Origin of the sequence: Desulfonatronovibrio magnus (assembly GCF_000934755.1) — a bacterium.
GTDB lineage: Bacteria > Desulfobacterota > Desulfovibrionia > Desulfovibrionales > Desulfonatronovibrionaceae > Desulfonatronovibrio > Desulfonatronovibrio magnus.
The window spans coordinates 52,113-94,770 of the sequence record NZ_KN882182.1 but is presented as its reverse complement, the minus strand read 5'-3'; the positions used below and the strand labels follow the sequence as shown (position 1 = coordinate 94,770).

General features: G+C 44.0%; 44 protein-coding genes and 2 tRNA genes. 9 read left to right on the top strand and 37 right to left on the bottom strand.

What is annotated here, in order from left to right:
- From LZ23_RS19655 to LZ23_RS19570, 16 genes are all read right to left on the bottom strand, one after another.
- On the bottom strand, positions 1-265 hold a 265-nt coding region (locus LZ23_RS19655; protein WP_045216966.1), incomplete at its 3' end, for a DegT/DnrJ/EryC1/StrS family aminotransferase.
- Positions 255-638 carry a type II toxin-antitoxin system PemK/MazF family toxin gene (locus LZ23_RS19650; protein ID WP_052507546.1) on the bottom strand — a complete coding sequence of 128 codons (384 nt, stop codon included), beginning with the start codon at positions 636-638 and terminating at the stop codon, positions 255-257. The genes LZ23_RS19650 and LZ23_RS19655, both read right to left, overlap by 11 nt.
- Positions 616-849: a hypothetical protein gene (locus LZ23_RS19645; RefSeq protein ID WP_045216965.1), complete on the bottom strand. Its 234-nt coding sequence runs from the start codon at positions 847-849 to the stop codon at positions 616-618. Before LZ23_RS19645 ends, LZ23_RS19650 begins: the two co-directional genes overlap by 23 nt.
- A 234-nt stretch (positions 850-1,083) precedes the next feature.
- On the bottom strand, positions 1,084-1,650 hold the full coding sequence (locus LZ23_RS19640; RefSeq protein ID WP_232300549.1) for a polysaccharide biosynthesis protein: 567 nt from the start codon (positions 1,648-1,650) through the stop codon (positions 1,084-1,086).
- 507 nt (positions 1,651-2,157) lie between these two features.
- Positions 2,158-2,508 carry a HepT-like ribonuclease domain-containing protein gene (locus tag LZ23_RS19635; protein WP_045216964.1) on the bottom strand — a complete coding sequence of 117 codons (351 nt, stop codon included), beginning with the start codon at positions 2,506-2,508 and terminating at the stop codon, positions 2,158-2,160.
- A complete protein-coding gene (locus LZ23_RS19630) occupies positions 2,501-2,803 on the bottom strand; it encodes a nucleotidyltransferase family protein (protein ID WP_045216963.1) in 303 nt (100 codons plus the stop codon). The genes LZ23_RS19635 and LZ23_RS19630 overlap by 8 nt, the downstream gene beginning before the upstream one ends.
- Positions 2,804-3,871: 1,068 nt before the next feature.
- Positions 3,872-4,246, bottom strand: coding sequence for a DUF5615 family PIN-like protein (locus tag LZ23_RS19625; RefSeq protein ID WP_198146053.1), 375 nt, complete (start codon positions 4,244-4,246; stop codon positions 3,872-3,874).
- Positions 4,239-4,466 carry a DUF433 domain-containing protein gene (locus tag LZ23_RS19620; RefSeq protein WP_045216962.1) on the bottom strand — a complete coding sequence of 76 codons (228 nt, stop codon included), beginning with the start codon at positions 4,464-4,466 and terminating at the stop codon, positions 4,239-4,241. The genes LZ23_RS19625 and LZ23_RS19620 overlap by 8 nt, the downstream gene beginning before the upstream one ends.
- A 536-nt stretch (positions 4,467-5,002) precedes the next feature.
- Positions 5,003-5,323 carry a type II toxin-antitoxin system VapC family toxin gene (locus tag LZ23_RS19610; RefSeq protein ID WP_052507545.1) on the bottom strand — a complete coding sequence of 107 codons (321 nt, stop codon included), beginning with the start codon at positions 5,321-5,323 and terminating at the stop codon, positions 5,003-5,005.
- Positions 5,324-5,385: 62 nt separating this feature from the next.
- Positions 5,386-5,610 (bottom strand): hypothetical protein, encoded by a 225-nt coding sequence (locus LZ23_RS19605; RefSeq protein ID WP_045216960.1) that lies wholly within the window; start codon positions 5,608-5,610, stop codon positions 5,386-5,388.
- Positions 5,611-5,763: 153 nt separating this feature from the next.
- A complete protein-coding gene (locus LZ23_RS19600; RefSeq protein ID WP_045216959.1) occupies positions 5,764-6,072 on the bottom strand; it encodes a nucleotidyltransferase domain-containing protein in 309 nt (102 codons plus the stop codon).
- Positions 6,039-6,440 (bottom strand): HEPN domain-containing protein, encoded by a 402-nt coding sequence (locus LZ23_RS19595; protein WP_157493348.1) that lies wholly within the window; start codon positions 6,438-6,440, stop codon positions 6,039-6,041. The genes LZ23_RS19600 and LZ23_RS19595 overlap by 34 nt, the downstream gene beginning before the upstream one ends.
- A 186-nt stretch (positions 6,441-6,626) precedes the next feature.
- The gene (locus tag LZ23_RS19585; RefSeq protein WP_045216956.1) at positions 6,627-6,857 is read right to left on the bottom strand and encodes a DUF2283 domain-containing protein; all 231 of its coding nucleotides are present in this window, start codon (positions 6,855-6,857) and stop codon (positions 6,627-6,629) included.
- Entirely contained in the window at positions 6,845-7,147 is a 303-nt protein-coding gene (locus LZ23_RS19580; RefSeq protein WP_045216955.1) for a hypothetical protein, read from the bottom strand. Before LZ23_RS19580 ends, LZ23_RS19585 begins: the two co-directional genes overlap by 13 nt.
- Before the next feature lie 364 nt (positions 7,148-7,511).
- A complete protein-coding gene (locus LZ23_RS19575) occupies positions 7,512-7,739 on the bottom strand; it encodes an addiction module protein (RefSeq protein WP_045216954.1) in 228 nt (75 codons plus the stop codon).
- A gap of 922 nt (positions 7,740-8,661) precedes the next feature.
- Positions 8,662-9,666, bottom strand: coding sequence for an Rpn family recombination-promoting nuclease/putative transposase (locus LZ23_RS19570; RefSeq protein ID WP_084591152.1), 1,005 nt, complete (start codon positions 9,664-9,666; stop codon positions 8,662-8,664).
- Between the two features lie 208 nt (positions 9,667-9,874).
- Here LZ23_RS19570 and LZ23_RS19565 point away from each other — a divergent pair, with 208 nt between their 5' ends.
- A complete protein-coding gene (locus LZ23_RS19565) occupies positions 9,875-10,459 on the top strand; it encodes a site-specific integrase (protein ID WP_045216952.1) in 585 nt (194 codons plus the stop codon).
- A 229-nt stretch (positions 10,460-10,688) separates the two neighbouring features.
- Here LZ23_RS19565 and LZ23_RS24315 read toward each other — a convergent pair whose 3' ends face one another.
- The 14 genes from LZ23_RS24315 to LZ23_RS19515 all read right to left on the bottom strand — a co-directional run bounded on the left by LZ23_RS24315 (position 10,689) and on the right by LZ23_RS19515 (position 25,068).
- Complete coding sequence (locus tag LZ23_RS24315; protein ID WP_157493346.1) at positions 10,689-10,844, bottom strand: hypothetical protein; 156 nt, start codon at positions 10,842-10,844, stop codon at positions 10,689-10,691.
- Positions 10,845-10,969: 125 nt separating this feature from the next.
- A complete protein-coding gene (locus LZ23_RS19560; protein ID WP_045216951.1) occupies positions 10,970-11,572 on the bottom strand; it encodes a hypothetical protein in 603 nt (200 codons plus the stop codon).
- Between the two features lie 11 nt (positions 11,573-11,583).
- Positions 11,584-13,290 (bottom strand): VWA domain-containing protein, encoded by a 1,707-nt coding sequence (locus tag LZ23_RS19555; protein WP_045216950.1) that lies wholly within the window; start codon positions 13,288-13,290, stop codon positions 11,584-11,586.
- A 14-nt stretch (positions 13,291-13,304) separates the two neighbouring features.
- Complete coding sequence (locus LZ23_RS19550; protein ID WP_045216949.1) at positions 13,305-14,195, bottom strand: DUF3150 domain-containing protein; 891 nt, start codon at positions 14,193-14,195, stop codon at positions 13,305-13,307.
- A gap of 2 nt (positions 14,196-14,197) precedes the next feature.
- The gene (locus tag LZ23_RS19545) at positions 14,198-15,124 is read right to left on the bottom strand and encodes an AAA family ATPase (protein WP_052507543.1); all 927 of its coding nucleotides are present in this window, start codon (positions 15,122-15,124) and stop codon (positions 14,198-14,200) included.
- Positions 15,125-15,383: 259 nt separating this feature from the next.
- Positions 15,384-16,379, bottom strand: coding sequence for a Dna2/Cas4 domain-containing protein (locus LZ23_RS19535; RefSeq protein WP_045216947.1), 996 nt, complete (start codon positions 16,377-16,379; stop codon positions 15,384-15,386).
- A gap of 1 nt (position 16,380) precedes the next feature.
- Positions 16,381-16,524 (bottom strand): hypothetical protein, encoded by a 144-nt coding sequence (locus tag LZ23_RS24310; RefSeq protein WP_157493344.1) that lies wholly within the window; start codon positions 16,522-16,524, stop codon positions 16,381-16,383.
- Positions 16,525-16,795: 271 nt separating this feature from the next.
- Positions 16,796-16,960 (bottom strand): hypothetical protein, encoded by a 165-nt coding sequence (locus LZ23_RS24305; protein WP_157493342.1) that lies wholly within the window; start codon positions 16,958-16,960, stop codon positions 16,796-16,798.
- A 5-nt stretch (positions 16,961-16,965) separates the two neighbouring features.
- Positions 16,966-17,121, bottom strand: coding sequence for a hypothetical protein (locus LZ23_RS24300; RefSeq protein ID WP_157493340.1), 156 nt, complete (start codon positions 17,119-17,121; stop codon positions 16,966-16,968).
- Complete coding sequence (locus LZ23_RS22985; RefSeq protein ID WP_052507542.1) at positions 17,114-17,545, bottom strand: hypothetical protein; 432 nt, start codon at positions 17,543-17,545, stop codon at positions 17,114-17,116. Before LZ23_RS22985 ends, LZ23_RS24300 begins: the two co-directional genes overlap by 8 nt.
- Positions 17,533-18,171, bottom strand: a complete 639-nt coding sequence (locus tag LZ23_RS19525; RefSeq protein ID WP_045216946.1) for a hypothetical protein — start codon at positions 18,169-18,171, stop codon at positions 17,533-17,535. The genes LZ23_RS22985 and LZ23_RS19525 overlap by 13 nt, the downstream gene beginning before the upstream one ends.
- A gap of 314 nt (positions 18,172-18,485) precedes the next feature.
- Entirely contained in the window at positions 18,486-21,161 is a 2,676-nt protein-coding gene (locus LZ23_RS19520; RefSeq protein ID WP_045216945.1) for a DUF5906 domain-containing protein, read from the bottom strand.
- Between the two features lie 7 nt (positions 21,162-21,168).
- The gene (locus LZ23_RS24295) at positions 21,169-21,342 is read right to left on the bottom strand and encodes a hypothetical protein (RefSeq protein ID WP_157493339.1); all 174 of its coding nucleotides are present in this window, start codon (positions 21,340-21,342) and stop codon (positions 21,169-21,171) included.
- 3,237 nt (positions 21,343-24,579) lie between these two features.
- Positions 24,580-25,068: a hypothetical protein gene (locus LZ23_RS19515; protein ID WP_045216944.1), complete on the bottom strand. Its 489-nt coding sequence runs from the start codon at positions 25,066-25,068 to the stop codon at positions 24,580-24,582.
- 209 nt (positions 25,069-25,277) lie between these two features.
- Here LZ23_RS19515 and LZ23_RS19510 point away from each other — a divergent pair, with 209 nt between their 5' ends.
- Genes LZ23_RS19510 through LZ23_RS19500 form a run of 3 tightly spaced genes read left to right on the top strand, consistent with a single transcriptional unit; the run spans position 25,278 to position 31,275 of the window.
- Positions 25,278-26,744 (top strand): type I restriction-modification system subunit M, encoded by a 1,467-nt coding sequence (locus LZ23_RS19510; protein ID WP_045216943.1) that lies wholly within the window; start codon positions 25,278-25,280, stop codon positions 26,742-26,744.
- Positions 26,741-27,880, top strand: a complete 1,140-nt coding sequence (locus LZ23_RS22980) for a restriction endonuclease subunit S (RefSeq protein ID WP_052507541.1) — start codon at positions 26,741-26,743, stop codon at positions 27,878-27,880. The genes LZ23_RS19510 and LZ23_RS22980 overlap by 4 nt, the downstream gene beginning before the upstream one ends.
- A gap of 2 nt (positions 27,881-27,882) precedes the next feature.
- On the top strand, positions 27,883-31,275 hold the full coding sequence (locus LZ23_RS19500) for a DEAD/DEAH box helicase family protein (protein WP_045216942.1): 3,393 nt from the start codon (positions 27,883-27,885) through the stop codon (positions 31,273-31,275).
- 8 nt (positions 31,276-31,283) lie between these two features.
- Here the strand turns inward: LZ23_RS19500 and LZ23_RS19495 are convergent, their stop codons facing one another.
- Positions 31,284-31,550, bottom strand: coding sequence for a c-type cytochrome (locus LZ23_RS19495; RefSeq protein WP_157493337.1), 267 nt, complete (start codon positions 31,548-31,550; stop codon positions 31,284-31,286).
- Positions 31,551-32,061: 511 nt separating this feature from the next.
- Between LZ23_RS19495 and LZ23_RS19490 the strand changes: the two genes are divergently transcribed.
- Positions 32,062-33,168, top strand: coding sequence for a tyrosine-type recombinase/integrase (locus tag LZ23_RS19490; protein WP_045216939.1), 1,107 nt, complete (start codon positions 32,062-32,064; stop codon positions 33,166-33,168).
- A gap of 89 nt (positions 33,169-33,257) precedes the next feature.
- Here the strand turns inward: LZ23_RS19490 and LZ23_RS19485 are convergent.
- The 6 genes from LZ23_RS19485 to hflK form a co-directional block, all read right to left on the bottom strand.
- Positions 33,258-33,335, bottom strand: a tRNA-Glu gene (locus LZ23_RS19485).
- A gap of 17 nt (positions 33,336-33,352) precedes the next feature.
- Positions 33,353-33,426 (bottom strand) — tRNA-Gln (locus LZ23_RS19480).
- 57 nt (positions 33,427-33,483) lie between these two features.
- Entirely contained in the window at positions 33,484-34,089 is a 606-nt protein-coding gene (locus LZ23_RS19475) for a DUF445 domain-containing protein (RefSeq protein ID WP_045216937.1), read from the bottom strand.
- Positions 34,065-35,897: an excinuclease ABC subunit UvrC gene (gene uvrC / locus LZ23_RS19470; RefSeq protein WP_052507540.1), complete on the bottom strand. Its 1,833-nt coding sequence runs from the start codon at positions 35,895-35,897 to the stop codon at positions 34,065-34,067. The genes LZ23_RS19475 and uvrC overlap by 25 nt, the downstream gene beginning before the upstream one ends.
- 825 nt (positions 35,898-36,722) lie before the next feature.
- Positions 36,723-37,859: a protease modulator HflC gene (hflC, locus tag LZ23_RS22975; RefSeq protein WP_052507539.1), complete on the bottom strand. Its 1,137-nt coding sequence runs from the start codon at positions 37,857-37,859 to the stop codon at positions 36,723-36,725.
- 403 nt (positions 37,860-38,262) lie between these two features.
- Entirely contained in the window at positions 38,263-39,297 is a 1,035-nt protein-coding gene (gene hflK, locus LZ23_RS19460; RefSeq protein WP_045216935.1) for an FtsH protease activity modulator HflK, read from the bottom strand.
- 366 nt (positions 39,298-39,663) lie between these two features.
- Here hflK and LZ23_RS19455 point away from each other — a divergent pair, with 366 nt between their 5' ends.
- From LZ23_RS19455 to rnhA, 4 genes are all read left to right on the top strand, one after another.
- The gene (locus LZ23_RS19455; RefSeq protein WP_045216975.1) at positions 39,664-41,031 is read left to right on the top strand and encodes a phosphomannomutase/phosphoglucomutase; all 1,368 of its coding nucleotides are present in this window, start codon (positions 39,664-39,666) and stop codon (positions 41,029-41,031) included.
- A 2-nt stretch (positions 41,032-41,033) separates the two neighbouring features.
- Positions 41,034-41,369, top strand: a complete 336-nt coding sequence (locus LZ23_RS19450) for a hypothetical protein (protein ID WP_045216934.1) — start codon at positions 41,034-41,036, stop codon at positions 41,367-41,369.
- A 113-nt stretch (positions 41,370-41,482) separates the two neighbouring features.
- A complete protein-coding gene (locus LZ23_RS19445) occupies positions 41,483-41,863 on the top strand; it encodes a hypothetical protein (protein ID WP_198146052.1) in 381 nt (126 codons plus the stop codon).
- Positions 41,847-42,305, top strand: coding sequence for a ribonuclease HI (rnhA, locus tag LZ23_RS19440; RefSeq protein ID WP_045216931.1), 459 nt, complete (start codon positions 41,847-41,849; stop codon positions 42,303-42,305). The genes LZ23_RS19445 and rnhA overlap by 17 nt, the downstream gene beginning before the upstream one ends.
- Positions 42,306-42,658 lie beyond the last annotated feature (353 nt).

The following is a 42,658-nucleotide window of genomic DNA, read 5'->3' as shown; positions in this document are numbered from 1 at the left end:
GGCTTGAGTCTATCTCTTCCAGCTTGAGGCGGATTACGTAAAGATGCCAGGCTGAATCACTGTCCGGGTGCTGCCAGGGGGTAGACATTGGCAAGCCCTGGAGTAGCTGATCATATCTTTTGGCCAGATAATGCCTTCTGGATACAAATTCATCCAATCTGGACAGCTGGCATAAGCCCAGTGCCGCCTGGATATCGGTCATGCGGTAGTTGAATCCGAGATCAATTTGCTCATAAAACCAGGGTCCGTCTGGTTTATGCTTCATATGATCGGGATTGCGGGTTATTGCATCCAATTAGATGATTCTCCAGGAAATGTGTTTCAATTTTTTGAATATGGTTAGCAGGCAGTCTTCTTAGCTGATGAAAAAGCCGATCCTTTTGGATAGTGGCTATTCTGTTAACTAAAATGCAGGAATCTTTTTTCAGGCCTGTGATTTTGAAGTCAATATCTTCAGAGAGTATATAAACTACTGAAGAGGGATCCCATCTATCAAGGACTGAAGATATAGCCATTACAACCACATCCTTGTAGGTCTTGTCTTCTGCAAGCACCACCACAGGGCGAATTTTGAATTGCTTATGGCTGGTAAAAGGAAATTTGCTAAGGTAGATATCACCCTTTTGGAGTTTGGCCACGATATTCCTCGTAAACATCTTCCCTTACATCCAGCCAGTCCGACCAGTCCTGATCCACTGCTTCCTGCAGTTCTTCTGCACTGGATTCCCACTCATTATCAGTAAGAAGTAACAGCCTTACTTCTTTGCCCCTTAATTTGTCAGACACCTGAATCTGAAAATCAAGGAGGCCTTCATCAGAAATATCTACTTCATAAATCTGTCCTGGCATAACATTCACCATTCATATTATAAAAAATTGCCAACAGCAGTTAATCTCAGCAATTGGTCTGTTGATAGTATGTCTTGAAAAACAAATGATCAATTTCCACAAGGGAAGTATTACGCGTTTCTGAAAACTTATGAATGTGAGCTGGTTGTCATAGCAATTATTGGGTTAAAACCCGATTGTGACGGCTTGGCACGGGGACTGTCCCTGGCTTCGGGACTGTCCCCATTCGACTTTTCAGAAACGCGTAATGCTCCCTCCACAAGCCAGGTGGTTAAATTCAGATATTTCTTCAATACTCAAAAAATGTCGATTGTCTCCTGAATTGTACTCAAAGCCCTGTGAAACAGGTTTGCCTTTTTCGCCCAGTCTGTTTTCCAGAAACTCATTGCTTCGGCTGAAGAACCGTATGCTTGGCTTTATTACGTAATGGTCCGGAAATTCAATGGTCAAATGAGAATCATCCCTGGGGCACATTACCTCGTGGAGCTTTTCACCCGGCCTGATGCCGATTATTTTACGGGGCAGGGTAGGGGCCATGGCTGTGGCCAGGTCAGTTATGCGCACAGATGGTATCTTGGGCACAAATGTTTCCCCTCCGTGCATGCGCTTGAAGCTCTGCATGACAAAATCGACTCCCTGGTCCAGGGTAATCCAGAACCTGGTCATGTCTTCATGAGTAATGGGCAGGTGATCTGTTCCGAAAGCTATGAGTTTTTTAAAGTACGGGACAACATAACCCCATGACCCCAGGACATTGCCGTAGCGGACAACGCTGAAAGTTGTGCTGTGCGCTCCGGCCAGGTTGTTGGCAGCTGCAAAAAGTCTATCAGAGCAGAGTTTGTGGCACCCTACAGATTAATGGGATTGGCTGTCTTGGTCTGTGGCCAGGTCTCTGAGACCAGCAAGTGTCTGATTTTATTGAATTTGACCCTCTAAAATAGCTCATTTTTACCCCTTACAGGCAACTTTTCCCCTTGATAACAGCCTGTATTGTACTTAACGGACTGAAATAACAGATTATTAACTTGTAAACTCTCTCGGATCAAAGATGGTTTAACAGGCCATGGACTTCACGGGGTAAACCGATGGTGCTTAAAAAAAGTAAAGAGCAAAGAGAAAGAAATTTTTGCCGCTGATTGCGCTGATCTCCGCAGATCAAGAGGTTATTGTTCCTGCGGGTCCAGGTCTCTGAAACCAGCCCAATTCATCACGAAGCCGAACCTGTATACCACTCATAAAACTTCTTCAACCCACTGTTCAGGGAGGTTGTAAGGGCCGAGGACCCAGGTGCAAAGGCCAAGGCCCATATTATAGCTGATCAAGTCTCTTTCTCATTTCATTTATTGCGTCCAATAGTGCGGGCAGTTCTTCCCCGATTACTTTCCAGACGATTTCAAGATCAACTCCAAAATATTCATGGACAAGTATATTTCTGAAGTCTTTTATATCCTGCCATAGGACTTCTGAATAACGCTCCTTGATCTCGTCAGGCAGCTTTCCCACGGCTTCACCAATGATCTCAAACTCCCTGATAACCGCCGAAAAGGTCTTGCGGTCACTGCAGAATTCATCGAACGACATCCCCTGCACGTATTCAAAAATAGCGTGGCCCGATTCACTGATATCTTCGAGGTAAAGTCGAATATTCCTTTCAGGCATACACTATCTGCTTTTTTACCGACTCTCTTGCAGCCGGTTTCAGGGTATGTTCGAATCCGATATCTACGGAGAGTTCCAATGTCCTTTCCACATGCCGCTTGAACTGTAAAAAATTGTGAAGGTTCTTACGGTGTGGATCCATCTCTACAACCATGTCGATATCGCTAAATGGGTTTTGTTCTTTTCGGACAAAACTACCAAATATACCGATGCTGGTGATTCCATACCTCTCCTGAAACTCCCCTTTGTTCGTTCTGAGATAGTGGATTACTTCATCAATGGTTGAGAATGTCATGACAAAGTCTCCTTGAACTGTTGTTGTAAGTATGTTGTAAGTTGTAGGTTATTTACACCTTGGGCATGGGGGTCTGACCCCAAACTGATAATTAGGGCATGGGGTCTGACCCGCATAAGCTACCCAGTGAAATCCAGCAAGGCTTCAACGCAAAGCGTTATTTCACCCCAGTGAAATGTGAAGAGATTGCACGGGGCAGGCCGGGCAGGCCAATTTGATTATATTCATTGCTCAAAACAAGCCCCTATAGAAATACGCTGCGCTGATACTTCGTATATTTCATAGGGTAAACGTTTTATGGCCTTAGAATAAAGAAATTCTCTGGAATTCATCAAAAATAGACTTAAGCTTCTGTAATATAAACATATTTACTAAAAATCAGCTTCTTCAAATATTTGCCATGCCAGGGAGTTCGGCTGAGATCGTGTTTGACCATACAGTCCGGGAGCTTCTTGCACGGTCATCCTGGAAACAAATCTGCCCACACCCTTTTTATCTTATCTATGAATCCATTGTCGCCTACAGCAAGTTCAGTACTCCATACTGAATCCCTTGACAAATTTCCCTTTTTAATGGCTTCTCGAATCCATTCTATTGTGGCCAGGTCTCTGAGACCAGCAACCTAAAGAGCTATCTTCTGCCTTGATCAGCGTGAATCAGCGAGATCAGCGGCCAGGTTCTTCTGCCTTGATTCTTCATGCATCAAGGCAAAGACAAAGAGTTTTTTGCCGCTGATTGCGCCTCAGTGAAATAAAGGAGATTTCACGGGGTAAACTGATCTACGCTGATATTTGAAGGCCATGGGGGTCTGACCCCTATAACCAGGGAAAATAATTCACTTTAAGTTTCAAAAAAAACCCGTTTTTTGGCTTTAGAATCAATTGAGTTAGACCGGAAATCAAATAACTCTCAAATATTATTTATGATTTAACCTATATCGCTATCCTTAAACACGCGCCGGACCAGCATGTTGGCCTCTGCTGGCTCTTGTTCACCAAATTTGCCGTGTTCTTCTCCAACTGTGCGCGGCCCTCATCCGCTTGAGGGATTGCAACCATTCCTTCCCCTTTACTGTGCAGACGAAATCCACTTCTCTCTTGTTTTTGATAATATAACAAGGTAGTTGAGCAAGTCCGCCGGATCAACCTTCTCCAGAAAGGGGGTGACGAGGTCAAGAATATTTTGAGCGGAAGTTGGATACACTTTCAACCGGATCACGCCATAATGCAAATTCAGGGGAAGAACAGCCCAATCACCGAAGTGATCGTCTAGTGTAATCAGTATTCGCTGTTCCTGTATAGCCTTGGCAAGTATTTCGTGGTCATCCGACCGAGATTGACCAAATTCTGATGCCCGGACAACATTAAATCCCATTCGTGCCAATACATCACGAACATGCACTTGGATCATCTGGTCCAAATAGAGGCGCATCATTTCAGGCATGAACCTCCCGGATGTCGGCATGTTCAATATTCGCTCGTGCAAAGAAGAGCGTCGCCTGGATGTCGTCCCTGGTCAGCTCTGGATAGTCGCGTAATAGCTGCTCCCAGGAAACTCCGTGCGCTATCTGTTCCAGAATGATGCCCAAAGGAATTCTCGTTCCCCTAATGACAGGCTTTCCGTTGCATACTCTGGGGTTCCATTCGATTCTTTCAAAAAACATACAGTTCCTCCTATGATTGGTACCTTTCACTGCCAACCTCTTGCCGGCCTTGGGGTCTGACCCCGAACTATTTATGGCTCGTAGGTCATAGTTCATGGCTGATGGCTCGTGGCTGATAGTTCATAGCTCGTGGCTCATAGCAAACGTGGTAAGGGGGAAGAGGCAAGGGGGGAAGCGCTCTTTCCCTGTATTACGTCGCTGATGCTTCGTGTATGATCATAGCTCATAAATAAACTAGGACTTAGCAAATACGACCAGGTCATTTTCTGAATCAGGATCTTTTTAAAACGCAAAAACAATCCGGCAGTCATACTCTACATGGCAAGCCCCAGTTAAATCCGCTTCGCTGTCCTTCGGAATTAAACCGGGCAAGCCAAAGATCCATCAATTTTCCATGCAGTTTATGCGTCTTCAATTTTGCATCAAAAGGCTTTTTGCATAGATTGTCCAATACGGAAAAAATCTTTTCCTGTAAGGGCTTGTTGTTTCTGGTTGCCTTCTTGAAGCCTCTTTTGAAACCTTGAGTCCAGGCAAGTTTATAATTCATTGGACAAAAGATCCTTTTTCAGATCCTCCAGGTTTCCAAAGCTAGCTCGCTTTTCATTGATGGAGGTTGCAATGATGATACGATCCTGGGGATCCTTGTGATGTTCAGGCAACGCAGCGGCAAGGCCGGCGATTGCACAGGAAACCGGCAGGCTTACAATTTGGGCATCCTCAGTCGCTTGAGTCATCCACTCTTGAACAGGGATTTCCAGATGAATTCTTCCATGATCGTAAAGCCATGTCACCTCAAAGCATGAAATTGCTGAAATAGCGACAAGGTCCGTCTGTTCAATCAGCTTTACGATTTCCAACGGAAGCCGCTCGGATGTCTGGTTGATTCACCATATCCAGATATGCGTATCCAAGACGAGCATCAGGAAATACCCCAATCACTATGGGGTGCCGAAGAAAAAATATCACCTTTTTCTAACAGCACACCTTTGAGTTTTTCTGGTGGACGTCTCTTTTTGACAGCAGGCGAATTTTCCTGGAGAGGAAACAGAACAATTAATTCAACTTGTTGCATTGGCTTAAAAGTCGGTAAATTTATGAGCCTTCCAGTTTTATCAGTAAAGGTCGTAATTTTCTGTGCTTTCATCAACTCTCTCCTGCAAAAAATTAACTGAGTTGGCTGGGATCGCGGTAGGGATGCCGGTTGCCCGGTGCCCCCGCACGATCCGTACGTGAGGAATTACCTCATACGGTTCCTACCTTAAGTACTTGGCCTTAGTCCATTCCATCAATTCCATCCTCAATGAATTTCAATCCCTGTTGATATTATCTCCGCTGCCAGGGGATGATTTTCATTGAAATCCGCAAGCCTGAAAACATGAGGTTCAATGCGTGAGTCATAGTTTCTACGAATTTTCATCAGTTGAACCTGACGGTCAAAAGTATCCTCCACATCATCAAAAACCAATGCCATATCAATATCACTATCCTTTCTGGATGAACCTTTGACAAAGGATCCAAAAATGTAAACTTTCTTGAGATCAGAATACGACATTTTTAATTGATTAATATAACCTAATATTTGTTCAGGTGCTTCTCTCTTATCCATTTTCTCAGCTCCGTTATGGAATCGATCCATTCTTTTGTAAATTGCTTAGTGCATTTTTTATGAAACTCCATTTTGTAGTCATCATATCGAGCTTGTATGTTGAATGTGGTAATGGTATCAAGAGAATCTTTTTGATCTTCATCTAGATCGATGGAGCATTTCTCTGCAAGCCTATATAAATCATGAATGAAAGGAGGGTTGGTTTCATTCTTTTGCGAATAAAGAGCTTTCAGCAATTTTTCAACAACCAGATGGCCGACAAATAAAGCCCATGTGTAGTGCCCTTTGTCAAATAAGTGATTCATTGCCTTAAAATCATTGTCCGAACTCTTTATCCAATATTTTATCATTTCTCTTGTATCAGGCATACATGTATCCCTCGACATTTTCAATGCGCAAAGAAAAGCTAATGATCAGCAGCTTTCGGCTGTCTATGAAACACAATAAATTTTGCCCACAGAATACACGGAAAAGCACGGAAAAAAAATCTTTAAGTTCAGTGACTTTCCGTGTGTTCCGTGGGCAGGATTTTCTTAAAGTTTCCACAAAAAGCATCATTTTCGCTTGCTTGCATTTAGAAACGTCAATCCAATGATTTCTCCTCGCTCGTATCTAATGATGACATCGTCGTCAGTCAGTTCACTGTCATCAGCATAACTTGGCTTTTTGAAATTAATATAAAGAACATCCGCTTCTTCATCATAGGTCGTCCAAAATGTTTTCTCGGGTGCTATCTTGACAGCGGGCATGACGGCCATGAAATTATTGATTGCTAATTGGGCCATAGCTTTACTCTCCTCTGCAATGTATGCAGTCTTTTGGTCACAAAGGCTGTTATAATGAAACCATCCTTGTCCTGTTCTCTGTATGGTACCACAAGGTATTTTCCTGCTTTGACCTCACGAACGGCTAAAAGCTCACCGTTGTTCCCCGCGAATATGAATTCAGGCTTGTTTACTGTTTGTAGAACAGCATCCATCATCTCAGAAATCTCGCCATGCTCTTCAACAATGTGTGCCCATCTCTCATCAGTTAATCGAATGCGGGCACCATGAACGGAAAATGTAGTTTTCATATAGTTCACCCTCGCCCTTCAGTATGTTCCATAGGGAAAGAGTTAAAAAAGATTATCGCCCACAGAATACACGGAAAAGCACGGAAAAGAAATCTTCAAATTCTGTGTCCTTCCGTGTGTTCCGCCTGCCCAGTTAAGCCCTCTGTCGTTTAACCGGGGTGGGCAGGATTCTTTTGAAAGTTAGCATCACCTGGATAAGACATAAGAGTTTAGCCCACGGCAATGGCAGGAACATCACTGCGCCAGACTTCAGAAAGGACCGACAAACCGCACTGGCCCGAGAACTACTCAAGCGGGAATTGGTTCTCGTACCAGTCAAAAGCTATTTCCAGGTCAAGCAGAGCCCTGTCTGTATAGAAAGGTTTCACTTAACCTTGTCTCTAAGTTTCTGATGGACATTGCACCAGTCGATAAGGCTCATTTTACCGTTCTTATACTGCTCATATCTGAATTTCAACTCATCTTTCTGCCAGTCAGGAAAAGGAATCTGGGCCTTATCTATGGCAATTGAGGCCCATATTTCCTGAACCAGGCTGAGTCTATGGGCAGGTTCCAGTTTTTTAATTTCCTGGGCTATCTGTGTCTGCTGCATTTTATTTCCTTTAGATTTTAAAAAAATATATATGCGGCTGTCCTGGTTGGCAAGCCTTTTCGAGGCTCATAGTCTTTCTGGTTTGAGACGCTTAGAGATAGAGATCCCAGTGTTGTCCAAAGCGCAAAGCAAAACTCTACCAACACAAGTGAGCCTTGTGCTGCAAGTACCAGTCTGGGAGCCTAAGGATTAATCAGACAAGCTAAAACTGCTGTCCGCTCTGTATCGCTAATTTGTCTTGAAGGTTGGAAATAGGGTTGGAAAATAAAAAAGGGTTACAGCTCTATAAGCCATAACCCATTGATTTTATTTGGCGTCCCCAAGGGGATTTGAACCCCTGTTACCGGCGTGAAAGAGCGTGATTTGACCGGAATTAGGCCGAATTCCACCGATTAAACCCATGTTTTCCTGCCTTTTTAGAAGTAAACCGTTTCCAAAACCGTTTCCAATTTTTTAGCGGTATCAAGCCATAATGAGTTTTTTTTTTCAGCGATGTTCCCTGTTATTGACAAAAACTTCAGGAATAAACGAGAAATGATCACTCAACGTACTGTATTAACTTAAAAAAAGTAGGTTGTCGCTGTAGAACCTATCAGCTCCCTCTTACATGAGCAATCCAAAAATATATTTCCCTGACTGATGAGACGAAAAATGTTTCACCAAGCCCGGGAGAGTGGTAGTCTTCAAAATTCTGGGGGATGGACTACTTCAGAAATATAGCCGTTAACTGGAATAAGACGGGGAACAAAAGGCTTGTTTCTGCTCCCCGATTATATCACAAGATACAGTTCAACTTGGCTACTCGTCATCCAGCAGCAGCATCAACACACCGCTGGGTAAGGCGGCGTGATTTAGATGTGATGTGCATGGAGGCCACCCCTGGTTAGTGCGGGGTGGCCTCTTGTACGGGAAGGGGAGGAGACTAATTGAGTGCTGCTGTGTTTACCATTTCTGTGAATTCATCCAACGACTCTGTCCTGATTATTTTTCTGTTTAGAGCCCTGAGATTCTCTATGGATTGAATGGACTTGATTTTAACCTGGAGCATGCCGGGTATTGGGCCGTATACCTCTGTTGCGAGGTCTATCAAGGTTTCCTGGGCGTTTTCAAGTTTAGCAACACCCTCCCAATAAGGTCTCCTTGCTTGCTCAACCCTTTTTTCAATTTCTTGCATTGCTACTCCTACCATATCCTTACCTCCTGGAAATCGTCTGGTATGCTCAGTTACCCGCTCCTCACTCAAGGAGCCAGATGCCAGTACGTATTTCAAAATATTAAACAGATATTCTTTTCTCTTGTCCTCATCAGGCAGCTGCTCAAGCAAGTCAAATATTTCCTGCAACTTTATGTCCAGCTCAGGGAAGTGTATGTACTTAAAAAGCAGGTGAAATATTTCCATAAGGATAGAGGTTTTGAAAGCCTCGTCTCTCATATGGGTTATGTCATGCAGCAAATGCCTGAATTTAGGAACAAAAACCCTGAATGATTCATGGGGTATTTCAAAATAGTCTTCAAATTCGTGGCTGAATGTCCATTCGCTTACACCATGATAAATAATCACAGGGATAACTATAGGCAAGTAGCCGCCGAGCTTATTTCGTCTGTACAGATTCATCCATTTCTGGACCGAATAGTGAAGAGCTTGAAGGCGGGCGTACCTGTCTGGGTAACTTTTATGCTCAAACAGGAAATAGAGATCTGCCATCTGATCGCTATTTTTTAGTTGCACTCTCACAACCACGTCAGTGCGGAACTCTTTAAACTCTTCAGCTACAAACCCGCTGATATCAATTTCTATTACTGACAGATCCAGATATGACTTGATTTCATCTGGTATGTAGTGGTTGATGAAATCCCGGACCAGCTCTTTATCCTGGAAAAAGGTCTTGAAGCCTACATCGTGTGGGGATGGAATTTCAAATGACATAATGGATAGATATCTCAGGGCTTGAAACATTGCAAGAAGATTAAATACCAACTTTTGTCCAAAAGTTGATATTAAGCTTTTTAGATAAAAAATATCCAATAAAATCAGCGTTGTACTTGTAGCCCCCCAACCCCACTACCTTCACTTTGGTAGGTAAACGCAAATTATTATTGACTTAATTTCATTTTAGTTGATATAGCTTGAACCTATGACAAACCATCCACAAAAGGGCAGCTCCATAAAAGTTGAGCCCATAAGAAACCTGGAAGACATCAAAGCCATCAAGCAGTTGCTCCAAAATAAGCCGAGAGACTTGCTGCTGTTTACCATAGGAATCAACAATGGCTTGCGGATCGGAGATATCCTGAAGCTGAAGGTGAAGCAAGTTCAAGGTTTGAGGCCTGGAGAGACACTACGTATCCGTGAGCAGAAGACGGACAAGGACAATATTTTGCTGATCAATAGGTCTGTGCATAGAGCTTTGGAGGACTACCTGGCCGGTGCCGGGCTCGAGCCTGATGACTATCTGTTCAAAAGCAAGAAGGGCAGCAGGGCAATAACTGTAAGTGCAGCCAATAGACTCGTTAAGTCCTGGTGCAAGGCTATTAATCTGAGAGGCAACTACGGGACACATAGCCTGCGTAAGACATTTGGATATATTCAGCGGATCAAGTACGGGGTAGGCTTCGAGGTTCTCTGTAAGCGGTTTAATCATAGCAGCCCTGCGGTCACCATGCGTTACCTGGGTATTGAGGACAAGGAAGTCAATGGGATTTTGATGAATGAGATTTGACTAAAAAGAAGGGCACTCGTGCGTCCCTTCTTTTTTACTCCGGTCATTACCAGAGGATTACCAAGCCACTCAAGACTACAACAGCACACCACAAGGCATAAGCCTGGCGCTTCCAGAAGTAGTGCTTTCGCTCGTGGTAGCTCATTGTGTTCCTCCGAATCTCCTGCCTGAGCTTGGAGCCTATCTTTGAGACTCCGTGTATATCCTGCATATCCCTACCTCCCCAGGGTTAATCGTTATAGTACTCGATCATAACTCCGTACACACCGGATAGTTTGATTATCAGGGCTGCGTACTCTCGGGCCTGCTGTTCGGTCTTGAAGCTTCTTTCTGACTCAGACACATCTGCGCCCAGGAATTTGCCCAGTTTGATAACGCTCCACATGGTTATTTCCTCCTGCAGCTGTCAGGTCCGAAGGCGTCCCAGAGGCAGGATATAACTGTAGCGATAAACTGAATGACCATCTCGTTTCCTCCATTATTGTGACTGCGCATGTCTTTGCTCCTTATTTATGTCTGTTGAAGTTTTATGATCAGCTCAGAGGCGTCTTGGGCGCTGAGCCTGGACACTTCCTTGCTGAAGTACTCTTTTGATACCTGGTCCAGTTCTTGGTGGCTGTAGCCTTTTATCCTGCCCAGGTTGGATATGGCTCTTCTTTGGGCTTCTGTAATTGCTGGTAGGGTATTGCCGTTGCCATTACCATTACCACTATGATGGTTGGGATATTCTTCACCTGACAGTTCCTCCAGGGCTGTGATTCCGATATTCGTAATATCTCGAAGTACTCTGGCTTTTGCTCTTGTGCTGGCCATTCTGATTAAGTGGGCGGCTACCATCTTATTGGTATTTCGGGGAGAGGCGTCGCCTAAGTCTGAGAATACCTTGCCTCCTGTAGTGACTGCTGTAGCGAGGCAGATAGCCTGTAAACCATTGTCCTCTGTAGGCATCTGTAAGGGCTGGACCTCAAGCTTTACCAGGCCTTGCTGATGCGCAAGGTCCAATAGTCCAGCGTACGTTACAAAATCCTTCCCCTTCAGGTTGATCATAAAGCGCTCGTCCAGCTTGGGAAGCTGGGGCTTTCTGATTTCTGGCAAATTAGTCTGTTGAAGCATATGTTTCTCCTTTATGGTTGTGTGGTTAAGAGTTGTTCAAACAGGTTAAAGGCCTTATGGGGCAAGCCTTTAACGTCCTTCACGATCTCATAGATTGGGAATATTTCCGGATAGGCAACATCTTCAATCCCCAGGCACACCACTTCTATAGCCAGGTCTATAGCCTCTTTGATGGCTATCTCTGCCTCTACTCTGCTGTCTGGCTCACCATCAGTTATGATCAGCAGTATTTTTCTGGACTCAGTAAGTTCCCATAACCTGCTTGCAGCAAGTCTTACAGCCGGGGCCAGAGGTGTGCTGCCTTTGGGTTTGGCAGGGTAGAGTATTTTATTTCCCTGCCTTCTTATCTCAGCTACAGGGACTGTTTCTGAGCCTCCACTGAGGTGGTAAGGGTACACTGCCGGGAATATACTTAGGGCCAGATTGATGCCTCTGACATAAGATAGAGATCTGAGTAGAGCCAGGGTTGTATTCTTGGCTATCTCGAATCTGTAATAGTTACGCATTGAGGATGAGTTATCCAAAAGGATATGCACTGCAGTATTTACCTGTTTAACTGGAGACCTGCGCAAGAATAGCCGGGGCTCACCAGTCCTTATCTTGTGCACCTGGTTACGGGCTATCCTGTTACCGGATAAGCCGGGTCTGGAATGGTCCAGCACCTGGGCCTGAAGGAGACCCCGCAGATTTGCCGATAATTTGGAAACAAGCTTTGAGGGGGCTTTGATCTCTTGCGGCGTATAGCCAAAATCCCGAATGACCTTTTCTTTTGCCGGTATAGCAACAGCACGGCTAATCCTTTCCTGTGATTCTTTTTCCAGCGCCAGGTTTTTCAGTTGGGTTCCAATGTCCTGTTGCTCTTCTGTGGAGTTCAGAGCCTCTTTTATGGCTTGTATGGTGTCTGTGGCACGAGATGCAGGCCCTTCGCTGTATAGCTCTGAGTTGCCAGGTTGATCATCGAGGTTCTCTGTATTTTCTGAATTACTGGAATCTATGTATCTTTTTTCAGAATTAGTGGAATCCTGAGTGCCGGATCTATCAGACTCAGACTCAGGCTTGGAATCTTTCTGTTCAGAACTGTCGGGCTTGGGTTGTCTCTCCTTCTGCTTCTGTAAGTGCTTAGAAAGGAGTTGCAGCAGGTCTTCAACCATCTCAGATACATCTTCAGGGCTTTGTACCCTGGAGTAAGGCAGAACAATATCCAGCATATCCTTTTGTAGTTCTGAGCCGAAGGCACTCTGGAATACCTGGTCTGCCTTTTGTTCAAGGTCATTCAGTACCGTCTGTTTCAGGTGCTGGGTTCTTAATAGCAGAACCAGATATCCGCAGATTATACCTGCAGGGTGATCACCGGGCTTGACCTCAAATATTCCAGGTTCAGCTGTAAGCAGCTCAGTTATTAATTTCAGGTGATTAGTGGCCATGCCCGGATAGAGCTCAGACATCCTTTGTTCTATGCGGATATCTTCCAGGATATTCCATAAGGACTTGTGCAGAGCTGTCTTTTTGGGGATGGTCCCAAAGTCCGTTAATCTGACATGCCCAATTTCGTGATCCAGATAGCCACGGACTATCCACGAATTCTCCTTACTTGTAAGGGGCAGGATAATGGTTTTACCATCTGTGGCTGCTGTGCTGGAATTATCGAATTTTACATCCACTTTATTCTTTCTTGCCAGCGTTGTAGCCAGCGATATCATCTGGGGAGGTGAGAGCATTATGTTGTACTCCTTTAAAACCAGGCCTCTGGGAGTCTGGGTTGATTGTGTGGGATTGGTGGTAGGGTAGTAGTCTTTTGTGGAGCGTCGTACTTGAACTGATAATCCTTGCCACTTCTTGCTGCCTCAAGGATATCCTTCAATATACCCGGATTCTTAAGCTGGATGAGTAGGCGTATAAGCCGGAATAACCCATGGCCCTCCAAGGCTCCGCCAGTATCTCGCTCGTCCATAATTTTAGACAGTTCCAATTCTATCGTAGTCACACCCGGCTGCACAAAAGCCAGCCCCTGCAGCTTACCCTGCAGCCGCTCTATACGGTTCAGATTTTTCGGGGTAGCTCGCTCCCTGCCTCTAATACTTTCATATACATCACTGGAGATCTGACTTATTTCGTGTAGCACACTGCCAGTCAGGTCCTGGGCTACCTGTTCCGATGCAGACATCTTAAAGCTCCTCCAGGTAAAGCTGAATTTCTTTTCCACACTTTCCGGGGTTTCAAGGTAGGGGGCGATTATCCGGGACCATTTTTTATTTTGCTCCAGCCACTCTGTCTGATCCTTATCGAAGCGGGACAGAAACTGAGCTTTCTCTTGTATGAATTCTGTTGCGAACTCTTTTAAGGCACTTTCTACTTCTGTCTTTCTGGCTTCTGGAATGATCCAGATCTTTCCCGAGTACAGAGAAACAGCTACGGACTCAAGATAGGTTAAGGTTTTGGTACGGACCTGCTGGATGGGCTTGAACTTCTCCTTGGCATGGATCCTTTTAGATCCCAGAGAAATAAGATCCTCCGGGGGGAGCTCCACGTCTTTGAAGTCCTCTGCCTTGAGGTTCTTGGAGCCACTCCACAGTTTAATATCGAGTATCAAGCCTACTGAATTTTCAAATATTTGATCTTTCATTGCTATAACTCCTGATTGAATATTCTTTGATAGATTTCAGAGATAACAGGCCTTCCGTCTTCGCTGCACTTGTTTAACAGCACGTATTTTAGAGCCTCGGAAAGAGGGTTGTTTATTCTGGGGACTTTCTGGAAAAACAGTGCAGCCTTAGCCCATTCCCTGATCTCTCTTGTAGACATTGTGTCTGGAATGTGGGCCTCTTCAGACTTATGCGCTTGACGCACTTCAGCAGCAAAACTCACCATCTGCTTCGCTATCTCTTTGTTGCCGGTAATACCCTCTACTATCTGGGTCTCAACTTCCGGTTCAGGGTAATCCACTTTGAAGGTCCACTGCAGTCTATTCATGAAGGCCCGGGACATCTTCAGAGTACCGGAATAGCCATTGGCCTCGCCATCGCCGTGTCCGGTAGTGTTTGCAGTCGCTACAAGCCTGAAGTCCTTGTGTGGTTTTATCACTTCAGCATTATTGGCAGACAGGACCAGGGGGCGGCCATCCAATACAGAGTTCAGGGCCACCAAAGTAGAAGGGTCCACCAGGTCAATCTCATCGAATAAGAAGATACCTCCTGCTTTCATAGCCATGGGTAGTGGACCATACTCGTAAGTGAAGCCGCCTTTATCATTGGGTACATACTGACCAGCAAGGTCCAGCCATTCCAAGCGGTTGTGGCCGACAATGGGGAATACAGGAATGTTGCTGCGGGCTGCTACTTCGTTCACTAAGCTTGATTTACCGCTGCCTGTGGGGCCTGAGATCAAGGAGCTCAGGCCACCGAATTGCAGCCAGCCAAGGAAATCTGCAGTTGTTTCGGGTCTGAACTGGTAGTCTGTTTTGTTGGGGACATAGTTTTGAAAGTCATGTTTATCCCTTACGGACCATTGAATATCCGGGAACGAAGGATGAAATAATTCTTTCACTGTAGGCATTTTGATTCTCCTTTGAATGTTTTAAGAGTAAGCGCACAAGGTACAAACCACCTTTTTTGTGCCCTGATAGATTACAAAGTCGTTAGTCAGGAAGCAGCCGGGCCTGATTGAGAGATGATGCCCACAGTCAAGCTTGAACTTCTTCCCAATGCTTGAGTTGAATATTGAGATTAGGTCCTCTGAATTTTGGACGTACTTATGCCTCTGCGCCTTTGTCATGGGAGCCTCCTTATTGGTTATTGCGTTGTATGGTAGGGGATTACTTTGCAGAGATGTGCTTGATGTCCAGCACTGGGTATGTAGACTTGGACTGATACTTTGAGATGTCCTGGCCTAATTCCTTGAGAAGAAAAGCTATGGCCTTGTTATCTGTTGAGGTTCTTGACCTCTGGCTTAGGGAGATACGGAAATCCCCAGCCTGGTACTTACCGGGGGAGAGCGCTCCCAGAATAGCTGTTCTTAACCGGGATTTATCCTTAGCTGCTTCTTTTTCCACCATACCTGCACTATGATACTCAGCTATCAGCGGGGTTACCTCTTCAGGCAAGGTGTTTCCTTCAAAAGCAGGGCAGTCACTTAAATACTCACATACGCAACACAAGGCAGAGGGTTCTGTTTCGGGCTGAGATGCTTCAGATCTCAGAGATTCCCAGAGGTTTATAGCCCTGCCAATTATCTCATCCGCAGCTGCTTCGTTCAACGTGTAGGGTTCAGTGAGGTTCAGGGTTCCTTCAGCGATGTCCATGGTCAGGATATAGCCCCTCGGGGATGTTCCTTGTATTTCTTTGTACAGATACATCTGGGTCTGGAGTTGCATTTCCCATGACTTCTGGATGGCTGGCAGGCTGGTGGTTTTAACTTCCAGAATCGTGTTATCCGGGAATACAAAATCCAGGTGAGCTGTGAGGGGCAGAGAACTCAGCTGGGTACTGCACTTGGGACAGTGCCGAGTGTTTTGCCCATACCAGTGGCATAGAGGACAATAAGATGCCACATATTCAAGCGCCATCTGCCTCTCATGCTGAAAGGCATGCAGAGCTTCTGAAATTATGTCCTCCGCAATATGTCCTCTCTTGAATCTTATCAGAGACTGCAAGGTATGTGGTTGCGGGTTAGTTTTGCCTTTAACTACTTTACGTGGGCACTGGGCGATATCACTGGCTCCAATGTAGAGCCTTCGATCTCCCAAAGTTGCTTCTGTTTCAAGGATCTGGGCTGTTTGTAAGCCCGTATGGAAGGTTTGTAGGTTCAGCATGTTATACCTCCAATATTCTTGGGTCATGCAGCTCTTGGGCTGCTTGTTCTGCGCCCTCTCTGGTTTCAAAGATGATCGGGATTCCATCTTCATCAATTACGATGCAGGGGAAGGATAAGTCGAATAATTCGAGTACAATGAACATAATAAAATACCTCCTGTTAAACGTTATATATTTCTATCCATTTAACTCTTTTAACATATTCGAGGTTCATTTTCGAAAATAAAGGACTTTTAGTGCATAAACAGGGGAAAATGGTGTAAAATGGGGATTTTTAGCGGATGGAGGGTTTCTGTGGGGACGAAAAAGAGGAAGTGACTGGTTTTTTTTTGTAGGGAAGAGGGGAGATAAAGGCAGTAGAAAAAAAAAGGGAGGCCGAAGCCCCCCTATACTAACTTTTTTTGTACTCCGTGTATTATTCCTTCAGTTCTAATCTTTGGATATACTCCAGGGCTCGGCCTGTTAGGTGTTCTTTATAGTACTGATAAAATTTTGGTTCATATGGGGGTCCATTGTCTCCAATACCCTTTAGCATGTGGAACTCCTCCAATACTTTTTCGGGGTCAACAAAAAATCCCATGTTAATTAATCTCCGATTTTTTTAGTTAAAGTTTTTAGATCGCGGATCAGTCCGTGCAAGGCCTTCCTTTTCTTGATTTCTTTTTGGGTAAAAAAGCCATGCTTGACAGCATTTTTATTACCTTTAGGAGGGCCTTTCGGTGTGTCACTTGTTTTATTCATTTTTTACCCCCCCCTGGGATACACAGCCCACTATTGCCTGACCGCCGGCGTTTACGTGGACGTGCTCGACCTTAACACTTTGATGAACTTTCCTCCTAGAGCGCTCCAACACATCCAAAGAATTTGCAAAAGTGCGCATAAGTTTTTCTGCCATCTTCAGCCTGGCAATTTCGACTTCGTGAATCGTGCTGTTTTTTGCCCCCGCGAACATCTCCATTGCGTGCGCATGTGCAGCCGCCATCTGGGATATAATCATGGCTTCCAAAGGGTTACGCGGTGCGGTTTCTGTAAAAAAAGCAGCTGTTATTTCGGGTGATTCTTGGTTTTTTGGCGTGGACGCTTTATAGGCCTGTTGGAGAAGGGCGGCACCCAGGTTATTGTCCTGAGTGCCCATGATATTTTTTTCTGAAACTAAGTCAGACACGGTGAAACCTCCTGCTGTTTGTGTACTGTAGTATCTGCTATGAGGGCCTCTGGCATGATTTCGGATATTATAGTTGCCAGGAGATTCGCGGATTCTTCAGAAAATAACACGGCCAGACCCTCCTGGAAATACCTGAACTCGGCTTCTAATCCTTCAGCACGGCGGTCATGGCTTAAGTTTTTCCAAAAGAGATCAAAGCGTTTCAAATTTTCGTTGTCTATGTAGAGTATGTACCCCGATGCAATCAGAGCTCCGGATTCATGCTGAGTAGTTTTTCTGGATACTTCCGCGATTTCCCTGAGAGTAAGTTCCTGAAATAAAACATCATATGTATTTTTTGGGGGTGTTTTCAGTTTTTTTATGTCCTCTTCGAATATATCACACAACCAACTGTACTCGGGGTATTTCTTTCGTAGTGCTTTGGCTTGTATGTGATGGCCTTCTAGAACATAAGGCCTCAGGGTATGATCAGATCGGATCTGTTTTGCCGCTGATTTGTCAATATAGGTAAGTGGAGCAAAAACTTCTTCAGGATTGGAAGCCCAATATTCGATGGGCTGGTTTTGGTTATAGTGACCTGGAAGGGCACTATTAAAATCACATTGCAATGTTGTTAAAAATGGCATTTGTATTCTCCTTAATATTATTTTTTGTTAGTATAGTCTAGCCTGCCTGGATTGTGTCCACCCTTGAAAAAATGGGTGGACCTGGTTTAACGTAGAACTGGCGTGGCCTGGTCCACCCGGTCCACCCTGTCCAGGGTGTTTGAGAGAAAATAAAAAAAGCGTGGTAAATCTTTTTTTCAACATAGTTCCTCTTCCTCTAATTTACTTTTACTTATATAGGGTAGACAGGGTGGACCGGGTGGACCAGGCCACGCCACTCATGGGCTAAGCCCGGTCCACCCTTCTGAGCCAAGGGTGGACCACCTGGACCAAACCTAGAAAAATAGTACAATAGGTTCATTGTTCTGTTTTTGATCCATCTCGTTTATCTCTGGTTTTTCTTCAACGGGCTCATCCCAATCAACCGGCATTTTGACCATATCCTCAAACATTTTACGGCATACATCCAGCTTAGGAACAATAAACGCGGATTCTCTTTTAATTCCAGACCGCATTTTGGTCGTGCTGAGTCCAGGACATATTGTCAGTAGTTCCTTACAAAGTTGATCCTTAGATTTTTTATATCGTACGTTTGTCTTGTTGCAGAATGCATGATAGTCCTTTTCAAGCTGACTTTTCAAAACCCGGTCTATCCAACGGTTGCAGGTAGGTTCATCATTTAAAAAATTACCGCTTTTTTCGGGTAAGACTCCGTCATTTAGCTTCTCATGCCAGTACAGTTCTACAGGGTCCATGCTACTGAGGATCTGACCGAACAAGGCTGATGTTCTTGGTACCTGGCGCAGGTCAATGTCAGAAATATCCAGGTTAAGGAGATCATACATCATAGCTTCCAAACCTCCGTTTTCCATCTGCTCATAAATTGCTTTAAAGTATTCTTTATTTCCAGCGCGTTTATTTGAAACATCCAGAACTAAAAAGCGCCTGGCGTCTTTTCCCGCAGGTACAACCCACTTATTATTTGATGCGATCATAATATTCATGTGATTTGCTACGGTGATGGCATCCTTTCCTTTGGCCTCGATAACCTGGTGCTCTTCTGTGATCATGGCCTTTAATGCCCCTTCAGCAGCCTTATCTCCGCCCCATATACCTTCATCTACAAAAAGTAAGATCACATCCTTCTGGTGGTTATTGAAGTTCCCGGTAACCTGGTTGGGTTTTGTAACCTGGAGAAAATGTGCCCCAAAGGCCTTCCCGAAGAACTTCACGAACATACTTTTACCAATCCCCTCACCCCCTTTTAAGACAATACAGGTCCCGGGTTTCTTCCCGCCGGGGTCCTGGTAAATCCTGGCGCACCAGGCCATAAGGTAATCAAAGATTTTCTCATTCCCACAGCAGATTACGTCCAGCACATGCTGCCGGAGTAAGCTCCAGTCACCTTTTTGTGGCTTTACGGTCATCCCCTGATAAAGGTTAAAAAACTCAGACCCTGATTTTTCAGAGGGGTCAAATACTACACCATCGTACTGTCTCCGGTGCTCCCATTTGAGCCACTCATTCGCCAGGGGTTTTTTCTCCCACTCGCCCATTTTATTTTTGTGCATTACATGCTTGTTGGCCAAATAGGTTTTGAAGTCACCAGATTTGAGAAACGCCTGCCTTTTGTATCCCTCATGGTCCTTGTACTCTTTCATAATCCAGACCTTAGAGCCCATTAGAACTACGGCAAACTGGTCATTAACTTCAGCTAATAGGTCTTTGTTTTTCTGTTTCTTTATTTTACCTGCTACAAGATAGAATTTTCTGCCCCCATGAGCGTGACTATATATAATTGGCGCGCCCTCTTTAAGGCTAACCCAGGCAACCTGGCTGTTGCCATTATAGTCGGGTTCAAGGGGGTCACAGCAGTATCTCCCGTCGTAAGTATCTGGTTTATTTAGCAGTTCCTCTACAGTTACCTTTTTTCCATCGGAAAGAGTAATGACATGACCTGCTTCCAACTCAGAATCATCCAGGGCTCTGACCACTCTTTTCCTTATGTTTTCAACCACTTCAGGGTTCTTGAGTCCGTCTTCTCCGGCTTCTTCGAGGATCTTCGCTCCAATGTAAGTTTCTCGCACATCTTCAGCTTCAGGCCTGGCGTTCCCTTTGGCCTCTGCAACCAATTTTTCGTACTTAGCTTCTTCTTCCGGGCTTAGATCAAGTAAAGCGGCTGCTGTATCAAGAAAATCACAATCCGCATTAAAAACAACGGGATCAGGCCTGCGCTGTTCCAGAGGCGCCACGCAGTTAGACCCCGCACAAAAGTCCAGCCTTTCTGGCTGCCAGACCGCACCATCAACCAGGGTCCGCACCAGCAGTGCGCCCGACTTGCTGATCTCAATGTGGCCGTGACCATCCAGCCATAGTTTTTTAAGCAGAACAGCACCGGCCCGGGGAATATCCGCAGCATTTTTTACAACGACCAGAATGCGTAACCCCTTTATACCTATTAACTTTTCTTCTGTTTCAGAGTTAAAAATATTGGATGAGGAAGAGCTAAAAGAAACGTGTGGAGCTCTACCGAGTGCAGGGCACACCTTGTATAACTTGGCAAGAACTTCTTCCGGATCAAGCCGCTCCGCCCCTTTTGGGCAGTCAACATCCAGCATGAAAACTCCTGCCCCCATTGGATACTGGAAATTATCTCGGCACCTCTCTATCACGGGTTTTGCATCTTTTCGGCGCTGTGGATTCTTGCAACTAGCGTGAATTTTCTGGTGGGTTCTTGTAGTGATAGACTGAGAGGATGATGACAAAATTGCGGTATCGTGCTCCTTAGGTACACCATATGCCAGGCATTTATCCGTCCCCAGGCTCATAACCAGATCAGCCAGTTCCTCAACATTATTAACTTCAACCCGTTCCACAAAACCTTTAACCAACTGCCCGCCAGAAACCTTATTAAGCCTTTTTTCGGAATCCAGCATAAAAGTTTTGGTCAACAGTTTTGGTTTTTCTCCGGAAATTACCGACAAGCTAATTTTTTCAGATTGTTTCGACATTTTTATATTAGTCCTCCTTCTTTACCCGTTTATTAGAGTGCTCTGCTTGTTTTTCAAAAAATTTTTCCAGTGCCAACCGAACCAGTCTCGACGCGCTGGATCTTTCCTGCTCAGCAGCCTTAACCAGCCGCTGATCCATATCCGGCGTCATGTAAATCGTTCGGAATGTTTTGGTCGCCATGTATAAACTCCTGTTATGATTTAGGATACCAGCTTTGCCTCCCATAAAAACGGGCACGCCCTATGCGTACCCGTTCAACGGGAAACAATCTGATGTAAAATGCTTATTAAGAGTATACCGGTGCAGATTTTGTTTTTTAAATCAGAAACAGATTTTTTTTGATGGTCAGTGTGTAAGGGCTTGTAATAATGAAGAATAAATTTTTACCTGGGGCAGTGGTGAGGGGCTGGGATAGGGTGATGGCCTGCACTTCATTACAGGATGTAGAAACTCTGGTGTCGGTTAAAACTACGTCAGCTGAGGTCCCTGCAAGAATTCGGGTGGTAGTGGGCACATATAATTTTTAAACCCAATAATGTTGTGGTTCACAAAAGGGGGTAGACAGTATCTACACATTGTGCTGCTTGTGTAGTGGTACCGATTCTTTCAGCATCCTTCAGAAAAACATTGTCTTCCCGGGAAGCACTCTGTTTACTAATTAGAGTGGCTTTGTGGAGAGAGGGGTCGTATACTATACGGACCCTTGGGTCCTTATTTATTATGACAAGCTTTAAGCTGGTAGGTTATAATGCCTGAGATTAGTCTGACTTGTATTTTGAATGACTCCCTTAAAATAAACCCGAGGGGGAGCACAGTATGCCCTCCCTCTTGGGTTGAACTTCAACTCTTCACCACCAGATTCCTGATAGTCCCCCGATGCCGCCCTGTACTTCCCCGAAGTGTAGGCACACCAGCCTGGTCCAGTATCTCTCCAGCTCGCCGTAAGACACACCCGGGTTTCGCTCTGCTTGAACCCACTGTACAACGAATCGTTTCAATCAGCCTTCCCCCATACATCAGGTTCAGAAAAACTTTATATTTGGATTTCCTCACTGATGGTAAGGGAATTTTTTGATTATCCCCTATATCTAATTGACATACTGGATTTTCCCTGAGTTAAACGTAGGGTATTACCTTTGATTTTTTCTAATGCACATACTCTTGGGAAAAGAACCTCTCAATTTGAGAGATTACCACGCATATTCTACATAAAAATCTTAACCACCTGTTTTTATTGAATCCATGCATATTATATACACTTGAGGAATAGAGGCTATTAAGTTTTTGACAATGTAAGGAGATTTATGGAGAATATGTGACCTCTGACATCTAAAAAAAAAAAACGTTTTACCTGTAATATTGCGTGTCCGCGAACCTCAAATACTCCTCTGGTATCTGAATGGGAAGTACCTGCTGCGAAATAAAGAGTCACCTGCTTTCGAAATCGCAAATGTATAAGGTTCAGAAATCGGATTTTTAAGAAATACTTTTTTGAAAATGGTGTTGCTAATTCTATACCAGCTTGGTAAAGATTGTGTTACTCAATATTTTTTAATGACATGATCAGCATCCTTGACCATTTTGGTAGAAAAACATACGTATTACGAATTCGTGTTACTTTAGCTTAATAATGCACTTTTTTAGTAGGGTATTTTTTGGTTAAAGCGTTGCTGGGCGTGGGAATCTGGGGACTTCACCGTTGTGACAATGGTGAAGTATGAGCGAAAAATTCAATTATTTCACGGTAGCACGGTATAAAACTTTAGTGAAACTCAGAGACACTTTTTTGTTCAATAAAGGTATAAGTACTTGTTTTTATTAGGTAAAGGTACTTAAAATTATATCATACCAGAATGACAATTTTTAGGGTGATTGTCAAAACGGTGAAGTTTAAGGGCTTAAGCTATGAGGTATATAGGTTCTATATTTAAAGTAGCTGGAATATTCAGGTAAAGACTTCACCAGAATGACAATTTTAGTGTTTATCAGTAAGTAGATAAGTTGTTATTATTGCACACTTTATTGAAAATTAGTGCTCAAATTGTCAAACTGGTAACATTTACACCCACCCTAGGTACCCTTATGGAAAAAGTATAATTTCCCAGTGTGTGTTACTGGGGTGTGTGTTACTTTTTTGGTTAGTAGTTTTTACTTGTTTGCATATATTTTTTTCTTTTATTGTTTCTTCCGCGATTGCTGCAAATAATAAATAAATAAAAATTATTATTATTATATAATATATTATATATACTATATAAACTATTGAAATATATAAGGAAAAAAGTAACACGATTTTAAAGTCGTTGGTATTACTTGGCTAACAGGAAATATAGTAGAAAATATAGGAAAAATAACGATAAAAACATAAAATAAACATAATAATAAAAATAACGTTTTTACATAAGGGACCCTAGGGTGGGTGTAAAGGTCACCAGTTTGACAATTTGCATTACAAAACACCTCTATTAATAATAATATCAAGGGTTTAGTCTACTTAGTAAAATGCCGAAAATTGTCATTCTGGTGAAGTCTTTTTGGGATTTGGAGGTTTTTTTGGGAAGCGGAAGGCAGGGTGACTCTATGTTAAAGGGGCAAACTTCACCGTTTTGACAATGGCCTTAAAAATTGTCATTCTGGTGAAGTCTAAGTGAAGTACCCATTTCTTAATAAATACAGGTATTTAACCTCATTTTGAAGGAAAAAAATTTGCTGAGTTTTACTAAAGTTTTATGGCATAACTATTTATTTTGTTTATCTTTTTTTTACCGACTTCACCGTTGTGACAATGGTGAAGTCGGGCTAAGTTACTAATATAATTAACGAAATCCGGATAATTTCATACTAAGATAGTACGAGATTACTAATTTTTACACCTAATTCTATAAATCGTGTTACTATCCGTATAACTTTTTAATATTCGTGTTACGGTTGTCAAACTGGTGAAGTCGGGCCCAAATCCATCACTCTTTTTACCTTTGAATTTACTTTTTTTGGATTCGGGCCTGAAAGAGTCTCCCAGATGTACATCTGGTTTATAAACTCATCCTTTTCAACCAGGGTTCTTTTGTTGTTCAGCATGTCCCAATAAGTGAAGTCCAGCTCATACTGTTTCCTTCAGGTGGTCACCTTACCGTGGAATACGCAACAGCTTCAAGGCTAGGCCAGACTGCTCGTTTTCGATCCTCTTCAGGTTAACCAGGCGTCCATTAAAAGTCATAGGTTTCTCACCATCACGTTCTATGGTAATTTTCGTAATTCATTAAAGCGTGTAGAGGGGGAAGGAGCTGCCATCATTAGTAATGACGTCAGCCCCGGCTTAGAAAGTATTGATGTATTGCTGGGATGACCGTCAACTCGACGGTTATCTTACAAGGGGTCCGTATCCAAATACGAACCCCTCGGCCTGCTTCTGTAGAATTACTTCACCACCAGATTCCTGATGGTGCCCCGGTTCCACCCAACCTTCCCAGACAGAGTAGGAATCCCAGCATTATCCAGCATTTCGGCCAGCTCCCCGTAAGACACTGAAGGATTACGCTCCCGCTCTGCAGTTATCCATTGCACAACGGAAAGCTTATCCGGCTTCCCGTCAGAAATGGATGCCTTTACAAATTCTATGGTGGCGTGCTGCAACACAGGCTCAGGCTTTTCCAGTTTTACCTGCATTGCCTTCAGGTCCAGATCTACCAGTACTGGGTTGGCTGCTGGTGTAGCTCCCAGTTCTTTCTCCAGGTGGGCCAGCCTTGCGTGTAAGTCTTTGTACTCCAGTTGCAATTCTGTGATTGCTTTGTACATTTGTGTGATGGCTCCGTTTATCTGGGCGGTGAGGTCTGAAGAAATTAAAAAGTGGATACTATCCACTCTTTCAATAATATCAGCTACTTTGGCTTCAATTTTCTCTTCCATCCACACTTGTTTGTGGAGAGTGCGTTGTGCCCGGTACTGTCCAAGATATTTCCCGGGTTACAGCCATATGCTGAATGATATTCTCAGGCCTATGGTGAGTCGTGTGGCAATATTAAAATTGTTGCTTAAAATCCTGATTTTTGGCAGTGTTGGTGTGTGTATTGAGCATAATCTGAAACCACTCCCCTACAAAAAACAGGAAAGCATACATGATAACCGGTGAACTCAAGTCCAAAATTGACCGCATCTGGGATACTATGTGGTCTGGTGGAATTTCCAATCCTTTGTCTGTTATTGAACAGTTGACTTATCTGCTGTTTATCAAGCGCTTAGATGAGCTTCATACTCTCAAGGAACGCCAGGCCTCCCGAACAGGCAAGCCCATTGAAAGGCCTATTTTCAAGGATAACCAGGAAAATCTTCGCTGGTCCCGGTTCAAGGAAACCGCACCGGAGCAAATGTTTGAGACTGTGCGGGATGAAGTTTTTCCCTTCATCAAGAATCTGAACAACAATGGGAATTCCACATACACCCATCACATGAAGGACGCCTTGTTCCTCATGCCTACTCCCAGGGTTCTGGCCAGTGTCGTGGATCAGTTAGACAGCATTGAAATGACGGACAGCGATACCAAGGGTGATCTGTACGAATATATGCTGGGAAAAATTGCCAGTGCAGGGCAGAACGGGCAGTTCCGTACACCCCGCCATATCATCAAGCTCATGGTGGATATGACTGCTCCCTCTCCCAAAGATATTATTTGCGATCCAGCCTGCGGTACTGCGGGTTTTCTTATTTCAGCCTCAGAATACCTGGTTAAAAACCACAGCGACCTAATCTACAAAGACCCGGAAAGCCGCCGGAAATTCAATGAAGGCACGTTTCACGGGTATGATTTTGATACCACAATGCTCAGGATCGGTAGCATGAATATGCTTCTGCATGGCGTGGAAAATCCGGATATCAGATATAAGGATTCCTTAGCTCAGGCTGATGAACTGGATGAGGAGAAATATACTCTGGTCCTGGCTAATCCACCCTTTGCCGGAAGTCTGGATTTTGAATCTACGGCCAAGGATCTGCTGCAGGTTGTAAAGACCAAGAAAACAGAGCTGTTATTTCTGACACTTTTTCTGCGCCTGCTTCAGACCGGAGGCAGGGCTGCTGTTATTGTTCCGGATGGGGTGTTATTCGGCTCATCCAATGCGCACAAGACCCTGCGTAAAATTCTGGTGGAAGATCAGAAGCTTGATGCCATTATCTCCATGCCTTCTGGTGTATTTAAGCCTTATGCCGGGGTATCTACAGCCATACTGCTGTTTACCAGGACCAATTCCGGCGGGACAGATAATGTCTGGTTTTATGATATGCAGAACGATGGCTTCTCCTTAGATGATAAACGCACTCCCCAGCCGGATAAGAGTGATCTGTCTGACATTATGACCAGGTGGCAGAACCTTGAGGCTGAAACAGAGCGAAAACGCACGGATAAAAGTTTTCTGGTTCCCAAGGCAGAGATAGCCTCCAATGATTATGATTTGTCCATCAACAGATATAAGGAGATTGAATACGAGGAAGTGGATTATGACCCACCCAGGGTGATTCTGGAGCGGCTGGCTGAGCTGGATGATGAGATTTTTCAGGGACGGAAGGAACTGGAAGGGATGTTGGGATGAAGACAGTATCTCTTGACGAAATTTGTGACATTCAAATTGGAAAAACTCCATCACGATCAAATCCAGATTATTGGTATGGCAATCTCCCATGGGTTACGATTAGCGATATGAGTACTTTTCGTTTTGTGTGTGAGACCAAGGAAAAAATCTCTGAAAAAGGCGCAAAAGAAAGTGGATCAAAGATGATAATGAGGGGCACACTCCTGTTAAGCTTCAAATTATCTTTAGGAAAACGAGCTTTTGCAGCTTGCGACTTATACACTAACGAGGCTATTGCTGCATTAAAGATCAATAATATTGCTCGAGTGGAACCTCACTACCTATACTGGGCTCTTGGCAATGTTGATTATTTTTTATTTGTGGATCGTGCGGCAAAGGGTAAGACATTAAACAAGGCGAAATTAAAAAAAATAGAAATCCCCCTCCCCCCTCTCTCCGAACAAAAAAGAATCGCCAAAATCCTGGATGCAGCTGATGCCCTAAGGGCCAAGCGCCGTGAGTCCCTTACCTTGCTGGATGACCTCACTCAGTCCATTTTCCTGGATATGTTTGGAGATCCGGTGACTAATCCCATGGGGTGGGGCCCTCTAAGGCTTAAAGAAGTCGGTGAAGTAAAGACTGGAGGTACGCCTCCATCTAAGCTTGAAGGTATGTTTAACGGGGATATTCCTTTTATAACGCCCGGAGATCTGCGCGAAACGTGGTCCAATAGCGTGAGGACAGTCACTGAAGAAGGTGCTAAAAAATCGAGAACAGTACAAAGGGGAGCTACCTTGGTTTGTTGTATAGGAGCGACAATTGGTAAAATGGGAAAATCATTAAAGCTTTCTGCATTCAATCAGCAGATCAATGCAGTGTCATGGGGTACAAAGGTTGATAACAATTTTGGCTTTGAATTGATGAAGTTCTTCAAGCAAAAGATCGCAAAGGACGGAGCATCTACAACACTACCAATACTGAAAAAGAGTAAGTTTGAAAATATTTTAGTTCCAATCCCACCCCTCGACCTCCAGCAGCGCTTCGCATCAACAGTCGAGTCCATTGAGAAGCAAAAGGAAAGGCTAAAGGCCCAGCTATCCCAGATGGATACCTTGTTTGCATCATTTCAGCAGAGGGCTTTTAACGGGGAGTTGTAGCCATGAGTAATTTCGCCTTCCTGCCCGGTAAGTTCAAAGCTATTGCAGATTCAGCATGCAAGGCAGAAGGCCATATTTTGAGTGATCCCAGGGCAGCCTGCTTTCATGCCCGTTTTGCCTTAGAGGCTGCAACCCACTGGCTTTACCGCCACGATAACAGCCTGAACATGCCTTATGATCAAAAGCTTGGGGCTTTGCTGCATGAGCCAAGTTTTCAGAATCTTCTGCCTGAAGCTGTGTTTCAAAAAGCCAGAGTGATCCTCAAGATGGGAAATCTGGCAGTCCATAATCCAAGGCCGGTAAGTGAGCGGGATGCTCTTCAGGTAGTGCGTGAACTGCACCATTTATGCTACTGGCTTTGCCGTACATACTCCCCTGATACCGGAATAGACAATGTGATCTGGGATATGGATATCATCCCAAGACCTGTTGACAGGGCTGAAGTTGTCCCGCGCAAAAAGCTGCTGGAACTGGAAGAGCAGCTGATTCAAAAAAACAAGGATAACCTGAAGCAGCAAAAAGAGCGCGATGCCTTGGATGCACAGATCCAGGCTTTGCGCGATGAGCTGACTGTAGTTAAGGCCAGGGCCGAGCAGCAGACTGATCCCCATGATTATACCGAAGCCCAGACCCGCCATTATCTGATTGATGTAGAACTTAAGCGTGCGGGATGGTCCTTGGATGGGCCCAGGGACAGGGAATACAAGTTATCTGGGATGCCCAACCCCAAAGGCTTTGGATATGCTGATTATGTACTCTGGGGTGATGATGGCAAGCCCCTTGCCGTTGTAGAAGCCAAGAAATCCACTATTAATCCTGATACAGGTAAACAGCAGGCCAAGCTGTACGCAGACTGCTTAGAAAACATGCACGGGCAGAGGCCGGTAATTTTTTATACCAATGGGTACCACACCTGGATCTGGGATGATTTAACTTATCCCTCCAGACAGGTAACAGGGTTTTACAAAAAAGATGAATTGACCCGGCTCATAACAAGACGCAAGCAACGCACTTCCCTTGATGTATCCCAGATCAAAGAAGCCATAGCCGGGCGCTATTATCAGAAAAGATCTATTGGCAGCATTTTCAAACAGCTGGCCCAGGGCAGAAGAAAGGCCCTTCTGGTTATGGCTACAGGCACAGGCAAAACCAGGATAGCCATTGCCTTAGTGGACGTACTGCAGCGAGCGGGATGGGTAAAAAGAGCCTTGTTCCTGGCAGATCGGGTATCCCTGGTACGGCAGGCAGTAAACGCTTTTAAAGCCCACCTTCCGGAATCAAGCCCGGTTAATCTGATATCTGAAAAGGACGGCCAGGGCAGAGTATACGTCAGCACCTATCCCACCATGATGGGGCTCATAGATGAAACAAAAGGCAATACTGCCCGCTTTGGTGTGGGACATTTTGATCTGGTGATAATTGATGAGGCCCACCGCTCAGTTTACCAGAAATACGGAGCCATATTCAGGTATTTTGACTCCATGCTCATAGGACTGACCGCAACCCCCAGTGAACATGTGGATCGAAATACCTATGAGCTTTTTGATCTGGAACCCGGAGTACCTACAGACGCCTATGAACTGTCTGAGGCTGTGCGGGATGATTTTCTGGTTCCTCCCAGGGTCCAGCAGGTGGATTTGAAATTTCCACGGGAAGGGATCAGCTATGAATCCCTGACAGAAGAAGAAAAGGAGCAGTGGGAAAGTTTAGACTGGGGAGATGATGTTGACGAACACGGACTGCCCACTCAGGTAAATGCTTCAGCCATAAACAACTGGCTGTTCAACAAAGACACAGTGGATAAGGTCCTCAAATACCTGATGCAGCATGGACATAAGGTAGAGGCTGGGGACCGCCTGGCCAAGACCATTATCTTTGCCAGAAACCACGATCATGCTGTGTTTATTGAAGAGCGCTTCAACCACCACTATCCGCATCTTGCAGGTCACTTTGCAAGGGTTATAGACAACAGGGTCAATTACGCTCAGAGCCTGATTGATGACTTTGCGAACAAGGATAAAACTCCGCATATAGCCATCTCCGTGGATATGCTTGATACCGGCATTGATATCCCTGAAGTAGCTAATCTGGTATTTTTCAAGCCGGTATATTCCAGGATCAAGTTTTGGCAGATGATGGGCAGGGGAACCAGACTCTGCATTGATTTATTCGGCCCTGGGCAGGATAAGGAAAATTTCCGGGTCTTTGACTTCTGCTTTAATTTCGATTTCTTCCGGGAAAATCCTGATGGTATAGAAGCAGGCCAGGGAGAATCTCTGGGGGCCAGGCTTTTTAAGTCCAGGGTAGAACTTCTGAGCCATATCCAGAGCATGCGTGATTTTCCAGAACAGTCTAAGCTGCGGGAGTCTCTAACCAAAGAGCTTTCCCAGGAAGTGGCTGCCATGAACCTGGATAATTTCATTGTGCGCATGCATCTGCAAAGTGTTGAGCGCTTTCAAAGATCTGGAGCATGGGACAAGCTCAGTGAGGACGATAAAGAGGTACTGCTAAGTGAGATTGCCGGACTGCCCAGCGAAAAAGAAACTGATGAGATTGAGTCCCGGCTGTTTGATTTGATTGCCCTGCGTATGCAGCTTGCTCTATCCCGTGGAGATAACAATTCCTTTGAAAAAGACCGCAGAAAAGTGGTTGAGACTGCAATGCTTTTGGAAGAAAAAGCCAATATCCCAGCGGTAAAGACAGAGCTGGCCTATCTTGCAGCTCTGCAGGATAATGGTTTCTGGGAAGGTATCAACTTAGAGATCCTTGAGGATATGCGAGTCAGGCTAAGAGTTTTGACACCTTTTCTGGATAAGAAAACCCGCAAGGTCGTGTATACTGATTTTAAGGACGAGATAGTAAACGTTGTGCAGGAAGATTTTCCAGATATGCCCAAGATGACCAGCCTGCAGTATGAAAAAAAGGTCCGGGAATACCTGAAAAATCATCAGGACCATCTGGTAATTCACAAGCTGCGCTCCAACCAGCCTTTAACACCCAAAGACCTTGAAGGGCTGGAAAAAGCTCTGGTGGAAATAGGTGAGGATGAAGGGCAGACTCTTCTTTCCGGGCTTCTTGAGCGCAGTCAGGCTCCGTCCCTGGCTCATTTCATCAGGAGCATGGTGGGGCTCGACAGGGCTGCAGCCCAGGCTGTGTTTTCCGAGTTTTTGAGGGACCATAGCCTGACATCAGAACAGATCAGGTTTATTGAAATGATTATTGACCAGCTCACAGCGAGAGGCTTCATGGAAGGTGCTGCTTTGTATGAACCGCCCTTTTCCAACCTGCACTCTGGCGGCCCTGATGGTTTATTTGCCGGGAAGGATAATGTTGTAGACGGGATTTTCAACGCTCTGAAGGATACCCAGCCTCGGGTGCTGGGTATGACAGCTTAAGTGCAGGGCTAAGGATTAATCAGATAAGCTAAAACTGCCTTTCGTTCTGCTTCGCTTAGCATGTTCCGTTTACCCAGCATCCGGTCCACAGTACTTTCCCAAAAGGCCAAATCTTGGCCGAACCTGCGTTCTATACGATCCAGGTTGTGACATGTTGTGCAGCGTTCAGCTACAAGGGCTCTTCCATCAAGAGCTAGAAAGGTCATGGCTGGTTGAACTCCTAAAAGCAGCATCAGGCCTAACGCCAGCAAAATAAGTGTGAATTTCTTTTTCATGATTTCTCCCTGAGCCCGAGTTCCGGGCTGCATAATTTATCCAGAACCATAAGATAATAGCCCACGCGAATCAATATCTCTCGACTCACTCTCCCAGCCACAAACCAGCCCCCATACAACCGTTTTTCAAACCAAACAGAGCCAAAACCTGATCTTTGATGAAAATTTTTTGGGTGCATAAGTCTTTGAAATTACATAATAAAGTTGGTATGTCCCACCGAAAGAGTAAACAAATTTCAAGAAAAAACTAAAATTTTTGGATTTGTAACGCTATACTGTAACATGAAACAGTTAGCAAAACATTCAAACGGGCAGGGGCAAGAGTTCAGGATTCTTGATTCAGAACTAGGCCGGAGGTTGTCTACTAAGGATGTAGCGGCCTATGTAGGGCTTGACGAAGACACGGTGAGGAAGCATTATGCAGCCATCGGTGGAATTCGTCCAACAGGACCAACAGGTCGAATCTTGTTCTTTGAAAAAAACATAGTGAGTGCATTAAGGAGGAACACTTATGCCTTCAAAGATAACCAAGAACGGACGAATTCAATGGAAAGGCAGAGTTCAGAAGAATGGGAAGATCAGACAGAAGCATTTCCACACGAAGAAGGAAGCTCTGAATTGGGAAAACGAGGAAAGGCAAAAAGACTGGTCGAAGACAGACACGGAATTTTCCCTGGGTGAGTGGGCTCAGCATTACTTAGATTATTCCAGGAAGTTTTCAGGTAAGGCATATGGTGAAAAAAAGAAGGCCTTTAAGGAATTCTTTGCTGCAAAAGACCGTAATGGTATAATAGTTGACCCAGAAGCTGATGTCTCCACTCTGACATCTGGAATGGTCCTGAGAGCTCTTCAGGTCCAGTTCAGAAGCAGATCCGGCTACGCAGCAAACAAGGATCGCAAAAATCTTGTGGCTGCCTGGAATTGGGGTGTGAAATATCTTGGTTTGCCTACAAATAACCCATGTCTTGTTGATAAGTTTCCAGAAGTAAGAGAGGAACGGTATGTACCGCCTGAAGAGGATTTCTGGAAAGTGTACGAAGTTGCTGAGGGGCAGGATCAGGTTATGCTCCTGACTTTTCTTCATCTTGGAGCAAGAAGGGGAGAGATTTTTAAACTGAAGTGGACTGACGTAGATTTTCCATCTGGAAGAATTCGCCTGGCTACCAGAAAAAGGAAAGATGGAACCCTGGAGTTTGACTGGCTGCCCATGACTCAGGAATTAAAATCCAAGCTGCTGTGGTGGTGGGAGAACAGGACCTTTAAGAGGCACGATTATGTGTTTGTCTGTGAAGAAGAATACCATTTCTGCAAAGAGCATTATGGAAAGCCTTTTACAAACAGGCAACATTTTATGAAACGGATGTGTAAAAAAGCAGGAGTACCTCACTTTGGCTTTCATGCTATCCGCCATTTGACAGCTTCAATCCTTTACAGGCTCGGAAAACCAGTTGGAGCTATCCAAGCTATCCTTAGACACAAACATGCCTCAACAACAGAAAGGTATCTGAGATCTTTAGGCTTGGAAGAAACAAGGTCACATCTGGAAGATTTATGTGGCAGGGGGAAAGTCTTAGATATAAAAAGCCACCTGGAAAAGCACTCCCAAGTGGCTTGTTAAGAGAAAGGCTATGCAAAAAAAAACCGTTTCCAAAACCGTTTCCAGCTATATTTTGGAAAATGTATATTTTGCTAACCCCTTGAAATCATTGGCGTCCCCAAGGGGATTTGAACCCCTGTTACCGGCGTGAAAGGCCGATGTCCTGGACCAGGCTAGACGATGGGGACGCATGGTAAAGATCGTATGGCTGGGGGACTAGGATTCGAACCTAGGTTAACGGGGTCAGAGCCCGTCGTCCTGCCGCTAGACGATCCCCCAAATCGGGAAAGTGATTAGTTAGTTGTCTCTGCAACTTTTGTCAAGCAATTTTTTGCCCTAAAGCAAAAAAATGAAAATTGACTGGAAAATGCCTATGGTAAAGCCAAGTACAGCGCCCATTGCTTCAATAAAACGAAATTCTTTTTTCATTATGGTAAACAGGATTGTTTCCAGCTTATCCATGGAAAAATTTTCCACCTTCAGTTTCACTACTTCTTTGAAGTTGAGATTGTTTTTCAAATGCAAAGCAATTTTTTCCAGTATTTGGGGCAGATATTTGTCGATTTCCTGTGAAAGAAGCTTTTGAATGGCATCAAGAGTATCGTTGTTTAAGAATACGGCCACCATGGGGTGTAAAGTTGTAATTTTTGAAGTAATGAAGTTGTGAAAGTAGTTCTGAATGATTTTCTTGAATTTGGCTCTGAATTCAGGGTCGTGAATGACCTGCTGAATGTCATTATGAGATATCAGTTCTGATTCTACAAGATCACCAAGGCTTGAGGCCAACTCTTTCTGTCTTTTGGGAAATATGCCCTGCAGGTTCCAAAAAAAGATTCTGACTGGGCGACGAGGATGAAAAAGCATTTTTACTGCAAGATAATTGGTGAACCAGCCAATAAGAGCGCATATAAAGGGGGCTATGAAGAATTTTGTGTATTCCATTGCTTTATGGCCTTTGCTGTTAGTTTCGCGGATTGAGGGCCAAAGCCGGGCAGAGTTTCAAGTTCTTCCTGCTTTACTTTTCTTATTTTTTCCAAGCTCTGAAAATGATCCCAGATAATTTTTGCTTTTTTCGGTCCTATACCTTTTATCTTTTCAATCTGGCTGTAACCTTGAATTTTACCTCTACTTTTTCTCATGCTCTGGATAACAAATCTATGTGCCTCGTCTCGAATTTTTTGTAACAAAAGCATCTCCGGGCTGCCGGGCTTGATATTTATAGGGTTTTTGCGACCGGGTACAAAAATCTGATCATAAAGCTGTCCCTGGCCACGGGTTGGCCCTTTTGAAATGGCGGCAACTTTGAAATCAGGCTCAATGTTATTTTCCTGCAGAGCTTTTGAAACAACATTAAGCTGTCCCAGGCCTCCGTCAATAAGCAGCAGGTCCGGCCAGGGCAGACTCGACTTTACTCTGCGCATAATAAACTCCCTCAGAGCAAGGTAGTCATCTCCAGAAATGATGTGTCCCAAATTGAAGATTCTATAGTCCTTCTTGACAAATGCATTCTGCTCCATGATTACTGCTCCAACCCTGGTCTTTTCTCCGGACTGATGAGATACATCAATGCACTCCACCCGCAATATTTCATGCTGACTGCCAAAAATTCGGGTTAAATCGGCAGTTGAAGAGCGAATCACTGAAGACGCATGGTTAAGGCTGTTTTGGAGGGCCATTTGTAGCAAAGACTTTAAAGCATCGCCCCTTGCCTTCCGGATGATGACTTTCTTGCCTCGATACTCAGAGAGAATATCTGAAATGGATGGGTCATATATTTTTTCCGGCAGAATGATTCTTTCCGGCACATACTTATCTTGATTATAGAATTGGCTTAAGATACTGACCAAAGCCTCTTCCCTTTCTTGCTCATCAGACACAACAAGACCTGGGCGGAAGAAATTCATGCTGTCCAAAACTTTGCCCTGTCTGACAAAAATAATTCCTATACAGAGCCCCCCATCATGTTGGATAATGTTAAATATATCCATGTCATGGCCGCCGGGAATAACAACTGACTGACTTTTTATAGTTTGTTCAACAGCTTTAATTTGATCTCGGATCTGTGCAGCCTCTTCGTAAAGCATTTCATCTGAGGCTTTAAGCATATCTTGTCTAAGCTTTTGAATAAGTGCAGATGATTTACCGGAAAGAAACAGTTCAACTTTTTTAACCTGTCGGGCATATTTTTCCTGAGAGACTTGAAGACAGCATGGTGCCATGCAGCGCTGGATATAATACTGCAGGCATGGTCTTACTCGATTTTTAAATTTTTTATGGCCGCATTTGCGCAAAAGAAAAATCTTGTTAATTATTTTTAATGTGGATCTGGCTGCGTTGCTGGATGTAAAAGGGCCAAAATATATGCTGTTGTCCTTGCTCGCTTTTCTGGTCAGTTCAAGACTTGGGTATGAATGTGATTTGTTAATTTTAAATAGAACATACTGTTTATCGTCTCTTAATACTATATTATATCTTGGACGGTGTTTTTTGATCAGGCTTGACTCTAACAGCAGGGCATCTTTTTCTGTTAGCGTAGTTATGAAGTCAACTTTACATACCTTTGACATCATGGCCCTGGTTTTGGGAGTCAGAGTATCATGAGATCGAAAATATGAGCTTACCCTTTTATTAATGTTTTTGGCTTTACCAACATAAATGATGTGATTGCGCTCATTTTTCATGAGATAGACCCCAGGAGTGACAGGTAGGTCTCCTGGAATCTTACTGTCGGTTTTTTCAACCATATTCATTAACATTGCCCTTGAAAAAACTGCTTCATATGTAACAATTTAGCTCTTTCAAATGAAAGCAGAATTCTGACAATCCGAGACGTATGCATTGCGCGTTCTTGAAACTCAGATATACGAGTTGTTTGTCATAGCTATCTTGGGTAAAAAATAAAAAATTCGATTATGACGGCCTGACACGGAGACTGTCAAGGGCTTCGGGACTGACCTTGGTCGGCTTTTCATAAACTCGGAATGAGCTTGAGCGGATGCATCGTGCTGTAGTGGGATATGTAATTAAATTCAATGGAAATACTTGTAAGCTCCTCACCCAGGCGGTCCGGGACCGAACTTGTGAGTAACATAAAATAGCCTTAGCGCGAGATTGCTTCGCTTCGCTCGCAACAAGGATTGCCGGGCTCGCCCCAGTTGAATGGCTGCGCCTACACTGCGTGTATTCAACGGGGTCAAAAGACTCGCTCGCAATGACACCTGAGGTGTCAGGGATGTGGTTGCTGAAAAACTGTCACCTACAAGTGAGCCTAAGCGACCGAAACAATCTGTATGGTAAAACCATAATGCTCTGAATTTATTGCAGATATGATTATAGTTACTTGTAAGGAATGACTGAGCATGTTTTGAGAAGGCGAAAAGAGGACCAGTACCGAGTTTTGGGACTGGCCCTCATAACACTACAGCGATAATTTGCGCAAATTACTGCCTTGGTCTCTAAAGACAAACACTTTTGCCGACCTCAAACCGTAAAATTGGCAGACTATCTGACAGCAAAAGTGCAAGTTCCCTTCCATCTAAAAAAATTTTCGCTGTAGTGATAATAAGGTTATGCGTCTAAAAAAGGTCATTGGAAATAGAGGTCTGAGGTGAACCCGGGCCCCGCAGGTAGTCAAAGAGATCTGAATCTGCTCCCAGTACCAGGGTGGTGCCCTGGGGGAGAAAACTTTCATAAGATTCTAAGGTTTTCATAAAACGATAAAACTCTTCATCAGCAGTATACCCATGATATATATGAGGATCGTTTAGAAAGGATATATTCAGCTCACCAATGGTTTCTATATCAGCTAATCGGCCATGTTCAATTATTGCAGTCAGCTCACCGGAGTGGCTCTGTTCATCATTCTCATAATCTGCAATGACATGCAGGCTTCCTGAATAAGGTAAACTTACTGGCATCTGTCCGGAAAAATCAGTGGGGCCGATTTCTCGACGATTTACAGTTATGACAGCACCAGAAACTGGAGATTGGTTGTGAGTAACCCTCACCATATCTTCAGCAAAACCTTCAGCAAATATTCTGGTTGCTCTGGCTTCACCTTCACCAAGAATTCTGTTTCTGTCAGCATCCGCCTGAGCTCTTATGGCAAGTGCTCTTTCTTCACCTTCAGCTCTGTGTCTGGCAGCAATACGTTCTCGTTCCGCTCTCATCCTTTCAAACACACTTTCCTCAACTTCTGGCGGAACATCGACTCTTTTCATTCTGATGTCTATCAAACCTATACCAAAGTCATTCACTCTTTCAGCTGAACGATTGGTGACTCTGTTCATAATTGTTTCGCGCTCTCCAGAAATAACATTGAGTATAAGTTCGCTACTGACTACATCTCTTAGTTCTGCGACAATAATATTCTGCAGCCTGGACACTGCTCCCGGTTCATCCCGGACAGTTACATAAAATTGCAAAGGATTATCTATATACCAGCGACTGACATGGTCTATGAGAAGTCTTTCCATATCAACTGTGAGAAACTCATCAGGCGGTGCGTCTGTGGTTTGAACACGTTTGTCCAGTCGGACCAGGTTCTGTATAAGAGGAATTTTAAAGTGAAGCCCGGCTTCATCTATGGTTCTCTTGTGTTCTCCAAGCTGCAATACAAGAACGTATTCCCTTTCATCAACAATAAATGTGGTTTGAGGGATGATTAATACAGCTGCTATTATCGCTGCAACGATAACGGCCTGCTTATTCATTTATGCCTCCTTGGGAAAGCTGATTTATAATTCATAAAATTTATTGGTAATATGTTTACAGGTACTCAGGTACTTAAGAAGGTAGGTAGATAAAGATTAAAACCCTATCCTGCCTACCTGAAAGGATTGAAAATATAACTTGAAAAAGCATCTGAGATTAGGCGCGGACATTTTATTCATAATTCAAAAGTCAAATTTTGGTAATAGTTTATAACTTTGTAAATAGCGCGAGGACTTTGGCTTCCGGGACTCACTTTCTCATAAATGACATGCTTGAGGCATCGGCTATTGCTCAAGTGGGTCCTGAGTGCTTGTCTCCTGCTCTACAAAGGAGGCTAAACTATTAAATACTTTAATTTTCTGCAGTTTGTGATTTTTCTATGGAGAAAGGAAGGGGAGTCGCTCATCTGCCTGTCTGTGCCCCAATGTTTAAAGATCCCCCGCCTGGCAGGAGAAAAACATTGTCAGCAGCTCCTTTGTCAATGATGACCTTTTCCACACCAGGTAAAATTTCGGCCATTTTTTCCAAGTACATTCTCTGACGGGTAACATCCTGAGCAAGACGATATTCATTAAGAATCTGGCTGAATCTTCTGATTTCACCTTGTGCAGTGAGAATTCTTTCCTCTCTTCCACCACGTGCTCGAGGAACTATATCTTCACGATATTCTTGAGAGCGATAAATTAGACGTTCCTTGTCCTCCATAGCTCTGACCACATCGTGAAAAGCATCCCTGACTTCCTGAGGAGCGTCACCACGCTCTGTGCGGACATCAGTGACAAAAAGGCCGGAGCCGTAGTCGTCAAGGAGCATCTGCAATAAAGCCTGAGTGCGCATGGCAACCATGGCTAAGCCTTCGGCAACAATGGCTGTTTCAATGTCCATGGTTCCAACAATGCTTCTCAGGGCAGTTTCTGATGCAGTTCTCAAGATCATAGTGTCCGGCTCTCGGACATTGAAAAGATAATCTGCAGGCTCACTGACCCGGTAATGCACTATGATCTCAAAGTGGGCAATGTTTTTGTCACCTGTAAGCATCAAAGCTTCATTACGGTTAACTCTTTTGCTTCCGTTGACTAAGCTGAATCCGATCTGGTGGGTTCTAATACGCTGGGTATCAACGACGGTCACTTTTTCAATGGGTCTTGGCCAGTGCCATTGCAAACCCGAACCAAGAGCAGTCTGCTCATGGAAAGCCCCAAAACGTTGAACTACCCCAACTTGTCCCGGTTCAACAATGTACAAACCTGAAAGCATCCAGATAATCAAAGCCAGTACAGGAATAATGTATTTACCACCAGGAAATTTGATTTTTTTGAGTTGACTTAATTTTTCCTGGAATTCACCAAATTCATTACCACCCTGTCCGCCCTGACCGCCTGAGCCGGGAAAGTGCCTTTGCCGCTTTTGTTGTAATTTATCCCAATCCCAATTCATAATGGATTCACATATAGTGCAGTCTCTGGTGATGGTCAAGAGAAACAGTAGAAGATAATTTTTTTATTCTGAAGAAGGTGATTACTAATGCGGACTGTGCCCACAACCCAATTTTTACAAGAATAGTTAAGTTTGTGCGATAACCTTACTTTTCAGGCTGAAGGCTGAAGGCTGAAGGCTGAAGAATAAGGATTTCGGGCATCATTGTTTTTTGAAGGTTAAAAAATCTTAACAATTTAGCTCTTTGAATGTGATACGCATTTTTTTTGAATTTTTGAGCTCTACAGTTTACAAGGCGCATTGTTTTTAATAATGATAACTGAATATGAACACGATGGCAAAAAAGCACTATCACAGGAGGTTGCAGTGAAAGAGATTAATAGAGATATTTTCAGGGCTTATGACATAAGGGGAATAGTTGACCAGGATTTTGATTCTGAGTGGGTGGAAGTTTTAGGAAAGGCGTGTGGCACCTATTTTCGTAAAATGGGTATTGATCAGGCGGTTGTGGCTCATGACTGCAGACACAGTTCTCATGAATATCAGGCCCGCATTGTTAAAGGGCTGCAATCAACTGGTGTGGATGTGGTTTTTTTAAATATGGTGGCCACCCCGTTATTTTATTTTGCAGTTAAAAAGCTTGGACGCAAGGCCGGGGTTATGGTCACCGCAAGTCATAATCCTTCCGATTTCAATGGTTTCAAAATATGGGCCGGAGACAGCACTATTCATAGTCAGGAAATCCAGGATGTATATGAGATCATGGTCAAGGGAGAATTTACCAGGGGAAAAGGTGTGGCTGGCGAGATGGATATTGTTCCTGAATATCTGGCTTATCTTAGCGAGCAGGGTAGTCTTAAGGACAAGGTAAAAGTGGTTGTTGATGGAGGCAATGGTGCTGCAGGTTTAGTGTGTGTTCAGGCCCTTGAGCAGGCCGGTGCCGAGGTTGTGCCCATATATTGTGAACCTGACGGAGACTTTCCCAATCACCACCCAGATCCCACGGTCATGAAAAACAATGTTGATCTTGTTAAGGCTGTACAGGAACAAAAGGCTCAGCTTGGAATCGGCCTTGACGGAGATGGAGACAGAATAGGTGTTGTTGATGAAAACGGGCAAATGATCTACGGAGACCAGCTGCTTGCAGTTTATGCTCGTGAGGTGCTTGAGCATAACCCTGGCACCAGCGTTATAGGCGAGGTAAAATGTTCCCATCTGCTTTTCAATGATATTGAAAAACATGGCGGAAGACCCATAATGTGGAAAACAGGCCATTCTCTGATTAAGGCCAAAATGAAAGAAGAGGGCTCCTTGCTGGCTGGTGAGATGAGTGGGCATATGTTTTTCGCAGACAGATATTTTGGTTTCGATGACGCAATTTATTCTGCCCGCAGACTGCTGGAAATTGTAGCCAAAAAAGGGCAAGAGCCTGTCAGCAATTATCTAAGTGACTGGCCAAAAACATTCAATACACCTGAAATACGCATGGATTGTCCGGATAGTATCAAGTTCAAGGTAGTTGAAAAAGCTCAGAAGTATTTTCGTAAAGATTTTGATATTGTAGATGTGGATGGTGTGAGGATAACCTTTGAAGACGGGTGGGCTCTGTTACGTGCCTCAAATACCCAGGCGGTTCTGGTGCTGAGGTTTGAGGCCGAGTCAGAAAAGCGGTTGAATGAGTTTCGTGATATAGTTGAGCAACCTCTGAAAGAGTGGATTCAAGATCTTTCCTGATTATGAGAAAAGTGTTTTACATTTTTGCCGCTCATATTCTTGTTCTGGGATCATTATGGGCGTGGAAAAACAATCATGACCAGGAAATCATTGATGGTGAATCTGGAAATGTCATGATTTTTCTGAATCAATCCAACTCTCAAGACCATAAAGTTATCTTGCTGCTCTGCCATGACTTGCATCAACCAGCATCATATGTTGAGTCTGAGTTTGATGTTTTTTTAGACTATGTTCTTTCTAAAGAATCTGCTAAAATATTGTGGGGTGATCCTGACAGGTCTATGACCTGTATCAGGTTAACAGGTGATCACAAAAATATCAGGGAGGATATCAAGTGATTTTCTCTCCCAAAAATTCAAGGGGAAGGCAAAGCAGTACGTTACGCATCCTGCTGATGCTCGTACTATTTATCGGGGTAGGGTATTTGTTTTGGAAAAATTATGAAAGAACTATGACCAGCATCCAGAGTCAACATATTATCCAGGATGAGACTGGCACTTTAAGTTCTGACTTTCAAAACGATGTGGCAAATTTTTCCAGAAACTTCCAGCAGCGCTTCGGAATAGCCATTCAGGTGAAGATTTTTGAAGGTTTTGTGATTTCACCTCCTGAAGATCCAAGAATAATATTTATTGGATTAAGCCCCAGATATGAAGAATGGAGTGTAGTGTTCCCCATGCTTCTTCGCAGAGCACTATCTGAAAAATTTATTACATATTTTCAAACAGAACATTTTGCTGAGTACTGGGAAAACGGTCAATGGGTCAAAGGATTGGCGGATGCATTAAATATACTTGGACAGGAGATGACGCAGATTGAAAAAGACTCATAAAAGTGAACTGACAATTTATACTGATGGTTCCTGCCTTGGTAATCCAGGACCTGGAGGGTACGGAGCTGTTCTTATCTACAAGGAAAAAGTTAAGGAAATTTCAGGAGGATTCTCTGATACTACCAATAACAGAATGGAGTTGACCGGTGTCATAGCCGCTTTAGAGGTTTTGAAGTATCCGTGCCAGGCTACTGTGTTTACTGACTCTCAATATATCCAAAAGGCTTTTAGTCAAGGCTGGATTTCTAAATGGCAGTTAAACGGATGGAAGACAGCAGGCAAGAAAGATGTTAAGAATAAAGATCTGTGGGAGAAGTTATTAGGACTTATGGATACCCATCAGGTAAGGTTTAAATGGGTTAAAGGTCATAGTGGAGACAAATATAATGAAAGATGTGATGTATTGGCAAGAGAAGCTGCCATGAGAGCAACTGATTTCTAAGCTCCTCACCCGGGGGGGCGGGACCGAACTTGGGAGTAACTTGAAATAGCCTTAACACGTTAGAGATTGCCGCGCTCGAAGACTCGCTCGCAATGACACCTGAGCTGTCAGGAATGTAGTTGCTGAAAACCTGTCACCCACGAGGGAGCTTAAGCGACCGAAGCAATCTGTAAGGTAAAACCATAATGCTCTGAATTTATTACTAATTTGGTTTTAGTTACTTAGAAGCTCCTCACCTGGACGGACCAGGACCGAACTTGTGAGTAACTTTACGAGTCTGTCACTTTTCTGGAAATTGGGACAGTCCCCGCGAGGTACTATAAAAAAGATTGATGCTGCATTGGTTCCTGGAA

Bases quoted from the DNA above. Each gene is read 5' to 3' on its own strand.
- LZ23_RS19605 (WP_045216960.1), bottom strand. From the start codon at position 5,610: ATGAAAGCACAGAAAATTACGACCTTTACTGATAAAACTGGAAGGCTC.
- LZ23_RS19565 (WP_045216952.1), top strand. From the start codon at position 9,875: ATGACAAACCATCCACAAAAGGGCAGCTCCATAAAAGTTGAGCCCATA.
- hflC (WP_052507539.1), bottom strand. From the start codon at position 37,859: ATGAATAAGCAGGCCGTTATCGTTGCAGCGATAATAGCAGCTGTATTA.
- LZ23_RS19475 (WP_045216937.1), bottom strand. From the start codon at position 34,089: ATGGAATACACAAAATTCTTCATAGCCCCCTTTATATGCGCTCTTATT.
- LZ23_RS19545 (WP_052507543.1), bottom strand. From the start codon at position 15,124: ATGCCTACAGTGAAAGAATTATTTCATCCTTCGTTCCCGGATATTCAA.
- LZ23_RS19570 (WP_084591152.1), bottom strand. From the start codon at position 9,666: ATGTCATTTGAAATTCCATCCCCACACGATGTAGGCTTCAAGACCTTT.
- LZ23_RS19495 (WP_157493337.1), bottom strand. From the start codon at position 31,550: ATGAAAAAGAAATTCACACTTATTTTGCTGGCGTTAGGCCTGATGCTG.
- LZ23_RS19645 (WP_045216965.1), bottom strand. From the start codon at position 849: ATGCCAGGACAGATTTATGAAGTAGATATTTCTGATGAAGGCCTCCTT.
- LZ23_RS19585 (WP_045216956.1), bottom strand. From the start codon at position 6,857: ATGGCCCAATTAGCAATCAATAATTTCATGGCCGTCATGCCCGCTGTC.
- LZ23_RS24315 (WP_157493346.1), bottom strand. From the start codon at position 10,844: ATGTGGAGCGTTATCAAACTGGGCAAATTCCTGGGCGCAGATGTGTCT.
- LZ23_RS19555 (WP_045216950.1), bottom strand. From the start codon at position 13,290: ATGCTCTCACCTCCCCAGATGATATCGCTGGCTACAACGCTGGCAAGA.
- LZ23_RS19560 (WP_045216951.1), bottom strand. From the start codon at position 11,572: ATGCTTCAACAGACTAATTTGCCAGAAATCAGAAAGCCCCAGCTTCCC.
- LZ23_RS24300 (WP_157493340.1), bottom strand. From the start codon at position 17,121: ATGAATAAAACAAGTGACACACCGAAAGGCCCTCCTAAAGGTAATAAA.
- LZ23_RS24305 (WP_157493342.1), bottom strand. From the start codon at position 16,960: ATGGGATTTTTTGTTGACCCCGAAAAAGTATTGGAGGAGTTCCACATG.
- LZ23_RS19520 (WP_045216945.1), bottom strand. From the start codon at position 21,161: ATGTCGAAACAATCTGAAAAAATTAGCTTGTCGGTAATTTCCGGAGAA.
- LZ23_RS19450 (WP_045216934.1), top strand. From the start codon at position 41,034: ATGAGAAAAGTGTTTTACATTTTTGCCGCTCATATTCTTGTTCTGGGA.
- LZ23_RS24310 (WP_157493344.1), bottom strand. From the start codon at position 16,524: ATGTTCATTGTACTCGAATTATTCGACTTATCCTTCCCCTGCATCGTA.
- LZ23_RS24295 (WP_157493339.1), bottom strand. From the start codon at position 21,342: ATGGCGACCAAAACATTCCGAACGATTTACATGACGCCGGATATGGAT.
- LZ23_RS19575 (WP_045216954.1), bottom strand. From the start codon at position 7,739: ATGCAGCAGACACAGATAGCCCAGGAAATTAAAAAACTGGAACCTGCC.
- LZ23_RS19445 (WP_198146052.1), top strand. From the start codon at position 41,483: ATGACCAGCATCCAGAGTCAACATATTATCCAGGATGAGACTGGCACT.
- LZ23_RS19490 (WP_045216939.1), top strand. From the start codon at position 32,062: ATGCCTTCAAAGATAACCAAGAACGGACGAATTCAATGGAAAGGCAGA.
- LZ23_RS19515 (WP_045216944.1), bottom strand. From the start codon at position 25,068: ATGGAAGAGAAAATTGAAGCCAAAGTAGCTGATATTATTGAAAGAGTG.
- LZ23_RS19635 (WP_045216964.1), bottom strand. From the start codon at position 2,508: ATGCCTGAAAGGAATATTCGACTTTACCTCGAAGATATCAGTGAATCG.
- LZ23_RS19535 (WP_045216947.1), bottom strand. From the start codon at position 16,379: ATGCTGAACCTACAAACCTTCCATACGGGCTTACAAACAGCCCAGATC.
- LZ23_RS19625 (WP_198146053.1), bottom strand. From the start codon at position 4,246: ATGCCTGAAATGATGCGCCTCTATTTGGACCAGATGATCCAAGTGCAT.
- LZ23_RS19595 (WP_157493348.1), bottom strand. From the start codon at position 6,440: ATGCCTGATACAAGAGAAATGATAAAATATTGGATAAAGAGTTCGGAC.
- hflK (WP_045216935.1), bottom strand. From the start codon at position 39,297: ATGAATTGGGATTGGGATAAATTACAACAAAAGCGGCAAAGGCACTTT.
- LZ23_RS19580 (WP_045216955.1), bottom strand. From the start codon at position 7,147: ATGAAAACTACATTTTCCGTTCATGGTGCCCGCATTCGATTAACTGAT.
- LZ23_RS19630 (WP_045216963.1), bottom strand. From the start codon at position 2,803: ATGACATTCTCAACCATTGATGAAGTAATCCACTATCTCAGAACGAAC.
- LZ23_RS19500 (WP_045216942.1), top strand. From the start codon at position 27,883: ATGAGTAATTTCGCCTTCCTGCCCGGTAAGTTCAAAGCTATTGCAGAT.
- LZ23_RS19620 (WP_045216962.1), bottom strand. From the start codon at position 4,466: ATGTTTTTTGAAAGAATCGAATGGAACCCCAGAGTATGCAACGGAAAG.
- LZ23_RS19510 (WP_045216943.1), top strand. From the start codon at position 25,278: ATGATAACCGGTGAACTCAAGTCCAAAATTGACCGCATCTGGGATACT.
- LZ23_RS22980 (WP_052507541.1), top strand. From the start codon at position 26,741: ATGAAGACAGTATCTCTTGACGAAATTTGTGACATTCAAATTGGAAAA.
- uvrC (WP_052507540.1), bottom strand. From the start codon at position 35,897: ATGAATATGGTTGAAAAAACCGACAGTAAGATTCCAGGAGACCTACCT.
- LZ23_RS19600 (WP_045216959.1), bottom strand. From the start codon at position 6,072: ATGGATAAGAGAGAAGCACCTGAACAAATATTAGGTTATATTAATCAA.
- LZ23_RS19550 (WP_045216949.1), bottom strand. From the start codon at position 14,195: ATGAAAGATCAAATATTTGAAAATTCAGTAGGCTTGATACTCGATATT.
- LZ23_RS19525 (WP_045216946.1), bottom strand. From the start codon at position 18,171: ATGCCATTTTTAACAACATTGCAATGTGATTTTAATAGTGCCCTTCCA.